This is a genomic window from Mesorhizobium sp. M4B.F.Ca.ET.214.01.1.1, assembly GCF_004791545.1.
Taxonomy (GTDB): domain Bacteria; phylum Pseudomonadota; class Alphaproteobacteria; order Rhizobiales; family Rhizobiaceae; genus Mesorhizobium; species Mesorhizobium abyssinicae.
Window position 1 is genome coordinate 630,546 of record NZ_SRUX01000001.1, and the last position, 43,091, is coordinate 673,636.

The 43,091-nt window shown below is 65.5% G+C and carries 38 protein-coding genes and 1 pseudogene (1 of these 39 only partly in view); 25 read left to right on the forward strand and 14 right to left on the reverse strand.

Translation table 11 applies throughout. From position 1 onward, the window contains the following. The 3 genes from xdhB to EN857_RS02920 all read left to right on the forward strand — a co-directional run. Positions 1-2,271 carry the 3' portion of a xanthine dehydrogenase molybdopterin binding subunit gene (gene xdhB / locus EN857_RS02910; protein WP_127391960.1) on the forward strand. It extends 72 nt beyond the left edge of the window, so the window shows 2,271 of its 2,343 coding nt (coding positions 73-2,343); its start codon lies off the left edge, out of view; its stop codon occupies positions 2,269-2,271. Positions 2,272-2,333: 62 nt separating this feature from the next. After that, entirely contained in the window at positions 2,334-3,362 is a 1,029-nt protein-coding gene (gene xdhC, locus EN857_RS02915) for a xanthine dehydrogenase accessory protein XdhC (protein WP_127391961.1), read from the forward strand. Between the two features lie 136 nt (positions 3,363-3,498). Further along, positions 3,499-4,335, forward strand: coding sequence for a PhzF family phenazine biosynthesis protein (locus tag EN857_RS02920; protein WP_127311801.1), 837 nt, complete (start codon positions 3,499-3,501; stop codon positions 4,333-4,335). Here EN857_RS02920 and EN857_RS02925 read toward each other — a convergent pair. The 3 genes from EN857_RS02925 to EN857_RS02935 all read right to left on the reverse strand — a co-directional run bounded on the left by EN857_RS02925 (position 4,332) and on the right by EN857_RS02935 (position 7,551). Beyond that, positions 4,332-5,600 carry an LLM class flavin-dependent oxidoreductase gene (locus EN857_RS02925; RefSeq protein ID WP_127391962.1) on the reverse strand — a complete coding sequence of 423 codons (1,269 nt, stop codon included), beginning with the start codon at positions 5,598-5,600 and terminating at the stop codon, positions 4,332-4,334. The genes EN857_RS02920 and EN857_RS02925 overlap by 4 nt on opposite strands. Beyond that, positions 5,597-6,553, reverse strand: a complete 957-nt coding sequence (locus EN857_RS02930) for an LLM class flavin-dependent oxidoreductase (RefSeq protein WP_127311315.1) — start codon at positions 6,551-6,553, stop codon at positions 5,597-5,599. Before EN857_RS02930 ends, EN857_RS02925 begins: the two co-directional genes overlap by 4 nt. Before the next feature lie 77 nt (positions 6,554-6,630). Next, on the reverse strand, positions 6,631-7,551 hold the full coding sequence (locus tag EN857_RS02935) for a LysR family transcriptional regulator (RefSeq protein WP_127285407.1): 921 nt from the start codon (positions 7,549-7,551) through the stop codon (positions 6,631-6,633). Positions 7,552-7,836: 285 nt separating this feature from the next. On the opposite strand from EN857_RS02935, the gene EN857_RS02945 reads away from it, so the two are divergent. The 4 genes from EN857_RS02945 to EN857_RS02960 all read left to right on the forward strand — a co-directional run bounded on the left by EN857_RS02945 (position 7,837) and on the right by EN857_RS02960 (position 12,195). Next, positions 7,837-9,054, forward strand: a complete 1,218-nt coding sequence (locus EN857_RS02945) for a urate hydroxylase PuuD (protein WP_127391963.1) — start codon at positions 7,837-7,839, stop codon at positions 9,052-9,054. Between the two features lie 2 nt (positions 9,055-9,056). Next, entirely contained in the window at positions 9,057-10,370 is a 1,314-nt protein-coding gene (guaD, locus tag EN857_RS02950; RefSeq protein WP_127391964.1) for a guanine deaminase, read from the forward strand. 65 nt (positions 10,371-10,435) lie between these two features. Further along, the gene (locus EN857_RS02955) at positions 10,436-10,939 is read left to right on the forward strand and encodes a heme-degrading domain-containing protein (RefSeq protein WP_135857939.1); all 504 of its coding nucleotides are present in this window, start codon (positions 10,436-10,438) and stop codon (positions 10,937-10,939) included. Then, positions 10,936-12,195, forward strand: a complete 1,260-nt coding sequence (locus EN857_RS02960; RefSeq protein WP_127391966.1) for a glycerate kinase — start codon at positions 10,936-10,938, stop codon at positions 12,193-12,195. Before EN857_RS02955 ends, EN857_RS02960 begins: the two co-directional genes overlap by 4 nt. 277 nt (positions 12,196-12,472) lie before the next feature. Here EN857_RS02960 and EN857_RS02970 read toward each other — a convergent pair whose 3' ends face one another. The 3 genes from EN857_RS02970 to EN857_RS02980 form a co-directional block, all read right to left on the reverse strand. Beyond that, positions 12,473-13,135 (reverse strand): UdgX family uracil-DNA binding protein, encoded by a 663-nt coding sequence (locus tag EN857_RS02970; RefSeq protein WP_127391967.1) that lies wholly within the window; start codon positions 13,133-13,135, stop codon positions 12,473-12,475. Between the two features lie 53 nt (positions 13,136-13,188). Then, entirely contained in the window at positions 13,189-14,574 is a 1,386-nt protein-coding gene (locus EN857_RS02975; RefSeq protein ID WP_127391968.1) for a glutamine synthetase family protein, read from the reverse strand. 74 nt (positions 14,575-14,648) lie between these two features. Further along, positions 14,649-16,031, reverse strand: a complete 1,383-nt coding sequence (locus tag EN857_RS02980; RefSeq protein WP_128346224.1) for an aspartate aminotransferase family protein — start codon at positions 16,029-16,031, stop codon at positions 14,649-14,651. Between the two features lie 157 nt (positions 16,032-16,188). On the opposite strand from EN857_RS02980, the gene EN857_RS02985 reads away from it, so the two are divergent. Continuing rightward, positions 16,189-16,641 carry a hypothetical protein gene (locus EN857_RS02985; RefSeq protein WP_127392662.1) on the forward strand — a complete coding sequence of 151 codons (453 nt, stop codon included), beginning with the start codon at positions 16,189-16,191 and terminating at the stop codon, positions 16,639-16,641. A 6-nt stretch (positions 16,642-16,647) separates the two neighbouring features. Here the strand turns inward: EN857_RS02985 and EN857_RS02990 are convergent, their stop codons facing one another. Next, positions 16,648-17,622 carry a WD40 repeat domain-containing protein gene (locus EN857_RS02990; protein WP_127285862.1) on the reverse strand — a complete coding sequence of 325 codons (975 nt, stop codon included), beginning with the start codon at positions 17,620-17,622 and terminating at the stop codon, positions 16,648-16,650. A gap of 347 nt (positions 17,623-17,969) precedes the next feature. Beyond that, positions 17,970-19,031 (reverse strand): GTP-binding protein, encoded by a 1,062-nt coding sequence (locus EN857_RS03000; protein ID WP_127392661.1) that lies wholly within the window; start codon positions 19,029-19,031, stop codon positions 17,970-17,972. Positions 19,032-19,251: 220 nt separating this feature from the next. Between EN857_RS03000 and EN857_RS36275 the strand changes: the two are divergent. The 3 genes and pseudogenes from EN857_RS36275 to EN857_RS03010 form a co-directional block, all read left to right on the forward strand. After that, a pseudogene (locus tag EN857_RS36275) lies at positions 19,252-19,461 on the forward strand (protocatechuate dioxygenase); the annotation flags it as partial. Positions 19,462-19,480: 19 nt separating this feature from the next. Continuing rightward, positions 19,481-19,897 carry a hypothetical protein gene (locus tag EN857_RS36280; protein ID WP_292290581.1) on the forward strand — a complete coding sequence of 139 codons (417 nt, stop codon included), beginning with the start codon at positions 19,481-19,483 and terminating at the stop codon, positions 19,895-19,897. A 221-nt stretch (positions 19,898-20,118) separates the two neighbouring features. Then, on the forward strand, positions 20,119-20,589 hold the full coding sequence (locus tag EN857_RS03010) for a MarR family winged helix-turn-helix transcriptional regulator (protein ID WP_127392660.1): 471 nt from the start codon (positions 20,119-20,121) through the stop codon (positions 20,587-20,589). A 174-nt stretch (positions 20,590-20,763) separates the two neighbouring features. On the opposite strand, the gene EN857_RS03015 is transcribed toward EN857_RS03010, so the two are convergent. Then, a complete protein-coding gene (locus EN857_RS03015) occupies positions 20,764-21,660 on the reverse strand; it encodes an AraC family transcriptional regulator (RefSeq protein WP_127392659.1) in 897 nt (298 codons plus the stop codon). A gap of 49 nt (positions 21,661-21,709) precedes the next feature. On the opposite strand from EN857_RS03015, the gene EN857_RS03020 reads away from it, so the two are divergent. From EN857_RS03020 to EN857_RS03040, 5 genes are all read left to right on the forward strand, one after another. Further along, a complete protein-coding gene (locus EN857_RS03020) occupies positions 21,710-22,117 on the forward strand; it encodes a DUF2000 family protein (RefSeq protein WP_127285867.1) in 408 nt (135 codons plus the stop codon). 194 nt (positions 22,118-22,311) lie between these two features. Then, entirely contained in the window at positions 22,312-23,196 is an 885-nt protein-coding gene (locus tag EN857_RS03025; RefSeq protein WP_187331356.1) for a DMT family transporter, read from the forward strand. A 66-nt stretch (positions 23,197-23,262) separates the two neighbouring features. Next, the gene (locus EN857_RS03030) at positions 23,263-24,285 is read left to right on the forward strand and encodes a LacI family DNA-binding transcriptional regulator (protein ID WP_127285869.1); all 1,023 of its coding nucleotides are present in this window, start codon (positions 23,263-23,265) and stop codon (positions 24,283-24,285) included. After that, on the forward strand, positions 24,282-25,262 hold the full coding sequence (locus tag EN857_RS03035; RefSeq protein WP_128275675.1) for a 2-hydroxyacid dehydrogenase: 981 nt from the start codon (positions 24,282-24,284) through the stop codon (positions 25,260-25,262). Before EN857_RS03030 ends, EN857_RS03035 begins: the two co-directional genes overlap by 4 nt. A 139-nt stretch (positions 25,263-25,401) precedes the next feature. After that, complete coding sequence (locus EN857_RS03040; protein ID WP_128346225.1) at positions 25,402-25,785, forward strand: hypothetical protein; 384 nt, start codon at positions 25,402-25,404, stop codon at positions 25,783-25,785. A gap of 12 nt (positions 25,786-25,797) precedes the next feature. On the opposite strand, the gene EN857_RS03045 is transcribed toward EN857_RS03040, so the two are convergent. Then, on the reverse strand, positions 25,798-26,571 hold the full coding sequence (locus EN857_RS03045) for a gamma-glutamyl-gamma-aminobutyrate hydrolase family protein (RefSeq protein WP_127309655.1): 774 nt from the start codon (positions 26,569-26,571) through the stop codon (positions 25,798-25,800). Positions 26,572-26,863: 292 nt separating this feature from the next. On the opposite strand from EN857_RS03045, the gene EN857_RS03050 reads away from it, so the two are divergent. Next, the gene (locus EN857_RS03050) at positions 26,864-27,973 is read left to right on the forward strand and encodes a TRAP transporter substrate-binding protein (RefSeq protein ID WP_127287189.1); all 1,110 of its coding nucleotides are present in this window, start codon (positions 26,864-26,866) and stop codon (positions 27,971-27,973) included. A 112-nt stretch (positions 27,974-28,085) separates the two neighbouring features. Here the strand turns inward: EN857_RS03050 and EN857_RS03055 are convergent, their stop codons facing one another. The 4 genes from EN857_RS03055 to EN857_RS03070 form a co-directional block, all read right to left on the reverse strand. Further along, a complete protein-coding gene (locus tag EN857_RS03055) occupies positions 28,086-29,108 on the reverse strand; it encodes a zinc-dependent alcohol dehydrogenase family protein (RefSeq protein WP_127392757.1) in 1,023 nt (340 codons plus the stop codon). A gap of 19 nt (positions 29,109-29,127) precedes the next feature. After that, positions 29,128-30,921, reverse strand: a complete 1,794-nt coding sequence (locus EN857_RS03060) for a TRAP transporter large permease subunit (protein WP_127392756.1) — start codon at positions 30,919-30,921, stop codon at positions 29,128-29,130. Beyond that, positions 30,918-31,523, reverse strand: a complete 606-nt coding sequence (locus EN857_RS03065) for a TRAP transporter small permease subunit (RefSeq protein WP_127282913.1) — start codon at positions 31,521-31,523, stop codon at positions 30,918-30,920. Before EN857_RS03065 ends, EN857_RS03060 begins: the two co-directional genes overlap by 4 nt. 244 nt (positions 31,524-31,767) lie before the next feature. Beyond that, positions 31,768-32,673: a branched-chain amino acid ABC transporter permease gene (locus EN857_RS03070; protein ID WP_127392758.1), complete on the reverse strand. Its 906-nt coding sequence runs from the start codon at positions 32,671-32,673 to the stop codon at positions 31,768-31,770. Positions 32,674-32,826: 153 nt separating this feature from the next. Here EN857_RS03070 and EN857_RS03075 point away from each other — a divergent pair, with 153 nt between their 5' ends. From EN857_RS03075 to EN857_RS03110, 8 genes are all read left to right on the forward strand, one after another. Continuing rightward, positions 32,827-33,435, forward strand: coding sequence for a CGNR zinc finger domain-containing protein (locus EN857_RS03075; protein ID WP_127392755.1), 609 nt, complete (start codon positions 32,827-32,829; stop codon positions 33,433-33,435). Then, a complete protein-coding gene (locus EN857_RS03080; RefSeq protein WP_127392754.1) occupies positions 33,428-33,958 on the forward strand; it encodes a hypothetical protein in 531 nt (176 codons plus the stop codon). The genes EN857_RS03075 and EN857_RS03080 overlap by 8 nt, the downstream gene beginning before the upstream one ends. A gap of 205 nt (positions 33,959-34,163) precedes the next feature. Next, complete coding sequence (locus tag EN857_RS03085; RefSeq protein ID WP_135857941.1) at positions 34,164-37,637, forward strand: indolepyruvate ferredoxin oxidoreductase family protein; 3,474 nt, start codon at positions 34,164-34,166, stop codon at positions 37,635-37,637. 92 nt (positions 37,638-37,729) lie between these two features. After that, the gene (locus EN857_RS03090) at positions 37,730-40,045 is read left to right on the forward strand and encodes an EAL domain-containing protein (protein ID WP_135897636.1); all 2,316 of its coding nucleotides are present in this window, start codon (positions 37,730-37,732) and stop codon (positions 40,043-40,045) included. A 167-nt stretch (positions 40,046-40,212) separates the two neighbouring features. Further along, positions 40,213-40,968: a hypothetical protein gene (locus EN857_RS03095; RefSeq protein ID WP_245478321.1), complete on the forward strand. Its 756-nt coding sequence runs from the start codon at positions 40,213-40,215 to the stop codon at positions 40,966-40,968. Between the two features lie 173 nt (positions 40,969-41,141). Beyond that, a complete protein-coding gene (locus EN857_RS03100; RefSeq protein WP_127222595.1) occupies positions 41,142-41,291 on the forward strand; it encodes a DUF3096 domain-containing protein in 150 nt (49 codons plus the stop codon). A gap of 166 nt (positions 41,292-41,457) precedes the next feature. Further along, positions 41,458-41,682 (forward strand): aa3-type cytochrome c oxidase subunit IV, encoded by a 225-nt coding sequence (locus EN857_RS03105; protein WP_126057003.1) that lies wholly within the window; start codon positions 41,458-41,460, stop codon positions 41,680-41,682. Positions 41,683-41,767: 85 nt separating this feature from the next. Beyond that, positions 41,768-43,048: a Re/Si-specific NAD(P)(+) transhydrogenase subunit alpha gene (locus EN857_RS03110; protein WP_128346265.1), complete on the forward strand. Its 1,281-nt coding sequence runs from the start codon at positions 41,768-41,770 to the stop codon at positions 43,046-43,048. Positions 43,049-43,091 lie beyond the last annotated feature (43 nt).

A 43,091-nucleotide genomic window follows, 5' to 3' on the forward strand; every position in this document is an offset into this window, starting at 1 on the left:
TCCGCGCACAAACATGTCAGCGGCACGGCGGTCTATATCGACGACATGCCGGAGCCGGCGGGCACGCTGCATGGCTGCCTCGGCCTTTCGGCAGCAACGCATGCCACCATCACCCGGATGGACCTGTCGGCGGTGCGCGCGGCGCCGGGCGTCGTCGACGTGCTGACGGCAAAGGACGTGCCCGGCGAGAACGACATCTCGCCGACCGGCCGCCATGACGAGCCGGTGCTCGCCGACGGCAAGGTCGAGTTCTACGGCCAGCCGATCTTCTGCGTCATCGCCGAGACGCGCGAACAGGCGCGCCGCGCCACCCGGCTGGCCAAGGTCGAATACAAGCAATTGCCCTTCGTCACCGACATCGGCGAGCTAAACCCAAGGAAAGACAAGCTGGTCACGCCGCCGCTGACGCTGAAGCGCGGCGACGCGGAGGCGGCGATCAAGGCAGCGCCGCGCAAGCTCAAGGGAAAAATGCGCGTCGGCGGCCAGGAGCATTTCTACCTGGAAGGCCATATCGCCATGGCCGTCCCCGGCGAGGACGAGGATGTCACCATCTATTCCTCTACCCAGCATCCGAGCGAAGTCCAGCATATGGTCAGCCACGCGCTGGGGGTGCCGAGCAACGCCATCACGGTGGAGATTCGCCGCATGGGCGGTGGCTTCGGCGGCAAGGAGACGCAAGGCAACCAATTTGCCGCGCTGGCGGCGATCGCAGCGAAACGGCACCACCGCGCGGTGAAAATCCGGCCCGACCGCGACGACGACATGACCGCCACCGGCAAGCGCCACGACTTCGTCGTCGATTACGAGGTCGGCTTCGACGACGACGGCAACATACTCGGCGTCGACTTCATGTTCGCGGCGCGCTGCGGCTTCTCCTCGGACCTGTCGGGCCCGGTGACCGACCGCGCGCTGTTCCATTGCGACAACACCTATTTCTGGCCAGCGGTGCATGCGCAGTCGGCGCCGCTCTACACCAACACGGTGTCGAACACCGCCTTCCGCGGTTTCGGCGGGCCGCAGGGCATGGTCGGCGCCGAGCGCGTCATCGACGAGGTCGCCTTTGCCGTCGGCAAGGATCCGCTCGAGATCCGCAAGAAGAATTTCTACGGCACCAGCGACCGCAACGTCACGCCCTACCATCAGACGGTCGAGGACAACATCATCCACCGCATCATTGCCGAGCTGGAGGCGAGCTCGAACTATGAGCGGCGCCGGCGTGAAATCAGGGCCTTCAACGCCAACAGCCGCTTCATCAAGCGCGGCCTGGCGCTGACACCGGTGAAGTTCGGCATCTCGTTCACTGCCACGCATTACAACCAGGCCGGCGCGCTGGTGCACGTCTATACCGACGGCTCGGTGCATCTGAACCATGGCGGCACCGAGATGGGGCAAGGCCTCTATCTCAAGGTCGCGCAAGTGGTGGCGGAAGAGTTCCAGATCGACCTCGACCAGGTCAAGATCACCGCCACGACAACCGGCAAGGTGCCGAACACGTCGGCCACCGCGGCGTCGTCCGGCTCCGACCTCAACGGCATGGCGGCGCAGAACGGCGCCCGCCAGATCAAGGACCGGCTGACCAATTTCGCGGCCGAGAAATACCAGGTGCCGCGCGACCAGGTGCTGTTCCTGCCCAACCGGGTTCGCATCGGCAACCAGGAGATCGCCTTCGCCGACCTCGTCAAGCAGGCCTATATGGCGCGCATCCAGCTCTCGGCAGCCGGCTTCTACAAAACACCGAAGATCCACTGGAACCGCGACAAGGGCGAGGGTCGCCCCTTCTACTACTTCGCCTATGGCGCATCGTGCTCGGAAGTGTCGGTCGACACGCTGACCGGCGAATACGTGGTCGAGCGCACCGACATACTGCACGAGACCGGCCGCTCGCTGAACCGTGCCATCGACCTCGGCCAGATCGAGGGCGGCTTCATCCAGGGCATGGGCTGGCTGACCACCGAGGAACTGTGGTGGGACGAGAAGGGCCGGCTGCGCACGCACGCGCCGTCGACCTACAAGATCCCGCTGGCGTCGGACCGGCCGAAGATCTTCAACGTCACGCTGGCCGACTGGCCGGAGGCGCATGAGCCGACCGTGCACCGCTCCAAGGCGGTCGGCGAGCCGCCCTTCCCGCTCGGCATGTCGGTGCTGCACGCGCTGTCGGACGCGGTGGCGAGCGTCGCCGACCACAGGATCTGCCCGCGCCTCGACGCGCCGGCGACGCCAGAGCGGGTGCTGATGGCGATCGAACGGCTGAGAGCCGCAAGACCGGCTTGAACTGGGCCAAAGGTGCAATTCGGGCCGAAAAACTCTATATTTCCGTATCGGGAATGCAGACGATGAACTCGAAGGTGCAAAGCCTGAAGGATTTTCTCGGCCAAACGGGCCGGGCCGCGCTGGTCGAGGTCGCGGCAACCAAGGGCTCGACCCCGCGCGAGACCGGCGCCTTCATGCTGGTCTCGGCCTCGGCGATTTACGGCACGATCGGCGGCGGCCAGCTCGAATATATGGCGATCGACAAGGCGCGGCAGATGCTGGGCTCTTTACGCCCTGCACCTCTCGGGGAATTTGCCGACGTCGCCGCCGCCCCTCATCCGCCTGCCGGCACCTTCTCCCCGTATAGTGACGGGGAGAAGGGAGATAGTCGCAACGCTGGCGACCCCCTCTCCCCGTCCTTACGGGGAGAGGGTAAGGGTGAGGGGCTGCGCGACGCCGGCAAGATGTTCGCCACGCTCGACGTTCCGCTCGGGCCTGAAATCGGCCAGTGCTGCGGCGGACGCGTCGAGGTGCTGATCCGCCCGGTCGATGCGGCACTCGAACAAGAGCTGATCGCCAAAGCCGAGGTCGAGGAGGCGCATCTGCCTCACGTCTATCTCTTCGGCGGCGGCCATGTCGGCCAGGCGCTGGCGTCGGCGCTGGCGCTGCTGCCCATCCATGCCGTCGTCGTCGAGACGCGCGCCGAAGCGCTCGAAGGGATGCCGGAAACGGTCGAAACCAGACTGACGCCGATGCCCGAGGCCGTGGTGCGCGATGCGCCGGCGGGAGCCGCCTTCGCCATCCTCACCCACGACCATGCGCTCGATTTCCTGATCGTCGCCGAAGCGTTGAAGCGGGGCGACGCCGCCTATGTCGGCATGATCGGCTCGAAGACCAAGAAGGCGACCTTCAAGAACTGGTTCCTCAAATCGGCGGATGGCAGCGAGGCGGAGTTCAACCGCCTGGTCTCGCCGATCGGCGGCAATGCGGTGAAGGACAAGCGCCCGCCGGTCATCGCGGCGCTCGCCGCCGCGGAGATCATGACGGCGCTGGTCTCGCATGCCACTGAGGCGACTGCCTCAAGCACGCCCGAGAAGGCGATGGCCGACTGAGCCCAGTCGCCGGGGCGCCGGCGGCGACGCTGCTGGGATATGACCAGCGCTCACAGCTGCTCGTCGCTTTCTTCATTTCCCAAATCTTTCGGGAAAGTGTTTTCTGCGCGCCTCACAAGCACGAGGCGGACCCCTGATGGACGTATTGAGAATTGCGGCGTTTTCGGATGGCGACAACGGCGGCAACCCGGCCGGCGTGGTGATCGGCACGGTCTTGGACGATGCCATCGAAATGCAGCGCGTCGCGGCCGAAGTCGGGTTTTCGGAAACCGCCTTTGCGGCGCCGGAAGGCGATGGCTGGCGGGTCCGCTATTTCTCTCCGGAAAGCGAAGTGCCGTTCTGCGGCCATGCCACGATCGCGCTTGGAGCTGCGCTGGTGCGGCAGTTCGGCGACGGGATTTTTGCGCTCACCCTCAATCAGGCAACGATCACCGTCGAAGGGTTTCGCGACGGCGCCAACATCGTCGCGGCGCTGCAGTCGCCGCCGACGCGCAGCCGGCCGGCCCCACCAGAGCTCCTCGCGGAGACGCTGGCGCTGTTCGGCTATCAGGCAAACGATCTCGATCCGGCCATTCCGCCGGCGCTGATCCATGGCGGTGCCGACCATCTCGCGCTGGCGCTGAAGTCGCGCGAGGCGCTGGCTGCAATGGCCTATGACCTGAAGCGCGGGCAGGCGCTGATGCGGCGCGAAGGGCTGGTGACGATCCTGCTCGCCTATGCCGAAGCGCCCGCCCTGTTCCACACGCGCAATCCGTTCGCGTCGGGCGGCGTCTACGAGGATCCGGCGACAGGAGCCTCGACCGCCGCCTTCGCCGGCTATCTGCGCGACCTCGGCTGGCCGCATGGCGGCGCGATCGACATCGTGCAGGGCGAGGACATGGGCATGCGCTCGCGGCTGCATGCCGACATCCCGCCGCAGCCAGGCAGCTCGATCAGGGTGTCAGGCACGGCCCGGATGATGGACGCCGGCTAAGCATCCGATGCCGGCCGCTTCAGGCCGAGATGTTCGCGCAGGGTGCGGCCTTCATAGTCGGTGCGGAACAGGCCGCGCCGCTGCAGTTCCGGCACGACGAGGGCACAGAAGGCGTCGAGCTCGCCGGGGAACCAGGACGGCATGACGTTGAAGCCGTCGGCGGCGCCGCCCTCGAAGCGCGCCTGCAATTCGTCGGCGATCTGCGCGGGCGTGCCGACGATCCGCCAATGCCCGCGCGCGCCGGCGAAATGGCGGGCAAGCTGACGGATGGACAGGCCGTCGCGGCGCGACTGCTCGACGACCAGCGCCTGCCGGCTCTTCATGCCTTCGCTCTCCGGCAGTTCGGGCAGCGGCCCGTCGATCGGATGGCGCCAGAGATCGGAGATGCTGAGATAGCTGGAGAGCAGCGCCACGCCGACCTCGTCGGGGATAAGCTCCTGCAATTCCTCATGCTTTTGCCGGGCCTCCGCCTCTGTGGCGGCGACGACCGGCGCGACGCCGGGCATGATCTTGACGTCTTCCGGCTCTCGCCCGTAGGCGGCGAGCCGTCGCTTGACGTCGTCGTAGAAGGCCTTCGCTTCTTCGAAGGTCTGCGCCGCGCTGAACACGACGTCGGCGGTCCTGGCGGCAAGGTCCTTGCCGTCCTCCGAGGCTCCAGCCTGCACCATGACCGGCGCGCCCTGCGGCGAGCGCGGCAGGTCGAGCGCGTCCCTGACCGAAAAGCTCTGGCCGTCATGGTTGAGGCCGCCATTGCCGTCGCCGCGCCAGAGGTCGGCGACCACCTGGGCGAATTCGCGCGCCCGCTCGTAACGGTCGGCATGCGGACGCAGGCCCGTCGAGCCGAAATTGGCGGCCTCGATGTGGCTGGCCGAGGTGACCAGGTTCCAGCCGGCGCGGCCGCCGCTCAGATGGTCGAGCGAGGCGAAGGTTCGCGCCAGCCCGTAGGGCTCGTTGTAGCTGGTCGAGGCCGTGGAGACGAGGCCGATGCGCTCGGTCTGCACGGCGATCGCCGAAAGCAGGCTGATCGGCTCGAAACCGATCGAGCGCGAGGTCTGGCTGGCGATCTGGACGTTGGCCTCGCGCAGGCCGGCAGCATCCTCGCAGAAGATCATGTCGAGCTTCGCCGCTTCGGCCGTGCGGGCGAGTTGTATGTAATGGTCGATGTCGATACCGGCCGTGACATGCGCATCGGGATGGCGCCAGGCGGCGATGTGGTGGCCTGTCGCCCACAGGAAGGCGCCGAGCTTCATCTGACGCGCGCTCATGGTTTGCCTCCCGCCTCAAGTCCGAGATGCTGGCGCAACGTCGCGCCCGCACGTGCGGATTGAGCCAGGCCGCGACGTTGCAGCTCCGGCAGCACACGATCGGCAAAGGCCTCAAGCGCAGGAGGATCCGCCGGCAAAGTAAAGTTGAGGCCGTCGCAGCCGTTCGGGCCGACTTCGGCCTTCAGTTCGGGATCCCCGGCGACAGTCATCAGAACCTTCATGGCATCCGGCTCGCGGCCGGCGGCAAGCGCGCGACCTCTCAGGTCGTCACAAGCAGCCCTTGTCGCTTCCGGCGATCCTTCGGCGATCAGGACGACGTCCGCGACGCGGACGGCGAAGTCGAGGTCGGCCTCGGACAGGCCGGACATGACCAGCACCGGCGCGTCCTGCGGCGAGCGCGCCACGTTGAGCGGCCCGCGCACCGAAAAGAACCCGCCCTTGTGGTCAAGCAGATGCATCTTCTGCGGGTCGTGGAAACGGCCGCCGGCCTTGTCGAACAAAAGCGCATCGGCGTCCCAGCCTCTCCACAGGCCTTGCACGATGCCGATGAATTCTTCGGCGCGGCGACGGAAATCATCGTCCGAAAAACCTTCAGGCCGGCTGAAATTGGCGGCCTGGCGGGGATCCTGGACCATCGTCGCGCTCCAGCCGGCGCGGCCGTGGCTGATGATGTCGAGCGAAGCGAAGCGCCGCGCCAGATTGTACGGCTGGTGCGCGAGCGTCGAGGCGCTGGCGACGAGGCCTATTTTATCGGTAACGGTCGCCAGAGCTGCCAATAGCGTCGTTGCCTCGAATGGGCTGGTCGATCGAGCGCCGCTGGGGGCGGCATCGGAGACGACGACCAGGTCGATCCCGGCCGCTTCCATTTTCCGCACGAAGCCGGCTATGCGGCGGAAGTCCAGGCCGGCCTGTCCGTCGGTGGCGGCAATGTCGAGCGAAATGGCGAGATGCATGACGCGAACCTAAGTCCGCCTTCGCGCAAGGCAAGCCTGTGGAGTGGGCCAGCGGGCCGTCACTTGCCGGCCAGCCCCTATTTGCCCGCCAGAATATCCTTGATCAGCCGCTGGCAGCGCTCTGCCATGAAGTCGAGCAGCAGCCGTACCTTCGGGTCCTGCAGCTTCTTGTGCGGATAGACGGCGGCGAACTGCACCGGCGTCGGCGGTGTCTTGGCGAGTATCACCTTCAGCCGCTCGTCGCGAATGAAGGGCTCGACCTCGAAGCGCGGCTTGTTGATGATGCCGCGACCCGACAGCGCCCAGCCGGTCAGCACGTCACCGTCGTCGGTGTCATAGGGTCCATGCACCTCGAATTTCTGCGGGCCGGCCGGCGTCTGCAGCGTCCAGACATATTCGCGCGCGCCGGCATAGCGCAGCATCAGGCAGTCGTGCTTCTTGCCGATCAGTTCCTGCGGCTCGGCCGGCTCGCCGCGCGCCTCCAGATATTTCGGCGCCGCCACCAGCACGCGCTCGCATTCCATGATGCCGCGCATCCTGAGGCTGGAATCCTCGATGATGCCCAGCCGGAAGGCGACGTCGATGCCTTCTTTCATGATGTCGACATTGTGATCCGAAAGCCTGAGCCGCACCTCGATATCAGGGTATTTGTCGTGAAAGTCCGGGATGCCGGAGGCGACCAGCCGGCGGCCGAGGCCGAGCGGCGCCGTCACCTTGATCGTGCCGCGCGGCTGGCCGGACAATGCCGAGACGGCGGCCTCGGCCTCGGTTATCGCCTCCAGCACCTGCTTGGCGCCGGTGTAGAATACCGTGCCGTGCTCGGTCGGCATCAGCTGCCTGGTCGTGCGGTTGAACAGGCGGACGCCGAGGTGCTTCTCCAGCTCCTTGATGCGGTTGGAAGCGACCGCCGGCGAAATACGCATATCGCGCCCCGCCGCCGATAGATTGCCGAGCTCGACGACACGGACGAAGACGGCGATGTTGTCGAGATAGGCCATGCGTGGCTCTCAAACGGCTGCGTCAAGCTGTGTCGATTTTCAGGTTATGCCGGCCTGCAAACGGTGGGTTCCTGCGCTTCCGGTGCTCACGTGCTTCAAGCACGCTCCGCTCCGGTTCTCGGAACCCGCCGTTTTCGGCTCGGCCTGACCTGAATCTCAACACAGCTTGCAACCTAGTATTTTTTATTTTTTTTTGAAAGTCATCGCGCACCTCGCCTCTTTTCGTTTTGGCGCCAGACCGTAAAGTCGGGCAATCGGCAGGGACGACTTCCCAAGGGCAACACGATGCTGGATTTCGCGATTTTCTGGGACTGGCTGAGCTTCGCCGTCCGCTGGCTGCATGTCATCACCGGCATCGCCTGGATTGGCTCGTCCTTCTATTTCGTCGCGCTCGACCTCGGGCTGCGCCAGCGCCCCGGCCTGCCGGTCGGCGCCTTCGGCGAGGAATGGCAGGTGCATGGCGGCGGCTTCTATCACATCCAGAAGTATCTGGTGGCGCCGGCCGAGATGCCGGAGCACCTGACCTGGTTCAAATGGGAGTCCTACGCCACATGGCTGTCGGGCTTCGCCATGCTGTGCGTGGTCTACTATGCCGGCGCCGACCTGTTCCTGATCGATCCCAATGTGCTGCCGATGGCGGTGCCGGTCGGCATCCTTTTGTCGATGGCGACCATCGGCGTCGGCTGGGTTGTGTATGATCTGCTTTGCCGCTCGCCGCTGGGCAAGAGCGACACCGGCCTGATGCTGGTGCTCTATGGCGTGCTGGTGTTCATCGCCTGGGGACTCACCCACCTGTTCACCGGTCGCGCCGCCTTCCTGCATCTTGGCGCCATCACCGCCACGATCATGTCGGCCAACGTCTTCATGGTCATCATCCCGAACCAGAAGATCGTCGTCGCCGACCTGATCGCCGGCCGCAAGCCGGACCCGAAATACGGCAAGATCGCCAAGCAGCGCTCGCTGCACAACAACTACCTGACGCTGCCGGTGCTGTTCCTGATGCTGTCGAACCACTATCCGCTGGCGTTCGGCACCGAGTTCAACTGGGTGATCGCCTCGCTGGTGTTCATCATCGGCGTCTTGATCCGGCACTATTTCAACAGCGTCCATGCCCGCAAGGGCAATCCGACCTGGACGTGGCTCGGCGCCGCCGTGCTGTTCGTCATCATCATGTGGCTGTCGACGGCGCCGAAGGTCCTGACCGGCGAACCCAAGGCTTCCGCCGCGGCCGAGACCTATATCGCCTCGGCGCATTTCCAGGCCGTGCGCGACACGGTGCTTGGCCGCTGCTCGATGTGCCATGCCGAGGAGCCGGCCTATGAAGGCATCTACCACGCGCCGAAGGGCGTGATGCTCGACACCGACGCGCGCATCGCCGAGCATGCGCGCGAGATCTACCTGCAGGCCGGCCGCAGCCACGCTATGCCGCCCGCCAACGTCACCCAGATCAGCGACAAGGAGCGGGCGCTGCTGGTCGCCTGGTTCGAAGGCGCGGGAAAGTAAGCATGACCTCGACTCTTCTGCGCGGCCGCACGCTGACCTTCCTGCGCTGGCCGGAAACGATCGACGACCATTCCGCCTGGCGCTACGAGGAGGATGGCGGCCTGCTGATCAGCGACGGCCGGATCGTCGCCTCAGGCGCCTATGCCGATATCGAGAAGCAGGCCGGCGACGGGGCAAGACGGATCGACCATCGCCCGCATCTCATCCTGCCGGGCTTCATCGACGCGCATGTGCATTTCCCGCAGATGCAGATCATCGCCTCCTACGGCGCCGAGCTGCTCGACTGGCTGAACAAATACACCTTTCCCGAGGAGACGAAATTCCGCGACGCCCAGCACGGCCGCCGCATCGCCAGACTGTTCCTCGACGAGATGGTGCGGCATGGCACGACGACGGTCGCCGCCTACTGCTCGGTGCACAAGGCCTCGGCCGAGGCCTTCTTCGCCGAATCGCACGACCGCAACATGCTCAACATCGCCGGCAAGGTGATGATGGACCGCAACGCGCCGGACGGCCTGCTCGACACACCGCAATCAGGCTATGACGACAGCAAGGCGCTGATTGCGGAATGGCACGGCAAGGGGCGCCAGCACTACGCCATCACGCCGCGCTTCGCCATCACCTCGACACCGGATCAGATGGAGATGGCCGGCGCGCTCTGCCGCGAGCATCCCGAACTACACATGCAGACGCACCTCTCGGAAAACCATGCCGAGATCGCCTTCACCCAAGAACTCTATCCCTGGTCGCGCGACTATACCGACGTCTACGAGCATTATGGGCTGCTCGGGAAAAAGAGCCTGTTCGGCCACTGCATCCATCTCTCCGAACGCGAGGCGGATGCGCTGTCGGGCTCCGGCTCGGTGGCGGTGTTCTGCCCGACCTCGAACCTCTTCCTCGGCTCCGGCCTGTTCGACTACCAGCGCTACCGCCGGCGCGAAAAACCGCTCCGGATCGCGGCCGCCACCGATGTCGGCGGCGGCACCAACTATTCCATGCTGCGCACCATGGACGAGGGTTACAAGGTGATCGCGCTGAACGGCGAGAAGCTCAACCCGTTCCAGTCCTTCTGGCAATTGACGCGCGGCAATGCCGAGGCACTGTCGGTCGCCGACAAGGTCGGCACGCTGGATGCCGGCACCGACGCCGACATCGTTGTGCTCGACGCCCGCGTCACGCCGGCGATGCGGCTCAGGATGGAGACGGTCGGCGCGCTGGCCGAGGAACTGTTTCTCCTGCAGACGCTGGGCGACGACCGCGCCGTGCGCGAGGTCTATGTCGCTGGCCGGCCGGCGAAGAGCGCGATCGCGATCTAGCATTCCGGCTTGACCCCACGGCAACCATCGGCCAAAGCGTGCGGCGACATCGACAGGGGAACGACATGGCCGTTGCCGACGACATCGCTCTGATCAAGAAACAGGAAGCCACGCTGGTCTTTCCTGCCTTCGACGAGGCCGTCGCCTTCGAGATCGGCTCGGCGATCCGCAAGCGGGCGCTGGCCGAGAACCTGCCGATCATCGTCGACATCAGAACCTTCGACCGGCCGCTGTTCTATGCCGCGATGCCGGGTTCGAACGCCTCCAATCCCGACTGGGCGCGGCGCAAGATCAATGTGGTGAAGCGGTTCCTGAAAAGCACCTACCGCATGGTGCTGGAGCAGCAGCGCCCCGACCGCACCTTCAAGGTCGGCGAGGGGCTGGATGTCGCCGACTACGTGCTGGCCGGCCGCGGCTTTCCGGTCACCGTCAACGGCGCCGGCGTGATCGGCGTGATCGCCGTTTCGGGCCTGCCGGAGCGCGAGGACCACGGCGTGGTGGTCGACGCGCTGTGCGCGCATCTGGGCGCCGACCGCAAGCAATTGGCCCTGGCGCCGGAAGCACAATGACAGACCCCAAATCCTTCCTGACGTCGATCTTCAACGCCGCGGTCGCCGCCGCCGATCCCGAAAAGACGATCCGCGATCATCTGCCGGCAAGGCCGAAGGGCCGCACTATCGTCATCGGCGCCGGCAAGGGCTCGGCGCAGATGGCCGCCGCCTTCGAGAAGGTGTGGGACGGCCCGATCGACGGGCTGGTCGTCACCCGCTACGGCTATGGCGCGAAATGCGAGCGCATAGAGATCATCGAGGCGGCGCATCCGGTGCCGGATGCAGCCGGCCTCGAGGCCTCGCGCCGGCTGCTGGACAAGGTGCGCGGGCTGACGGCGGACGATCTGGTGGTGGCGCTGATCTCCGGCGGCGGTTCGGCGCTTTTGCCCTCGCCTGCTCCCGGCCTGACACTGGCCGACGAGATCGCCGTCAACGAGGCGCTGCTCGCCTCCGGCGCGCCGATCGCGGCGATGAACACGATCCGCAAGCATGTCTCGACCATCAAGGGCGGCCGGCTCGCGGCCGCCGCACATCCCGCCAGGGTGGTGTCGCTGGTCGTTTCCGACATTCCCGGCGACAACCCGGCCCTCGTCGCGTCCGGCCCGACCGTTCCCGACACCGGCAGCCGCGAGGATGCGCTGGCATCGATATCAGCCTACGGCATGAAGCTGCCGGCCTCGGTCATGGCGCACATCAATTCGCCGGCTGCGGACGCGCCGCGCCCGGACGATCCGGTCTTCGCCGGCAATGAAGTGCATCTGATCGCGTCGGCCGGCGTGTCGCTGGAAGCCGCCGCCGCCGAGGCAAAGCGGCAGGGAATAGAAGCCGTCATCCTCTCCGATTCCATCGAGGGGGAGGCGCGCGAGGTGGGCGGCGTTCATGCCGCCATCGCGCGCGAGGTGGCGACGCGCGAGCGTCCGTTCGCCAAGCCGGTGCTGATCCTGTCGGGCGGCGAGACGACGGTGACGCTGCGAGCAAAAGGCAAGGGCGGCCGCAATTCGGAATTTCTGCTCGCCTTTGCGATCGCCATTGGCGGCGTGGACGGCATTCACGCGCTGGCGGCCGACACCGACGGCATCGACGGCTCGGAAGACAATGCCGGCGCCTTCGCCGACGGCTCGACGGTGTCGCGCATGCGCGCCGCCGGCATCGACGCCAAGGCGATGCTCGCCGGCAACAATGCCTGGACGGCCTTCAATGCGGTCGGGGATCTGTTTGTGCCGGGGCCGACGGGCACGAATGTCAATGATTTGAGAGCGATTCTCGTCCGTTAACGTTGCCGCATTGCCCTTGCGCAAGCGTCGGCGCTGCCCCTCATCCGCCTGCCGGCACCTTCTCCCCGTATAGTGACGGGGAGAAGGCAACTGGCTGCGAACGTCTGCGCTAATTCAGCTATATGGGTGGTTGGCGAAATCATGCGCGGCAGCGCCTTTCTCCCCGTCACTATACGGGGAGAAATGCCCGGTAGGGCAATGAGGGGCGGCGCGAACTTGTCGGTGGTTGTTAATCAATGTTGAGGGCATCCGAAGAGGCGCACCGAAGCATAATTGATCAAACCGCCATCAGCCGCTTCACCTTTCTCATGTCCTTGAGGAATCGTTCCCGCTCGGCTTGCTTGTCCTCCTGTTCGCGGATGCGCAGAATGAAGGAGGGATGGATGGTGATGAAGATGCGCAGGCCGTCCTCGCGCTCGATCACCTCGCCGCGCATTTTAGTCACCGGCACGGCCTTGCCGAGCAGCGACTGCGCCGCCGTGGCGCCGAGCGCCACCACCAGATTTGGCTTGATCAGATCGAGTTCACTGTCCAGCCACCAGCGGCAGGCCTGGACCTCGCCGGCATTCGGCTTGGAATGGATTCGGCGCTTGCCGCGCGGCTCGAATTTGAAGTGTTTGACTGCGTTGGTGACGTAGACCTTCTGCCGCTCGATATCGGCATCCTCTAGCGTGGCGTCGAAGATCCTTCCGGCCGGTCCGACGAACGGTTTGCCGGCCAGATCCTCCTGGTCGCCCGGCTGCTCGCCGACGAACACAAGCTCGGCGCTGTCCGGTCCTTCGCCGAAGACGGTCTGCGTCGCATTGCGCCAGAGCGGGCAACGGCGACAGGCTTTCGCCGCCTCGCGCAAGTCGCCGATCGACGCCTTCTCGCCGGGTGTCGGCTCGATATCGTCCGAACCGCGCCTGGCCGGTGCCTTTGCCTGGGTCGTTGCGGCCATCCTGTGCCTCATCCATTTCAGGGTGAAATGGACCGGGCGGGCTATGGTTCCGCTCAGACCTCGTGCAGATAGAGGTGGTAGTCGAGCTCGCTGACGGTGCGGGCGACGCGCAGATATTCGGCCTGCTTGATGGCGACGAAGGTGCGATGCAGGTCGTCGCCGAGCGCTTCCTTCAGAAAGCTCGATGCCCTCGCCGCCTCGATTGCGGCGCGCCAGTCCACCGGCATGGCGCTGTGCCCGGCCGCCTGCTCATAGCCGTTGCCGGTGGTTTCCGGCCCGGGATCGAGGCCTTCGTCGAGCCCCCTGGAGACACCGGCCAGCACCGTCGCCGCCACCAGATAGGGATTGGCGTCGACGCCCGACGGCCGATGCTCGATGCGCCGGTTCCTGGCGTCGCCCGCAGGCACACGCAGCGCCACCGAACGGTTGTTGACGCCCCAGGTCGGCGCCACCGGCGCGTAGGATTGCGAGACGAAGCGGCGCCAGGAATTGGCGTGCGGCGCAAACACCAGCATCGATTCCGCCATGGTCTGGATCAGGCCGCCGAGGGCGCTCAGCAGTTTCGGCGACCATTTTTCGCCTTCGGCCTCGGCGAAGACGTTCCTGCCGGCATCGTCTTGCAACGAGACATGGAAATGCATGCCGGAACCGGCATATTTCTCGATCGGCTTGGCCATGAAGCAAGCGGTGACGCCGTGGCGGCGCGCCTGTGCCCTGACCAGACGCTTCAGCATGACGAGGTCGTCGGCCGCCCGCATCACGTCCTTGCGGTAGTTCAGCGTCAGCTCGTATTGGCCCGGCGCATATTCGGAAATCACCGTCTCGGCCGGAATGCCTTGTACCCTGGCGGCGGCATAGATGTCGGAAAACAGCGGCTCCATGCCGTGCAAATGGTCAACCGAATAGACCTCGGTCTTGGCCGAGCGGCGCCCGTCGAGAACGGCATGCGCCGGCTGCACCTTGCCGTCGGCATCGCGCTCATTGGCGAGAAGAAAAAATTCGAGCTCGAAGGCGCCGGCCGGATGCAGGCCCTTGGCCGCCAGACGCTCGACCTGCCGCTTGAGCGCCAGACGGGGATCGGAGCTCATCGGCTGGCCGTCGAGATGGTACATCGCCATCAGCACCTGGCCGCGCGGCGGGCTGGTGCCGTGGAGCGGCACCAGCGTGCCGGGGATCGGCCATGCGCGGAGGTCGCCGTCGCCGGTGTCCCAGACCAGGCCGGTCTCGTGCACGTCCTCGCCGGTGATGTCGAGGCCGAGGATCGAGATCGGCAGGTGCCGGCCGCCCTCGAAAATGCCCATCAACTCGTGCCGGCGCACGATCTTGCCGCGGCCGATGCCGTTGGCGTCGGTCAAGACGATGTCGAAAGCCTCGATTTCCGGATGGGTGTCGAGAAAGGCTTTCGCCTCGGTGGGCGTCGAGCCCGAAGGTGAAGTCATGATGGAACTCTGCTTTGGCTGGCCGCCGATCTTCCAGCCGCTTGTCTCATGCCACTTGTCTCATGCCGCTTGTCTCATGCCGCAAGCCTTGCCGCAACGGCGGCGAAAGCGGTGATCAGCCGGTTGACCTGGGCCGCCGTCGTGGCCGGCGAGATCAGCATCATGTTGTGGAAGGGCGCGATCAGCACGCCCTGGTTGACCAGCGCGACATGAATGGCGGCTTCCAGCTCCGGCGCATGCGCCGCCTCCGCCTCGCCGCCGTTGCGCAGTGGTCCCGGCGCGCAGATGAACTCGACACGGGCGCCGACGCGGGCGACATGCCAGGGCAGACGGCAGCGGTCGATGACGGCGGTCAGCCCGGCATCGAGCCGCCGCGCCAGCCGGTCCATGCGGGCATAGGCCGCCTCGGTCATCACCTGTTCGAGTGCCGCGCGCATCGTGGCGAATTGCAGCGGGTTGGCCGACAGCGTCGTGCCCATGCCGGAATAGCCGGGCTCCTTGGTCCGGTTGTAGGCGGCGTAGCGGCTGGCGATCTCGTCGCTCAGGCCCCAGACGCTCGCCGGCACGCCGCCGGCCACCGGCTTGCCGAGGACGAAGAGATCGGGCTCCAGCCCGTGCTTCTTGGTGTAGCCGCCGGGACCGGTGGAGATGGTGTGCGTCTCGTCGATCAAAAGCAGCGTGCCGGCGGCGCGGGTGAGGCGCCGCAGCGCGTCGTGGAAGCCCGGCTCGGGCAGCACCATACAGGAGTTGGTCAGCACCGGCTCGGTGATGACGCAGGCGACATCCCTGTCGGCGAGCGCCGCTTCCAGTGCGGCGACATCGTTGAATTCCACGATCTTCGTTGCCCGCGTCAGGTCGCGGAACTCGCCCGCCAGGCCCGGCCGGTTCACCGGCTTGCCGTCAACCAGCCGCACCATCGTCTCGTCGACCGAGCCGTGATAGCAGCCGTTGAAGACCAGTATCTTCTCGCGCCCGGTCACCGCGCGGGCGACGCGCAGCGCGAAACGGTTGGCGTCGGTCGCGGTGGTGGCGATCTGCCAGAACGGCAGGCCGAAGCGCTGCTGGAGCAGCGGGCCGATGGCCAGCGCATCCTCGCTGGGCAGCATATAGGTCAGACCGCGCCCGGACTGTCGGCGGATGGCGCGGGCGACCGGCGGCGGAGAATGGCCGAACATCGAACCGGTGTCGCCGAGGCAGAAATCGTCGAGCCGGTTGCCGTCGATGTCGGTGATGGTGGCGCCCCTGGCGCTGTCGACAAGGATCGGAAACGGCGTCGGCCAATCGTTCATCCAGTGCATCGGCACGCCGCCGAAAAAGCCGGGCAGGCCGTTGCCGGCCTTGGCCTCGGATTTCGGCCGCGCCTTGCGGAAAACCTCAGCCTCCGTGTCGCGCAGCATGGCAATGCGCTCGCGGCTGATGCCGCCGATCGACGTCTTTGAATGGCTGGTTGAATGCATGAAGACCCCTCTCGCCGTTCACTGTAGACAATCGCCGTCTCAAACCGCAATTGGCCGCCTGCTTGCCGTGCATTGGTTCAGCGGCAGCCGGCTGGCGCTTGACCTCGAGGCAAAGCCCGGCATCAATAAGGGCGTGGCTTGGTTCTGGGGGAGAAAAATGCGGGCGATCATTTGCACTGCGACATTGCTTCTGTCGGCTGGCTCGGCCCTTGCGAGCGGCGGCATCTGGTGCTCCGCCGAGGATGCGGGGGCAATATTCCAGGTCGAAGCCGGCGTCACCAGGGGCATGGGCGGGCCGACGTTCAATTTTCGCGGCGATCTCGAAATTCTCGGCAGGCCTGCCGACGACAGCCTGCGCAAGACCGTCTTCGAGGATTCCAACCTGACGCAATACTGGCTCGACGGCGAGGAATTGCGGCTGAACATCTATCGCGAGCACGAAGTCGCTGAACATATCAACTCGGTCGAACTGACAATCCTGACCAAGACCAGCGACGAAGGCGTCTATGACGGGCGCTATACGCTCGCCATCTACGACGCCGCGGCGGATACGGACCAGGACGGCAAGCCGGTTGAAGTCAAAGGCAAAGTATCCTGCGGGGCAGAATAGCCGCGGCTATGCGGAAATATCGATGACGCCGCAGTCGCCGGCGGCGCTGCCGAAGACGACGCGGCGCTCTTGCCTGTCCCACATCATCGCGGTGATGGCGCCCTTGCCCGGGCGGCGCAGCAGCACTTCCTTGGCGTCGGCGAAGCGCACCGCCATCACCATGCCGTCGTCATAGCCGATCGCCACCACATCCTGGCTCGGATGGCAGGCGACCGTGGTCACCATGGCGTTGCCGCGCGTGCCGAGCTCCAGCGGTGCCTTGCCCATCGGGCCGTCCTTGCCGGTAAACGGCCAGACGATCGCCGCCGGCGCGCCCGAGCTCGCCAGCCATTTGCCCTTCGGCGCCCATGACAGGCTTTTGACCTTTGCCGGATAGCCGCTCATGCGCATGTGCTTGCCGTCGGCGAGCTTCCAGCCGTGCAGCGCGTTTTCCTGCATCGTGGTGACGAGGAAGGCGCCGTCCGGCGAGAAGGTGATGCCGGTATGGGCGCCGGCCCATTCGAGCTCCACCGGCTTGCCCTCGGCGGCGGGGAAATGCAGCGTCGCGCCATTGTAGCGGGCGACGCCGAAGCGCATGCCCTTGGGCGAGAAGGCCAATCCCTCGACCGAGCGCGGGTGGGCGAATTCCTTGGTCTTGCCGTCGGCGAAGCGCACGAAGGCGGTCTTGCCCGAAGCAAAGGCGATCGCGCCCTGCGGGCCGGCGGCGATGCTGGTGATCCATTTCCTGCCGGCGCTCGCCAGTTCCTCGACGTTGCCGCCCGCGGTGGTCGAAAAGACCTTGCCGTCCTCGCCGCCGGTGATCAGCCGGTCATTGGCGGCATCGTGAAAGGAGGCAAGCAGTCCGTCATTGGCCTGAACGGTCTTATGGCCGTTGTCGAGGCGGTGGATTGTGCCATCGGCGAGCGCGAAATGCGGCACATCGCCGAGGAAGACGGCGGCGACGCAATGGCCTTCGAGATCAAGCGGGGCGACAGTGGGCATGGCTATCTTTGTCTGGTGAAAGTGCAGAAGGCGGCTTACTCGACGTTTGTACGTCCGGCAACCATGAGGGGGATATTCGCCAGCGATGGCGCCGCCCCTCATTGTCCTGCCGGACATTTCTCCCCGTATAGTGACGGGGAGAAAGAGGGCTGTCGCGGATGATCTCGCCAATCTTCAGCGCTACAGAATAGGCGTCGACATCGCGGCCAGCCTTCTTCTCCCCGTCACTATACGGGGAGAAGGTGCCGGCAGGCGGATGAGGGGCGGCGCCAACGGTTGGAAATTGTCGCTACAGAATGCTTGGCAGTGCTTCGATCGCCCTAAGCAGCCTGTCCTCTCCCGAACGTTCAAGCCGCCTGGCAGGCCTCGAAGCTCTTGCGCAGCCGCTCGGCGTCGAGCTCGCGGCCGATGAAGACCAGCCGGCTCTCGTGCTTCTCGCCATCCCTCCAGGCGCGCTGGTGATCGCCCTCGATGATCATGTGGACGCCCTGGATGACGTAGCGCTCATCGTCGCCTTTCAGCGCGATGATGCCTTTCAGCCGCAGGATGTTGGGGCCTTCCATCTGGGTGATCTTCTCGATCCACGGGAAGAACTTCTTCGGGTCCATCTCGCCGCCGCGCAGCGACACCGACTGCACCGTCACGTCATGGATGTCCGAAGGATGCGCATGGTCATGATGGTGATCGTGGTCATGGTCATGGTCATGATGATGGTGATCATGGTCATGATCGTGGTGATCGTGATCATGGTCGTGCGCTTCGAGGAAATGCGGGTCGTTCTCCAGCGCGCGGGCAAGGTCGAAGGCGCCGCGATCGAGCACCTCGGCCAGCGCGACACCGGCGCGCGTGGTACGGTGGATCCGGGCCGACGGGTTGATGGCGCGGATCGTCGCCTCGACCTTGGCGAGTTCGTCCGGCGTCACGAGGTCGGTCTTGTTGAGCACCACCACGTCCGCGAATGCGATCTGGTCCTCGGCTTCCTTGGAATCCTTCAGCCTGAGCGGCAGGTGCTTGGCGTCGACCAGCGCCACCACGGCGTCGAGCTTGGTCTTGGAACGCACATCGTCGTCCATGAAGAAGGTCTGCGCCACCGGCACCGGATCGGCGAGGCCCGTGGTCTCGACGACGATGGCGTCGAAGCGGCCGGGACGGCGCATCAGGCCCTCGACGACGCGGATCAGGTCGCCGCGCACCGTGCAGCAGACGCAGCCATTGTTCATCTCGTAGATTTCCTCGTCGGATTCCACGATCAAGTCGTTGTCGATGCCGATCTCGCCGAACTCGTTGACGATGACGGCATAGCGCTTGCCGTGGTTCTCCGACAGGATGCGGTTGAGCAAGGTCGTCTTGCCGGCGCCGAGGTAGCCGGTCAGCACGGTTACGGGGATCTGCGTCTGCGCTTGGCTCATGTCTTGCCTCGAAAAGTCTTCCTGCCTCGGAAAATCCGGGCTTCGAAAAGGGGAGTGTCGGCTCCATATAGGGTGTGTGCCACGCATTTGCACGCGGCAAACCGATGGGCCAGGCAGCAGGCCGGAAAGGCGCCAGATGTCCGACAAGCGAGCTTCCTTGCCAATCTCCCGGCGCCGGGCGCTCGGCCTGATTGCCGTCACCGCCGGCGGCGGCAGCTTTATGCCGTCCACCGCGCCAGCGGCGCAGGTTTCGTCCTATGCCGGGCTTGCCCTTTTCGATGCCGGCGCCGGCGTTTGCGCCATCACGCCCGAGGCGACCGAGGGGCCGTTCTACTTCGACCCGAAGCTCGAACGCGCCGACATCGCCGAGGGAAAGAGCGGTGTCGGCCTGACTGTGAAGCTGCAGGTGGTCGATGCCACCTGCCGGCCGCTGGCTGGGGCGCGGGTCGATGTCTGGCATTGCGACGCGCAAGGCCACTATTCCGGCTCCGGGCCAGGGCGACGGCCAGGATGTCGACACGTCAGGCCAGACTTTCCTGCGCGGCTGGCAGAAAACAGACGAACGCGGCATCGTGTCCTTCGCCACCATCTATCCCGGGTGGTATCGCGGCCGCACCACCCATATCCACTTCAAGATCTTCCCGGACGACAGCTCGACGATGACCGGCCAGCTGTTCTTCCCCGACGCGCTCAGCGATCAGATCTTTGCGACCGTGCCGCCCTATGCCGAGCGCGCCGGCAAGCGCGACACGTCGAATGCGCGGGACGGCATCGCGAGACGCGCGGGACCGCTGGCGCAGGCGGCCTTGCGCGAGGCGGCGGACGCCTACCAGGCGCTGCTGGTCGTCGCGGTGAAGTCCGGCTGAGGCTCGGCTTTGCACGCCTCGACGCGCCCGCCGGAAAGCCTTCCCGCAGGGGAAAAGTCGTTTGTCATCTAACTGAAATAAACATCTGGCATCACCTCGGCGGACATCGCAATGCTTGCCGGCAAAGCTGTGCTGCAAGCCGGATTCTTTTTGATCGTCGATTGCCAACCGGCAGGCAGCCTCTATGCTGTCGGCACCGGTTCGGCCGAAGAGGGATGACCATGGCCAAGGCGGACAAGACAGCGACAATGAGCCGGCTGCATTCGGCGGCGCGACTGGCGCGCACGGCGCTCGCAGCGCGTCTTCTGGCGCATGGTTTCTATGCCGGGCAGGACCAGATCATGCTGGCGCTCGACCGCGAGGACGGCCAGACGCCCGGCAACCTCGCCGGCCGCCTGGGGGTGCGCCCGCCGACCATCACCAAGACCATCAACCGGCTGCAGGCGCAGGGTTTTCTCGAAAAGCGCGCCTCCAACGCCGATGCCCGCCAGGCCCACATCTTCCTCACCGATACCGGCCGCGACATCATCCACGCCATCGAGAAATCGGTGAAGAAGACCGAGAAGCAGGCGCTGAAGGGCCTCGACAAGAAGGACCAGAAGGCGCTGTTCAAACTGCTCGCCCGGGTCGAAGCCAATCTTTCGAACGAAGATCTGGTGCTCATCGACGACGACGCCGAGCTGGATGATTAACGAGCGACGCGTCTCGCAGCGACGCGTAAGCGCGACGCGCAGCGTCGTCGCGGTGCAGTGCGCCAGCGTTGCCCTTTAACGAGCGACGCGGTGAGCATGGTCGCTCCAAGTAGCACCCAAGCATCGGCGGCTTAGCGGAAGGGCGACGACGCTGCACGTCGCGCCTGAGAGCTATCACTGGGCGTCTCGCGGTTGAGCGACGACGCTGCGCGTCGCGCTTCGAACCAAGCTCGACCAACGCCCGGGCGTTAGCCCGAACGCCTTCTTGAAATGTCGGTTGAAATGGCTCTGGTCGCTGAAGCCGGCGGCAACGGCGATTTCGGCCAGCGGCTCGCCCGCCTCGATCATCCGGCGCGCCCGCTGCAGCCGGCGCATCACAAGGAAGCGATGCGGGCTGGTGGCGTAAGTGGCGCGGAAATGGCGCGAGAGCGCGTAGCGGTCGAGGCCGGTAACGGCTTCCAGTTCACCTGACCGCACCGGCCGCCCGGCATTCTCCTCGAGATAATCGCGCGCAAGTGCTGCGGCGCGCCATGCCGTCTTTCCCATCGGCTTCGCCGGCTGCCCGGCATGTCGACCGAGGTTCCGCGCCAGCCGCGCGATGAAATCGGCGACGAACAGCTCGTCCAATTCTTCCTCCAGCGGCGCCAGCGCCGACAGCAGCGTGCCGCGCAGCGCCGGATCACTCACCACCGCATCCTCAACGAAAGGCAGCGGCGCGCCGCGCAGGCAATCGATGAGCAGCGACGGTTCGAGATACAGGATCCTGTAGCGCAGTCCGTCCTCCGTGCCGGCGCCGCCATCGTGCAACTCGTCGGGATGCAGCACGATCACCTGGCCGGGCAGGCTGTGCCGCAGCGCGCCGCGATAGCGGAAGCGCTGGACGCCGTGCAGCGTGACGCCGATGGCATAGGTGTCGTGACGGTGCAATTCGAAGGCATTGCCGTGGAAGCGCGCCTCGATGCGCTCGATGCCGGTGCCTGCCGGCGCCGACACGATACGGTCCCCGGTGACCTCGCCCGAGCACGAACGTTCAAGACCCTGCACAGGCTCCGCGGCTAGATCGTGTGGCATCGCTTCATCCAGGCCTGTCACAGGCCGCCTCCCGGAGACTTGAATCTTGGTGTTCGATACGAAATTTGCAATCGTGCTCAGGGACGATCTCGCCGTCTGGCAAAAGCTCAACGTCACCGCCTTCCTCACCAGCGGCATCGTTGCCCAGTTCCCGGAGATCATCGGCGAGCCCTACCGCGACCGTGCCGGCAACATCTACAACCCGCTGTCGATCCAGCCGGTGATCGTGCTGTCGGCGGACGGACCGACGCTGAATGCGATCCATCGCCGGGCGCTGGAGCGCGGCGTGACGACATCGGCCTATGTCGAGGAGATGTTTTCGACCGGGCACGACGCCGCCAACCGCGCCGTCTTCGCCGAATTCGCGCCCGATGACGCCAGGGTCGTCGGCATCGCGCTGCGTGCCGAGAAGAAGCTCGTCGACAAGATCGTCAAGGGCGCCCGCATGCAGTCATGATTGAAGCCCGCAGGCGCTGGTCCACGGAGCGCCTGGACTGAGCCTGTCCGGGGACGCTTGTTGGGCCAGTCGCTTTTGGCTTGCCGGCCAGCGGCGATTGCCGCAAAAGGTGGCGTCTACCTTTCCTCGGCCCGACCTTGAGCATTCCCAAAAATCAAGACGACAGCGCAACGCCGCCGGCGGCGATGCTGCTGATGCTGTGCGTGTATGTCTGCTTCACCTTTCTCGACACCAGCAGCAAATATCTGGTGCTGGCCGGCGTCTCGGCGCTGATCGTCGCCTGGGCTCGCTTCGTCGTTCATGTGCTGCTTGTCGGCGTGTTCCTGCGCGGCTGGCGCGAGCCGTCGCGTTTTCGCGCCAGGAACCTGACCGCGCATATCCTGCGCGGCGCGTTCCTGTTCGGCTCGACCATGTGCAACATTTTCGCGCTGCGAACCCTGCAACTGGCGGAGACGACATCGATCTACTTCTTCGGCCCGATGGTGATCACCGCGCTTGCCGGTCCGCTGCTCGGCGAATGGGCGGGCTGGCGGCGCTGGCTGGCGATCCTCACCGGCTTCGTCGGCGTGCTGATCATCACCCGGCCGGGCGTCGGCGTGTTCGGCATCGGCCATCTCTTCGCGCTCGGCTCGATGCTGTCGAACAGCTTCTATGTCATCATGACCCGCCGCATGTCGGCTACGGAAAGCTCGGAAAGCCTGATCCTGTTCTCGGCACTGGCGCCGACCGTGCTGCTGTTGCCCATGCTGCCGTTCTCAGTGTCGTTGCCGCATGACGGGTGGCACTGGTTCATCCTCCTGATGCTCGGCGTGTTCGGCGCCACCGGCCATTGGCTGCTGGTGCAGGCCTATCGCCTGGCGACCACCACGGCGCTCGCCCCCTACCCCTATTCGCAGATGGTGTGGATGATCATTTCCGGCTGGATCATCTTCAACCAGTTTCCCGACCGCTGGACGCTGCTGGGGGCTGCCATCATCGTCGCCAGCGGCCTTTACATCATTCATCGCGAACACCGGCTTCGCCTGCGCAACAGCGCGACGCTGGACGCAGAGGCCGAAGCCCTGGCAAAAAAACTTTGATTTGCCGGGGATCGATGGCATAAGAGCCGCCTTTAAACAGTTTAAATCGGTTCGGGGAGCGAAGGGCTGGCACAGAAGATCAAGCTTTCGACGATCGCGGATGCGCTCGGTGTGTCCACGGCCACGGTGTCGCTGGCGCTGCGCGACAGCCCGCTGGTGGCGGGCAGCACACGCGACCGCATCAAGGAACACGCCCGCGCCATCGGCTATATCTACAATCGCCGCGCCGCCAGCCTGCGCACCTCGCGCTCAGGCATTGTCGGCGTCGTCGTGCACGACATCATGAACCCGTTCTTCGCCGAGATCCTGCGTTCGATCGAAAGCGAGCTCGACCGCAGCCGGCAGACCTTCATCCTGTCCAACCACTACGACCAGCTCGAAAAGCAGCGCACCTTCATCGACACGCTGCTGCAGCTCGGCGCCGACGGCGTCATCATGTCGCCGGCCATCGGCACGCCGGCCGAGGACATCGTCATGGCCGAGGACAACGGCCTGCCGGCGGTGTTGATCGCGCGCAGCGTCGCCGGGGCCGACGTGCCGGTCTTCCGCGGCGACGACGCCTATGGCACGGCGCTGGCCACCAACCACCTGATCTCGCTCGGCCACAAGCGCATCGCCATGATCGGCGGCACCGACCAGACGTCGACCGGCCGCGACCGTTACCAGGGTTATCTCAACGCCATGGAGGCGGCGGGGCTGGAGGTCAGGCCGTCCTGGCGCATCGCCGGCCCGCGCACCAAACAGGCCGGGTTCGAGGCCGCCGGCCAGTTCTTGGCGCTGAAAGACAAGCCGACCGCCGCCTGCTGCTGGAACGATCTCGTCGCCATCGGCCTGATGAACGGCATCGCCCGCGCCGGCCTGGTGCCGGGCGTCGACATCTCGGTCACCGGCTATGACGATCTCGAGGAGGCGGCAATCGCGACACCGGCATTGACGACGGTCTGGAACGGCCAGCGCGAGGTCGGCCGCCGCGCCGCCAGCGCGCTGCTCGACAAGCTGAATGGACAGACGGTGCGGCCGTCGCAGGAACTGATCAAGCCGGAACTGCATGTGCGCCAGTCGACCGGCAAGCCGGTGGAGCGGGCATGACCAAGACCGAACAGCAGCCGGTCGCCATCCTGGTGCCCGGCCATTTCAACGACCATGCCGTCGGCCGCATCGATCGCACGTTCCGGCGGATCGGGATCGAGCGGGCCGATCCGTCGCTGGTCACCGACGAGATGCGCGAGACGGTGCGCGGCATCGCCTGCTTCGGCGGCATCAACGCAGCCCTGATGGACGCACTGCCCCGGCTCGAGATCATCGCGAATTTCGGCGTCGGCTACGATTCGGTCGACGCCCGCCATGCCGGGCAAAACGGCATCATGGTGACCAACACGCCGGACGTGCTGACCGAGGAGGTCGCCGACACCACGATCGGTCTGCTGATCAACACCGTGCGCGAAATGTACGCCGCGGAGAAATGGCTGCGCGACGGCGGCTGGGTGAAGACCGGCCACTACCCGCTGAGCCGGCTCACCTTGCGCGGCCGCAGCGTTGGCATCTTCGGCATGGGCCGCATCGGCCTCGCGGTCGCCCGCCGGCTGGAGGCTTTCGCGCTGCCGGTCTCCTACCACAACCGCCGCAAGGTTGAGGGCCTGCCCTACGGCTACCACGCGACCCTGAAAGGCCTGGCCGAGGCGGTCGACACGCTGATTTGCATCGCGCCGGGCGGCGCCGCGACGGAGAAGGCGATCAATGCCGAGATCCTGTCGGCGCTCGGCCCGAACGGCGTCTTCGTCAACATCGGCCGCGGCAGCACGGTGGACGAGGCTGCGCTTGCCGCCGCCCTTGCCAACGGCACCATCGCCGCCGCCGGACTCGATGTCTTTGCCGACGAACCGAACGTGCCGAGGGCGCTGCTCGAAGCGCCGAACACTTCGCTGCTTCCTCATGTCGGCTCGGCGTCGGAGCACACACGTCGCGCCATGGCGGATCTGTGCGTCGACAATCTCATCTCCTGGTTCAGCGAGCGCCGGCCGCTGACCCCGGTGCCGGAGACGGTTGAGGTCAAGCCGCGCGGTTGACCCCGGTCGGCCCGGCCATATTTCTTAGCGAACGGTTAACCATTTGGAATCACTATGCATACTTCGTTATGCATAGGCAGGCCGAATGGTCGGCCAGGTTTGAGGCGCGCCGGGGCGCTTAAATGTACGGAGAGACAGGGTGAAAGTACTTCCCGTTGTGGTGGCGGTTGCCGCGGTGGCGGGTGGCGCCCAGCACTTTCGCGCCGGCAGCGGCGAAAGCATCGCCGGCGAAACGGCCCCGTCCAGCACCTACCGATTGACGGCCAATGGCGACGAAGCGGCTTGCGCCGTCCGGCGCGGCGCCGAAGTGTCGGGCGGGTTGACGCTGCTGACGGTCGGCCCCAACTGCCGCAAGCTTTTGCCTGGCATCGAGCGGGCGAAATTCTGGCGCGAAGAGGCCGACGGCACGGTCGCCTTCAGCGCGAACGGCATCGATCCGATCGTCACCTTCAGCGTGGCCGATGGCGACGGCTACGAATCCTACGCGCCGGTCACGCCGCTTCTGGCGCTGAACCACGACTGAGGTTGGGCAGACCTACTCCGCCGCCGCGCGGACGCCGGCTTTCGCCGCCGCATGCAGGCGCACGGCATCGCCGAAGGCGCGGAAAATCCTGGCCGAATTGTCGTCCGACTTGACCCAATATTCGGGATGCCACTGAACGCCGACCGCGAACGCGCGAGCGTCGCGAACCGACACCGCCTCGACCGTCCCGTCGGCGGCGAGCGCCTCGACCTGCAGTTTCGACCCGAGCCGGTCGATCCCCTGGCGATGCAGTGAATTGACCTTGATCTCGCCCGCGCCGAAGACGCCGGCGAGGCAGCTGCCCGGCTTGATCGAAATCGTCTGGTGGATGGCGAAGCGCTCGTCCTGATTGTCGCTCACCGGCGCGCGGTGGTCGAGCGATCCCTCGCGCTCCTGGATCTCGGTGCCCAGCGTGCCGCCCAGCGCCACGTTCAGTTCCTGGATGCCGCGGCAGATGGCGAGCAGCGGCACACCGCGCTCGATCGCCTTGCGGATCAGCGGCAGCGTGGTCGAATCGCGGGCCGGATCGTAGGGGCCGTTCCGCTCGCTGGCATCGCCGCCGTAGAGCGAGGGATGCACATTGGACTTCGAGCCGGTGACCATGACCCCGTCGACCGACGACAAGAGTTCGTCGAAGTCGAGCCGGTCGCCAAAAGACGGCACCAGCAGCGGAAACACGCCGGCGCCGACGAGCGCGGCTTCCAGATATTGCTGCGGGGCAGCATGCCAGGTGTAGTTGTCGAATTGGCGGACGTCGGTCGAGATGGCGACGAGCGGCTGCTGCATTTTGGATCCGGTTTCCGTTGAGAGCTAAGGAACTATTCTGCCTACAAAATAGGCGATCCCAAGGCGCTTTTCCATGACAAGTTTCGGCGCGTCGTATGGGCCACGCCGCTGGCCGTTAGACTATAGTTGCAGGTTCTTGCCCAAGCCCGCGGATTTCCCGGCAATGCAGCTGCCAGGCGCCGCCGCCGCGCTGGACTCGACCTGTCGCCCGTGTATTGTCTCGCCCAGGCCGAGCCGGGGTATCGAGGATTCCCCCGAATGTTGGTCTGTTGATCCAAAAGGGAGGAACTTCATGGATCGTCGTTCATTCATCCGCAAGGCCGGCGTGACCGGCGTCGGCGCCGCGGCGGCGGCGGCCACGCTTGCCGCTCCGGCAATCGCCCAATCCAATCCGAAGGTGACGTGGCGGCTGGCGTCGTCCTTCCCGAAGTCGCTCGACACGATCTATGGCGGCGCCGAAGTGTTCTCCAAGATGCTGTCGGAAGCGACCGACGGCAATTTCCAGGTCCAGGTGTTCGCCGCCGGCGAGCTGGTTCCCGGCCTGCAGGCAGCGGATGCGACCGCCGCCGGCACCGTCGAGGCCTGCCATACCGTTGCATACTACTACTGGGGCAAGGACCCGACATGGGCGCTGGGCGCGGCGGTGCCGTTCTCGCTCAACGCGCGCGGCATCAATGCCTGGCACTATCATGGCGGCGGCATCGACCTGTTCAACGAATTCCTCGCCACGCAGGGGCTTTTCGGCCTGCCGGGCGGCAATACCGGCGTGCAGATGGGCGGCTGGTTCCGCAAGCAGATCAACACCGTCGCCGACCTCTCCGGCCTGAAGATGCGCATCGGCGGCTTTGCCGGCAAGGTCGTGGCCAAGCTCGGCGTCGTGCCGCAGCAGATCGCCGGCGGCGACATCTACCCGGCGCTGGAGAAAGGCACCATCGACGCCGCGGAATGGGTCGGCCCCTATGACGACGAGAAGCTCGGCTTCTACAAGGTCGCGCCCTACTACTACTATCCCGGCTGGTGGGAAGGCGGCCCGACCGTCCACCTGATGTTCAACAAGGCCAAGTATGAAGAGCTGCCGGCGTCCTACAAATCGCTGGTGCGGACCGCGGCGCAGGCAACCGACGCCAACATGCTGCAGAAATACGACTTCCTCAATCCGGCGGCGGTGAAGCGGCTGGTGGCCGGCGGCGCCAAGCTGCAGCCGTTCAGCCAGGAGATCATGGCCGCCTGCTTCGAGAAGGCGAACGAGGTTTACGCCGAGATGGAAGCCTCGAACGCGCCGTTCAAGAAGATCTGGGAGTCGATCAAGGGCTTCCGCAAGGAGCACTATCTCTGGGCCCAGGTGGCCGAGTACAACTACGACACCTTCATGATGGTCCAGCAGCGCCAGGGCAAGCTGTAGGCTGGGATTAGCCCCTTCTCCCCGTCACTATACGGGGAGAAGGTTCTGGCAGGGGATGAGGGGCGGCGTAGACTTCGGCGACTGATCGCCCCGGGCTTTGCAGGCGCCTGGTTCAGCCTGGCACCACCAGCACCTTGACCTCGCCCGGCGCGGGCGGATTGGCGATCACCGCCGGCGCCTCCTCGAGCGATACCTGTCTCGATATCAGCCGGTCGACCTCGATCGCGCCCGAGGCGATGAGCCCGGCGGCGCGGCCGTGGGTGTAGGGGTTGAGGAAGGAGCCCAGAACCTTCAATTCGCGAAATAGCAGGTCGAAGGGCTCGAACACGACCTGCATGCCTTGCGGCACGACGCCGACGATGACGACGGTGCCGCCGGCCTTCGCCAGCCGCAACGACTGCTCGACCGTATCGCGCACGCCGGCGCATTCGAACACCACGTCGGCACCGCCCGGCACCAGCCCGTCTGGTCCGGCAATGGCATCGATAACGTCGCCGGCGCCTGGATCGACTGAGGCCGTCGCGCCGAGCTCCTCGGCGAGCGCGCGGCGCGAGGCCTGGCGTGTCGACAGCACGATGGTCTTCGCCCCGGCAAGCCTTGCCAATTGCACGGTGAGCAGGCCGATGACGCCGCCACCGAGCACGACGACCGAGCCGCCCGGCTTGATCGCGGCGAGGTCGACGCCGTGCAGGCAGCACGCCAACGGCTCGCAGAATGCGCCATGCGTCGGCTTGAGGCTCGCCGGCAGAAGGAAGGCCTGCTTCTGCGGCATCACGACATAATCGGCGAAGCCGCCGTCGCGATGAATGCCGATGGCATTGAGATTGCGGCAGAGGTTGACCCGCCCGGCATGGCAATGCGGGCATCGTCCGCAGGCGATGTTGGGATCGCCGGTGACGCGGTCGCCGACGGAGAAGCCGATCACCGACGCCCCGACCGCCTCGACGATGCCCGAAAACTCATGCCCGGGCGTTACCGGCGGCTTGCAAGGAAACTCGCCGTGGAAGAGATGGCGATCGGTGCCGCAGACGCCGCAGGCCTCGATCCGCACCAGCAGATCGTCCGCACCGGCCGACGGCTTGTCGACCTCGCGCAGCGCTATGCTGCCGACAGCCTCGAGGCGAACCGCTTTCATAACTGTCGGGCCTCCCCCATCAATTGAAGTTCGGCGGCTGCGACAGATCGGGCGCCGGTGCCGCCGGCGTGGCGGGCGGCGTGTCGCCGAAGCTCGGTGGCTGGGACAGGTCGGTGGCCGGCGGTGCCGGTGCCGCCCCGCCAGAGGCCGGAGCGGCGGCGCCATCCGCCGGCGGCGTGCCGAGCGGCGACAGGCCCGGCATCTGCGGCAACTGGATGTCGATCGTGCCCGGATCAACCGCCGCGCCCTTGTAGTGCATCACCATCTGCGGGAAGGCGATGGTGAGCCCGATCATGATCACCTGGATGCAGACGAAGGGCACCGCGCCCCAATAGATCTGGCCGGTGGTGACCGGCGCGATCTGCTTGCCGGTGATGCGGTCGAGATAGGGCACGCGCGCGGCGACCGAGCGCAGGTAGAACAGCGCGAAGCCGAAGGGCGGATGCATGAAGGAGGTCTGCATGTTGACGCCGAGCAGCACGCCGAACCAGATCAGGTCGATGCCGAGCTTGTCGGCGGCGGGCGCCAACAGCGGCACGATGATGAAGGCGAGCTCGAAGAAATCGAGGAAGAAGGCAAGCACGAAGACCAGCGCGTTGACGCCGATCAGGAAGCCGACCTCGCCGCCCGGCAGCGAGGTGAGCAGATGCTCGACCCAGAGGTGGCCGTTGACGCCGTAGAAGGTCAGCGAGAAGACGCGCGCGCCGATCAGGATGAACAGCACGAAGGAGGACAGCCTGGTCGTCGCGGTCAGCGCCTGCTTGATCACATCCAGCGACAGCCGCCCCTTTGCCGCCGCCATGATCAATGCGCCGACGGAGCCCATGGCGCCGCCCTCGGTCGGGGTGGCGATGCCAAGGAAGATGGTGCCGAGGACCAGGAAGATCAGCGCCAGCGGCGGGATCAGCACGATGATCACCTGCTGCGCCAGCCGGGACATCATGTTGATGTTCAGGCCCTTGTCGGCAATCGCCACGACATAGATCAGGATCACGCCGACGCAGGCGCCGAGAATGTCGGCATTGTCGCCATGCGCCGGCGCCAGATAGCGATAGGCGGCGTAGGACACAGCGACCGCAACCGCCAGCGCCACGATCAGCGACACCACGCCATGGCCGAGGGTGCGGGCTTCGAGCGGCAGGGCCGGCATCGATTTCGGCCGGACGATCGACATGATCAGGATGTAGAGCATGTAGATGCCGGTGAGCACGAGGCCGGGGATCAGCGCGCCGGCATACATGTCGCCGACGGAGCGGCCGAGCTGGTCGGCGAGCACGATCAGCACCAGCGAGGGCGGGATGATCTGGGCGAGCGTGCCCGACGCCGCGATGACGCCCGACGCCACACGGCGGTCATAGCCGTAGCGCAGCATGATCGGCAGCGAGATCAGGCCCATGGCGATGACGGACGCCGCCACGACACCGGTGGTCGCCGCTAGCAGCGCGCCGACGAAGATGACGGCATAGGCAAGGCCGCCGCGGATCGGCCCGAACAGCTGGCCGATCGTGTCGAGCAGGTCCTCGGCCATGCCGGATCGCTCCAGCACGATGCCCATGAAGGTAAAGAACGGGATCGCCAGCAGCGTGTCGTTCGACATCACCCGGCTGCCGTAGAAATTGTCGGGCAGCGCATGCAGCAGGGGCCAGGCCAGGTTTATCGAGCCGCCCGAATAGGGCGACAGCAGGACGCCGATGGAGAAGAACAAAAGGCCGTTGGCTGCGAGCGAGAAGGCGACGGGGTAACCGATCAAAAGGAAGATGATCAGCGAGGCGAACATGATCGGCGCCATGTTCTGGGCGATGAACTCGATCATGGGCGCACCTCGCCGGCCAGCGCCTTGGCTTCTTCGGCGAGTGCTTTCGCCTCGAGTTCGGCCTGTTCATGCGCCGATATGAAGGGATTGGGATCGTCCATGTCACCGCGCATGATGGCGATCTTCTTGATGATCTCGGAGATGCCCTGCAGCGCCAGCAGGAAGAAGCCGACAAGCAGGATCGCCTTCGCCGGCCAGACGATCAGCCCGCCGGCATTGGTCGACATTTCGCCGCTGCGGAAGGACAGCGACACATAGGGCACGAAATAGATCACCATCAGGGTGACGAACGGCATCAGGAACAGCATGTGACCGAGCAGGTCGATCCAGTGCTGCACCCGGCGCGAGAACATGCCGTAGACGATGTCGATGCGGATATGGTCGTTCTGCTTCAGCGTATAGGCGGCGGCCAGCATGAAGGCGGCGCCGAACAGATACCATTGCAATTCAAGCCACGCGTTCGACGATATGTCGAAGACCTTGCGGATGATCGCGTTGCCGGCGCTGACCAGGATCGCCAGCAGGATCAGCCACGACACCCATCTGCCGATGAACTCGTTCACACGGTCGATCGTTCTGGATAGAGCGAGCAGCCCTGCCATGCATTTCCTCCCTCCGCGCATCGGCCCGAAAATCGGTTTCGATTTCCGGAAATCGCGATGCGCAATTCAAAATGTCGGAGGCGCGCCGGCTCCCCTTATTTTCCGACGTGCCGCAGTGGCCCAACGGTATGCCGTGCGTGGCACGGCGGGTCAACACGGCAGAGGGGCGGTCAACATGGTTGTGAGACGGGGACGCCGGCAAACCGCCGGCTAGCGGGGCACGATGCAACCAAAGTCTGATAGGTCAGGCGATTTTCTGCTGGTCGCGGCCGGCGCCGATCAGCACCAGCATGGCGACGAGGAACAGATACATCCAGGCATCGCGCCATTCGAGCGGGAAATAGCCGGCCCACAGCGATTCGGCCATGCCGAAGGCGGCGGCACCGAGCGCGGCGCGAGGCGGCGAGAGATAGCCGCCGACCGCCGTCACGAACAGCACCTTCAACCCGTAGACCAGGCCGGTGCCGAAGCTGATGTTGCCATAGTAGATGCCGGCCAGCACGCCGGCGAGCGCGGCGCAGAAGCCGCCGAGCAGAACCGCCTGGCGGAAGACCGAGCGCACGTCGACGCCGCACATCGCCGCCGCCCTGGGATCGTCGGAGACGGCGCGCCAGGAGCGTCCGAACCGGGAGCGGGCGAACGCCCAGGCGGCAAGCGCGATGGCCGCCAGCACGGCGGCGCAGTCGAGCAGCTGGATCAGCGTCAGCGTCGCCTTGAAGCCGTCGTGCTCGGCGAAGACGACCGGCACGGCCAGCATCGGCGGCAGCCACAGGTCGTGCGTGTCGGCGGCGATGCGGCTTGACTCCGAAAGCACCAGCAATACGCCCAGCGTCGTCACCACGATGGCGTTGGGCGAGCGGTCGGCCAGCGGCTCGAAGACGTTGCGCGACAGGACGCGGCTGATCAGCGCCGCATAGAGGAAGGCCGCAAACACGCCGAGCGCGACAGAGGCATAGAGCGTCAGCCAAAGCGCCTGGTAGCCGAAGGCGGCGGTCAGGATCATTGTGTGGCCGCAGAAGGCGAAGACCGCGCCATAGGCGAGGTTGGTGCGGTGCAGGATGCCGTTGGTCAGTACATAGCCGAAGGCGAGAAGCGCATAGAGCGCGCCCGAATGCAGCCCGTTCAGAACCTGCTGGAAGAAATAGAGCATGCGCAGACCTCGGAGCATGTCGCCCAAAAGTGCCTAGCGGTTTTGGGGCAACGACATGCTCGAAACAGGGGCAGCGGCAACTCGCAACCCTGCGCGGAACGTTGCATTCGGAATCTAACTTGTCAAACGCGATTTATCGGTTAGGTTTCTGTCATGACGGTATCCTGGACCCCGCACCGCTTCACCGGCGGCATTCTCGCGCTCGACACCGCGAACACCGTCGTGCTGCGCAACGACCCGGAGAAGACCTTCGACCGTTTCGACAATCCGGCCGAGATCGCCCGTTTCGCCGAGGCGGCGAGCGGCTTCCGCGCCAGCGAGCTCGGCGGTCGCAAGCTGGAAGCGCCGGCGCCCGAGGCGATCGCACCGGTGGTGCTGTCGATCCGCGAGACCACCGACCGCCTGTTCCGCAACGCGGTGGCAAAGGGCGCGATCGCCACCGGCGACCTGCCCGATTTCCTGGCGGCCTGCGCCGACGGACTGGCGCAAAGCCGCACCGAAATCGGCGCTTCGGGGCAGCCGTTCGGCGACCCGGCGACACCGATGGCCTTCGAGTCGGCGCTGGCCGTCTCGGCGCTGTCGCTGCTGCGCGAGGAGACGGTCGCGCGGCTCAGGATCTGTCCCAACTGCAGCTGGCTGTTCGTCGACCGCAGCCGCAATTCCAGTCGCCTCTGGTGCGACATGGCGGTGTGCGGCAACCGGCAAAAGGCAAACCGTTATTACCGCCGCCGCACGGCGGCCAGGGAGGCTACCGATGTCTAGGAAAAATTCGCGCTCGATCGTTCTCGGCGCCGCTCTGCTGGCGGTGGCAATGCTTGGCGCCTGCCGCGATTCCGGCAAGGAGCAGCTGTTCGCTATTTCCGGCAAGCTGTTCGAGTTCAATTACCGGCTGGGCATCGCCACCTATGTCGTCACCCTCAACCCGCTGCGGCCGATGGGAGAAGGCCAGGTTGCCGTGGTCAGCTTCCAGAACCCGGCCGGGGGAGATCCGATCATCGTCAACCAGAAGATCTGGCCCAAGCTGCCGCATATAACGCTGACCAGTCCGCCGCTCACCTGCGTGGTCAAGGACAAGCCCTATTCGATCTCGATCCGCATCGAGGACGCCAATGGCACGCTGCTGCAGAGCTTCGAGACGACGCTGACTTCGTCGATGGATCAGTCGGTGCTGCCGGACCGTCCGCTGGTGGTCGGGCCGGTCTACGAGCTCAACAAGGACATGATCGGCCATGTCGACGGCAAGCTGCCGGGCGAGCCCAAGCCCGATTGCTCGAAGGCCGCCTGAGGTTCAGGGGCCGGAATTTTCGTGCTCGGCTGAACCGCCCCCGGTGCCGTTGCATGCGTCAACCGCCGCCGATTTGACCGTTTGTTGCGCGTCGTCTGGCACCTGCGATTTCGTTTGACCTCTCCGGCAAGGGGAGAAAGACTGCGGCGTCCCACTCCGACGTAGGCCGCGCGATTCCGTGCGCCCTCCGCGAAGGAAATGCCTGATGACGCTGCATGACGTCGCGCTCGACGACAAGTTCGACCTTGGCAAGGAGCGCATCTTCCTTTCCGGCGCGCAGGCCGTCATCCGCATGCTTCTGATGCAGCGCGAGCGCGATCGCCGCGCGGGGTTGAACACCGCCGGCTTCGTCTCCGGCTATCGCGGCTCGCCGCTCGGCGGCCTCGACATGCAGCTGTGGAGGGCCAAGAAGCAGCTGGCGCAGTCCGACATCGTCTTCCAGCCCGGCCTCAACGAAGAGCTTGCCGCCACCGCCTGCTGGGGCACGCAGCAGGCCGAATTGCTGGGCGAAGGCACGCATGACGGCGTCTTTTCGGTCTGGTACGGCAAGGGGCCGGGCGTCGATCGCTCCGGCGACGTGTTCCGCCACGCCAACCTCGCCGGCTCGTCGAAGCATGGCGGCGTGCTTGCCCTGATGGGCGACGACCACATGGCCGAATCGTCGACCAACGCGCACGCCACCGAATTCCTGTTCGTCGACACGATGGTGCCGATCCTCAACCCGGCCGGCGTCCAGGAGATCATCGACTACGGGCTCTACGGCTTCGCCATGTCGCGCTTCGCCGGCACCTGGGCGGCGATCAAATGCGTCAAGGACAACATCGAATCGACGGCCTCCGTCGACGCCTCGCTGGGGCGGCTGAACATCGTGGTGCCGCCGTTCGACATGCCGCCCGGCGGCCTCAACATCCGCCACGAGATCGATATGCTCGGCCAGGAGGAGCGGCTGCATGAGTACAAGCGCAACGCGGCCTCCGCCTTCATCCACGCCAACGGGCTGAACCGCATCATCTATTCCGGCGGCCGCAATCCGAAGCTCGGCGTCATCACCATCGGCAAGAGCTATCTCGACGTACGCCAGGCGCTGGAGGATATCGGCATCGACGAGGCGGCGGCCAACCGCATCGGCATCCGGCTGTTCAAGGTCGGCTGCCCGTGGCCGCTCGACCTGCAGCATGTCGCCGACTTCGCCCGCGGCCTCGACACCATCGTCGTCGTCGAGGAGAAGCGCTCGCTGATCGAGGTGCAACTGCGCGAAAGCCTCTACGGCACCGCCAGCCAGCCGGCGATCGTCGGCAAGAAGGACGAGCGCGGCGACTGGCTGTTCCCGGCCAAGGGCGCGCTCGATCCGAACGAGATCGCGATCGCGCTCGGCGAGCGGATCCTGCGCACCATCGGCCCGTCGGAAGAGATCGCGGCGCGGGTGGCGAAACTGCGCCAGTTCCAGGCCATGCTCGCCGATACAGTCGATATCGGCTCGCGTACGCCCTTCTTCTGCTCCGGCTGCCCGCACAATTCCTCGACCAAGGTGCCGGACGGGTCGCTGGCCGCCGCCGGCATCGGCTGCCATTTCATGGCGCTGTGGATGGACAGGAACACCGTCGGCTTCACCGCGATGGGGGGCGAAGGCGCGCAGTGGGTCGGCCAGGCGCCATTCTCGAAACGCGACCACATCTTCCAGAATCTCGGCGACGGCACCTACAATCACTCCGGCGCGCTGGCGATCCGCTTCGCGCTGTCGAGCGATGCCAACATCACCTACAAGATCCTCTACAACGACGCTGTGGCCATGACCGGCGGCCAGCCGCATGAGGGCGGGCTGACCGTCGACATGATCGCCAGGCAGGTGCGGGCCGAAGGCGTCGAGCGCATCGCCATCGTCACCGACGAGCCGGACAAATACGCGGGGAAGGCCGACTTCCCGGCAGGCGCGACCATCCATCACCGCGACGACCTCGACCTCGTCCAGCGCGAATTGCGCGGGGTCAAGGGCATCTCCGTGCTTCTCTACGACCAGACCTGCGCCGCCGAGAAGCGCCGCCGCCGCAAGCGCGGCACCTTCCCCGACCCCGACAAACGCATCTTCATCAACGAGCTGGTGTGCGAGGGTTGCGGCGATTGCGGGGTGCAATCCAACTGCGTGTCGATCCAGCCGGTCGAGACCGAATTCGGCCGCAAGCGGCGCATCGACCAGTCGAGCTGCAACAAGGATTTCTCCTGCGTCAACGGCTTCTGCCCGTCTTTCGTCACCGTGCACGGCGCCAAGATCAGAAAGGCCGAGGGCATCGCCGGCAGGACCGACCCGCTCCATGGCGTGCCCGCCCCGGCCGAGTTCCCCCTCGGCGCGCAGGGATGGGCCGGGATCATCGACGGCGTCGGCGGCACCGGCGTCGTCACCATCGGCGCGGTGCTCGGCATGGCGGCGCATCTCGAGGACAAGGGCTGCGGCATGATCGACATGGCCGGCCTCGCCCAGAAGGGCGGCTCGGTGTTCACCCATGTGCGCATCGCACGCACGCCGGACGAGATCCACGCCATCCGCGTTTCGGCGGGGAAGGCCGACCTGGTGCTCGGCTGCGACCTCGTCGTGTCGGGCGCGCAGAAGGTGCTGGCGGCGGTGCGCGAGGGCCATACGATCTTCCTCGCCAACACCGCCGAGATCATGCCCGGCGAATTCACCCGCTCCGCCGACTTCTCGCTGCCGGTCGAGCGGCTGAAAAAGGCGATCCGCACTGCCGCAGGCGACGGCAAGGCGCATTTCTTCGACGCCACCCGCACCGCCACCCAATTGTTCGGCAACTCGCTCGGCGCCAACATGTTCATGCTCGGCTTCGCCTTCCAGCATGGCGGGCTGCCGCTGTCGGCCGAGGCGGTCGAGAAGGCGATCGAGCTCAATGGCGAGGCAGTGGCGATGAACGTCGCCGCGTTCCGCTGGGGCCGCCGCGCCGCGCATGAGCCGGATTTCGTGCGCGGCCTCGTCAGCCAGCCGGGCAAGGCGGCCGCCGCGCCCTCCGAGACGCTGGACGAGATCATCGCCCGCCGCGTCGCCTTCCTCACCGCCTATCAGAACCCAGCCTACGGCAAGCGCTATGCCCAAAGGCTCGCCGCGCTGCGCCAGGCCGAGGGCAAGGCGGCGCCTGGCTCGACGGTGGTGACCGAGGCCGCCGCCCGGAACCTGTTCAAGCTGATGGCGATCAAGGACGAATACGAGGTGGCGCGCCTCTATACCGACGGCACCTTCGCCGCCGAGCTATCGAAACAGTTCCAGAGCTACGACAAGCTCGAATTCCATCTGGCGCCGCCGATGCTGGGCCGGCGCGGCAATGGCGGCCGCCCGAGGAAATCGAATTTCGGCCCCTGGATGATGAAGGGGTTTCGCCTGCTTGCGGCGCTGAAAGGCTTACGCGGCACGGCTTTCGACATCTTCGGCCACAGCGCGGAAAGGCGCATGGAGCGGCAGCTCCTGGCACAGTACGAGGCCGACCTGGAGTTGATCGCCGGCGCGCTGGCGCCTGGCAGAATCGAGGCGGCCACCGCGCTTGCCTCGGTGCCGGCGCTGATCCGCGGCTACGGCCACGTCCGGCAGGTGAGCGCCGAAAAGGCCGCCGGCGAGCGTTCGAGACTGCTGGAGCGCCTGGCGAAAGCGCCGGCAAGGTCGGAACTGCAGGCCGCCGAGTGACCCCAAAAGCGCCCGGAAACCAGGCGTTTCAGCCCAGGCTAAAGATTTTTTAATGGGACTATGGCAAGGCTGGGGCTCAATGGGCGCCAGTAATGGGCAGAACAAAAACCGATAACATCCCTGTGGATGTTTATATCCAGTTTGTGCGCTCGTTGTTCGACAACGCGCACATGCTGGTCATCGGCGCGAGCTGCCACGCCGTCGTCAGCCTCATGGTCTACTGGCGCAACGGCCAGCCGGTTTTCCTGGCGCTCGCCGGCGCGTTGCTCGGCGTCGGCGTCTGGCGCTACTTCAGCCTGCGGCGCTTCCATCGCTCGGGCGGCGAGATTCGCGACGCCGCCGATGCGACGAAATGGGAGCGCGAGTACATCCTGAAGGGTAGCCTGCAAGGGCTGCTGCTGGGGATTTTTTGCTTCATATCCATCTATGTCTACTCGGATTCCTATGCCGAGATCGGCGCGTTGTCGGTAACGCTGGCCTCCCTGGTGACCGTCGTTGGCCGAAATTACGGCTCGCCGCGCATGGTCATGATCTTCGCAGTGACCTTCGTCGGACCTATCGCTGCCGCCCTCATTCTCAGGGTCGACATCCCCTATGTCGTGCTCGGCCTGCTGATCATCCCGTTCATGTTCATCATCAAGGGCAGTGCCGACCACGTCCGCAATGTGCTGTTCTCGGCCGTCGTCGGGCACAAGCAGGCCAGGCAGCTCGCGCAGCGCTTCAACCGCGCCCTCAACACCATGTCGCATGGCCTGGTCATGCTTGGCCCGGACGGCAAGGTGGTGGTCGGCAATGCCGAGGCCGCCCATCTGATGTCGCTGAAATCGCCGGAGCAACTGCTCGGGCGGTCGATCCATTCGCTGCTGATGCGCGGCGTTGCCGGCGGCATGCTGGCGCCGAAGGACTGCCGCTATGTCGAGGCGCAGCTGACGCGCGCGCTGCGCGAAGGACGCGACCGCAAGGTGCTGGTGTCCTTCTCCAACGGCCAGCACTTCGAATTCTCGGCGCGCGAAGGCAGCCAGGACCTTGGCGTCATCACCTTCGAGGACGTCACTGCGCGTGTCGAGGCGGAGGAAAAGATCCGCTTCATGGCGCGCTACGACAACCTCACCGGCCTGCCCAATCGCGCCTATTTCCATGAGCTCGTCGGGGAACTGATGGCCTCTGGCGACCGGGATCGCCTGTGCGGCCTGTCGGTGGTCGACCTCGACGATTTCAAGAGCGTCAACGACACGCTCGGCCATCCCGTTGGCGACGGCCTGATCTACGCCGTGGCGGAACGGCTGGCAGCCGTAGCCGGGCAAGGCATCACCGTCAGCCGCTTCGGCGGCGACGAGTTCATGATCTTCTTCGATCGCATCGAGGACGAGAGCCATCTGACCGGCCTGCTCGACCAGATATTCGCCGACCTGCAGGGTGAAGTCGACGTCGCCGGTCACGGGCTGCGCATCCAGGCCAGCGCGGGCGCCGTGCTGTCCAAGGTCGCGGACACCGACGTCGATGCCATGATCGTCAAGGCCGACCTTGCGCTCTACAAGGCCAAGGAGCTCGGCAAGAACAACTGGCGGCTGTTCGAGGCGTCGATGGACGCCGCCTTCCGCAACCGCCAGCTGATGAAGGCTGACCTGCGCAGCGCCGTGGAAAGCAAGGGCCTGCGGGTTGTCTATCAGCCGATCGTGTCGATGCACACGATGCGCATCGCCAGCTGCGAGGCGCTCTGCCGTTGGGATCATCCCGATCTCGGGCCGATTTCGCCGAGCATCTTCATCCCGCTGGCCGAGGAGATGGGCATCATCTCCGAGATCAGCACCTTCGTGTTGCAGGCGGCCTGCGCCGAGTGCGCCAAATGGCCGGACCAGACCAGCGTCTCAGTCAATCTGTCCGCCAAGGATTTCCGCAACCACGACGTCATCCAGAAGGTCCGTGACGCGCTGGCCGCTTCCGGGCTCGCGGCGGGCCGCCTGGAGATCCAGGTCACCGAAACCGCGCTGCTCGACGACAAGTCGCTGACGCGGCAGTACATCGAGGAGCTGAAGCAACTCGGCGTGCGCATCGCCCTCGACGACTTCGGCACCGGCTATTCGAGCCTGAGCTATCTGCACAAGCTGCCGCTCGACAAGATCAAGATCGATCGCTCGTTCCTGATGGACGTCACCCAGAACCCGCGCTCGCTCGACCTCCTGAAGGGCGTCGTCGATCTTACGCGGATCCTCGGTCTCACCGTCACCGTCGAAGGCGTTGAAACCTTCGAACAGCTCAAGATCCTGCTGCATTCGGTCAAGCCGGACCTGGTCCAGGGCTTCCTCTTCGGCGCCGCGCTGAGCGCGTCGGGCATCGAGACCATGTCCAACGTGACCTGGCCTTTCGCCGCTGAGTTGCGGCCGGCCGCGAAGCTCGCCGCCACCTGAAATATCCCGCGAAACGCCCCGAAGCCGCGCATCCTTTGGGTTTAACCATTTGTTAACGTTAATTTAGGGTAAACTCAAAAGCTCGGAATTTCGCTTCTGGTTCTTTCGCCTGTTCGCTATGGTCCTCTTGCGGCGGCACGAGGATTTACAAAGTGGAAGCTCAGTTGGTGGGTACGCCTCTGGCGGCGGCTAAAGCCAGGGGTCAGCAGCGTCCCTCGGTGTTTTCAGATCACATCATGGAAGTTCTGGAGCACATCGAGTATCGCCTTTGCGACGGCGCCGAAGACCTCGAGGCAATCTATCGGCTTCGCTACAATTCCTACCTTCACGCCGGCATGGTGAAGCCCGATGCTTCCCGCATGGTGAAGGACAGCTTCGACGACCTTCCCAATTGCTATCGCTTCGGCGTGTTCTTCGACGGCTCGCTGGTCAGCACCATCAGAATTCACCATGCCAACGCGAAGCATCCAGTTTCGCCCAGCACCGATGTCTTCGGCGACGTGCTGGCGCGGCGCCTGGCGGCCGGCGAGACCTTCGTCGATCCGAGCCGGTTCGCCGCCGATCTCGAATGGTCGAGCAGCCTGCGGGTGCTGCCCTATGTGACGCTGAGGCTGGCGGTGGTTGCCTGCAGCCATTTCAAGCCGACCTATTGCCTGACGGCGATCAAGGAAGAGCATTCCGCCTTCTATCATCGCATCTTCCGATCGGAGCAGGCGGTGCCGCCGCGGAACTATCCCGGCCTGACCGTTCCCGTGCATCTGTTCCAGTCGAAGTGCTCCGAGAACATGCAGGCGACGCTGGACCGCTTCCCGTTCTTCAACTCCACGACGTTCGAACAGCGCATGCTTTTCCAACGCCCCAAGCGGGGCGAGCTGGCGCCGCTGACCATCCTGCCGACCGCCAAATACTTCGAGGCGGCCTGACCCCCGCGGCTTTTTTGCCCCTGTCGTCGTGCCGAAACCCGCGGCATTTTCTTCGGCGACATGCGTCGGCTGGAGCCTTCCGGGCGCGCCGGCGTTGTAAGGGGCGACAGGCACCACCTGCAGATTGTATCGCCACGGATTGGTGATCACCGCTTTTGGAAAGGACCCCCGACATGACCATTTCCGCGCTTACGCTGACCCCGTTGATCTCGCTGATCGCCGGCGTGCTGATCCTGGTCATGCCCAGGCTGCTGAACTACATCGTCGCGCTCTATCTGATCATCGCCGGCCTGCTCGGACTGTTCCCGCATCTCGGCGGCTGAAGGTCTGAAGGCCGTCATCGCCCCTTCACTGCCAGCGGGCCGGTCGGGGTCGCGGTCTTCAACTTTCCTTTGAGGCTGTTGTGCCGGGCGATGCGGCAATAGCGCCATTGCTCTGCGTCCAGCTTTTCGCTATGTGCCTCCAAGATGTCTTCGAAGGGGTATTCCTATGGCTGATCACACGCCGACCGGTCCTGTCGAACTGGGCGCGAAGATGGACTATGCCGAGCATGACCGCACCTATGCGGGCTTCCTGGCGCTGGCCAAATACGGTTCGCTCTTTTGCCTCGCCGTGATGATTTCGATGGCTTTCGGCTTCTTCGTAGGCGGCTTCTTCTCGGCGGTCATCCTCTGGGCCGTGATCCTGGCCGCCGGCTTCTTCATCCTCCGATAGACCTTACAAATCTCTTGCCTCGGACGTCGCCGGAGGCCCCGGCCGGCGTCCCGCGCAGACAGGTTCCAGCCGAAAGGATCATGCGGTGGGGCAGACGGTTTTCATCCCTCGTGAGCTTGACGCGAACGAGCAGCGCGTTGCTGCCTCGCCGGACACGGTGAAGCGACTGGCCGGCCTCGGCTTCGAGGTGGTGGTCGAAAAAGGCGCGGGCACCGGCTCGCGCATTCCCGACCAGGACTTTGCCGCGAACGGCGCCAAGATCGGCACGGCCGGTGATGCCAAGAAGGCCGACGTGGTGCTGAAGGTGCGCCGCCCGACCGATGCGGAGCTGAAAGGCTACAAGCAGGGCGCCGCCGTCATCGCCATCATGGATCCTTACGGCAACGACGCGGCCGTCGCCGCCATGGCCAAGGCCGGCATCACCGCTTTCTCGATGGAGTTCATGCCGCGCATCACCCGCGCGCAGGTGATGGATGTGCTGTCCTCGCAGGCCAATCTCGCCGGCTACCAGGCGGTGATCGATGCGGCCGCCGAATATGACCGGGCGCTGCCGATGATGATGACGGCGGCCGGAACCGTGCCGGCGGCCAAGGCCTTCATCATGGGCGTCGGCGTCGCCGGCCTGCAGGCGATCGCCACCGCGCGCCGGCTTGGCGCCGTCGTCACCGCCACCGACGTGCGTCCGGCGGTGAAGGAACAGGTGCAGTCGCTCGGCGCGAAATTCCTGGCGGTCGAGGACGAAGAGTTCAAGGCGGCCGAGACGGCCGGCGGCTACGCCAAGGAAATGTCGAAGGAATACCAGGCCAAGCAGGCGGCGCTGACCGCCGAGCACATCGCCAAGCAGGACATCGTCATCACCACGGCGCTGATCCCCGGCCGGCCGGCGCCGAAGCTGGTCTCGGCGGCGATGGTCGCCTCGATGAAGCCGGGCTCGGTGATCGTCGACCTCGCCGTCGAGCGCGGCGGCAATGTCGAGGGCGCGCAAGCCGGCAAGGTCGTGACGACGGCGAACGGCGTCAAGATCGTCGGCCATCTCAACGTGCCGGGCCGCGTCGCGGCGTCGGCCTCGCTGCTCTACGCTAAGAACCTGTTCGCCTTCCTCGAGACGCTGGTCGACAAGGAGAACAAGACGCTTGCCATCAAGCGCGACGACGAACTGGTCAAGGCGACCATGCTGACCGATGCAGGCCAGGTGGTGCACCCCAATTTCGCCAAGGCCGACCAGCAGCCGCGCGTTGAACCGGCGGCTGTGCCCGCCACGACCCTGGTCGCTGAGGCTTCCGAGAAGAAAACGGCGCCCAAAAAGACCGCAGACAAGAAAACCGCTACGAGCAAGTCCGCTGCCAAGCCGAAGGGGATCGCGTGATGGACGCCTTGCAGAAAGCCCTCGACCAGCTCGACCAGGCAAC

Bases quoted from the DNA above. Each gene is read 5' to 3' on its own strand.
- EN857_RS02985 (WP_127392662.1), top strand. From the start codon at position 16,189: ATGCGGGCGATCATTTGCACTGCGACATTGCTTCTGTCGGCTGGCTCG.
- EN857_RS03080 (WP_127392754.1), top strand. From the start codon at position 33,428: ATGTCTAGGAAAAATTCGCGCTCGATCGTTCTCGGCGCCGCTCTGCTG.
- EN857_RS02975 (WP_127391968.1), bottom strand. From the start codon at position 14,574: ATGACTTCACCTTCGGGCTCGACGCCCACCGAGGCGAAAGCCTTTCTC.
- EN857_RS03065 (WP_127282913.1), bottom strand. From the start codon at position 31,523: ATGGCAGGGCTGCTCGCTCTATCCAGAACGATCGACCGTGTGAACGAG.
- EN857_RS03045 (WP_127309655.1), bottom strand. From the start codon at position 26,571: ATGCAGCAGCCGCTCGTCGCCATCTCGACCGACGTCCGCCAATTCGAC.
- EN857_RS02945 (WP_127391963.1), top strand. From the start codon at position 7,837: ATGCTGGATTTCGCGATTTTCTGGGACTGGCTGAGCTTCGCCGTCCGC.
- EN857_RS03060 (WP_127392756.1), bottom strand. From the start codon at position 30,921: ATGATCGAGTTCATCGCCCAGAACATGGCGCCGATCATGTTCGCCTCG.
- EN857_RS03085 (WP_135857941.1), top strand. From the start codon at position 34,164: ATGACGCTGCATGACGTCGCGCTCGACGACAAGTTCGACCTTGGCAAG.
- EN857_RS02960 (WP_127391966.1), top strand. From the start codon at position 10,936: ATGACAGACCCCAAATCCTTCCTGACGTCGATCTTCAACGCCGCGGTC.
- EN857_RS03015 (WP_127392659.1), bottom strand. From the start codon at position 21,660: ATGCCACACGATCTAGCCGCGGAGCCTGTGCAGGGTCTTGAACGTTCG.
- EN857_RS03050 (WP_127287189.1), top strand. From the start codon at position 26,864: ATGGATCGTCGTTCATTCATCCGCAAGGCCGGCGTGACCGGCGTCGGC.
- EN857_RS03000 (WP_127392661.1), bottom strand. From the start codon at position 19,031: ATGAGCCAAGCGCAGACGCAGATCCCCGTAACCGTGCTGACCGGCTAC.
- EN857_RS02925 (WP_127391962.1), bottom strand. From the start codon at position 5,600: ATGAGCGCGCGTCAGATGAAGCTCGGCGCCTTCCTGTGGGCGACAGGC.
- EN857_RS03075 (WP_127392755.1), top strand. From the start codon at position 32,827: ATGACGGTATCCTGGACCCCGCACCGCTTCACCGGCGGCATTCTCGCG.
- EN857_RS03035 (WP_128275675.1), top strand. From the start codon at position 24,282: ATGACCAAGACCGAACAGCAGCCGGTCGCCATCCTGGTGCCCGGCCAT.
- EN857_RS03010 (WP_127392660.1), top strand. From the start codon at position 20,119: ATGGCCAAGGCGGACAAGACAGCGACAATGAGCCGGCTGCATTCGGCG.
- EN857_RS36280 (WP_292290581.1), top strand. From the start codon at position 19,481: ATGTCTGGCATTGCGACGCGCAAGGCCACTATTCCGGCTCCGGGCCAG.
- EN857_RS03100 (WP_127222595.1), top strand. From the start codon at position 41,142: ATGACCATTTCCGCGCTTACGCTGACCCCGTTGATCTCGCTGATCGCC.
- EN857_RS02970 (WP_127391967.1), bottom strand. From the start codon at position 13,135: ATGGCCGCAACGACCCAGGCAAAGGCACCGGCCAGGCGCGGTTCGGAC.
- EN857_RS03105 (WP_126057003.1), top strand. From the start codon at position 41,458: ATGGCTGATCACACGCCGACCGGTCCTGTCGAACTGGGCGCGAAGATG.
- EN857_RS02930 (WP_127311315.1), bottom strand. From the start codon at position 6,553: ATGCATCTCGCCATTTCGCTCGACATTGCCGCCACCGACGGACAGGCC.
- EN857_RS02990 (WP_127285862.1), bottom strand. From the start codon at position 17,622: ATGCCCACTGTCGCCCCGCTTGATCTCGAAGGCCATTGCGTCGCCGCC.
- EN857_RS03090 (WP_135897636.1), top strand. From the start codon at position 37,730: ATGGGCAGAACAAAAACCGATAACATCCCTGTGGATGTTTATATCCAG.
- EN857_RS02955 (WP_135857939.1), top strand. From the start codon at position 10,436: ATGGCCGTTGCCGACGACATCGCTCTGATCAAGAAACAGGAAGCCACG.
- EN857_RS02980 (WP_128346224.1), bottom strand. From the start codon at position 16,031: ATGCATTCAACCAGCCATTCAAAGACGTCGATCGGCGGCATCAGCCGC.
- EN857_RS03055 (WP_127392757.1), bottom strand. From the start codon at position 29,108: ATGAAAGCGGTTCGCCTCGAGGCTGTCGGCAGCATAGCGCTGCGCGAG.
- EN857_RS02920 (WP_127311801.1), top strand. From the start codon at position 3,499: ATGGACGTATTGAGAATTGCGGCGTTTTCGGATGGCGACAACGGCGGC.
- EN857_RS03070 (WP_127392758.1), bottom strand. From the start codon at position 32,673: ATGCTCTATTTCTTCCAGCAGGTTCTGAACGGGCTGCATTCGGGCGCG.
- guaD (WP_127391964.1), top strand. From the start codon at position 9,057: ATGACCTCGACTCTTCTGCGCGGCCGCACGCTGACCTTCCTGCGCTGG.
- xdhC (WP_127391961.1), top strand. From the start codon at position 2,334: ATGAACTCGAAGGTGCAAAGCCTGAAGGATTTTCTCGGCCAAACGGGC.
- EN857_RS03025 (WP_187331356.1), top strand. From the start codon at position 22,312: ATGCTGTGCGTGTATGTCTGCTTCACCTTTCTCGACACCAGCAGCAAA.
- EN857_RS02935 (WP_127285407.1), bottom strand. From the start codon at position 7,551: ATGGCCTATCTCGACAACATCGCCGTCTTCGTCCGTGTCGTCGAGCTC.